Source organism: Agrobacterium sp. 22094 (assembly GCF_052046015.1).
Lineage (GTDB): Bacteria > Pseudomonadota > Alphaproteobacteria > Rhizobiales > Rhizobiaceae > Agrobacterium > Agrobacterium cavarae.
Genome location: NZ_JBQEPX010000003.1, coordinates 114,735 through 171,085 on the forward strand (window position 1 = coordinate 114,735; position 56,351 = coordinate 171,085).

Annotated in this window: 53 protein-coding genes, 2 tRNA genes and 1 riboswitch (2 of these 56 cut by a window edge); of the genes, 20 read left to right on the top strand and 35 right to left on the bottom strand. The window is 58.2% G+C overall.

Annotated features, from left to right (window positions below; genetic code table 11):
• On the top strand, positions 1–162 hold the end of the coding sequence (locus ACTJK5_RS15400; RefSeq protein WP_111847282.1) for an SDR family oxidoreductase. It extends 627 nt beyond the left edge of the window; only the last 162 of its 789 coding nucleotides appear in the window; its start codon lies beyond the left edge, outside the window; it ends in the stop codon at positions 160–162.
• A 207-nt stretch (positions 163–369) separates the two neighbouring features.
• Here the strand turns inward: ACTJK5_RS15400 and guaA are convergent, their stop codons facing one another.
• The 23 genes from guaA to dnaN form a co-directional block, all read right to left on the bottom strand.
• Positions 370–1,947, bottom strand: a complete 1,578-nt coding sequence (gene guaA, locus ACTJK5_RS15405) for a glutamine-hydrolyzing GMP synthase (RefSeq protein ID WP_062423655.1) — start codon at positions 1,945–1,947, stop codon at positions 370–372.
• A gap of 82 nt (positions 1,948–2,029) precedes the next feature.
• Positions 2,030–2,668, bottom strand: a complete 639-nt coding sequence (locus ACTJK5_RS15410; RefSeq protein ID WP_440598838.1) for a 5'-methylthioadenosine/S-adenosylhomocysteine nucleosidase — start codon at positions 2,666–2,668, stop codon at positions 2,030–2,032.
• Positions 2,658–3,116, bottom strand: coding sequence for a PaaI family thioesterase (locus ACTJK5_RS15415; protein ID WP_062423657.1), 459 nt, complete (start codon positions 3,114–3,116; stop codon positions 2,658–2,660). Before ACTJK5_RS15415 ends, ACTJK5_RS15410 begins: the two co-directional genes overlap by 11 nt.
• 111 nt (positions 3,117–3,227) lie before the next feature.
• Complete coding sequence (locus ACTJK5_RS15420) at positions 3,228–5,030, bottom strand: NAD(P)/FAD-dependent oxidoreductase (protein ID WP_111847512.1); 1,803 nt, start codon at positions 5,028–5,030, stop codon at positions 3,228–3,230.
• Positions 5,031–5,145: 115 nt separating this feature from the next.
• Entirely contained in the window at positions 5,146–6,219 is a 1,074-nt protein-coding gene (locus tag ACTJK5_RS15425; protein WP_111847284.1) for a 2,3-butanediol dehydrogenase, read from the bottom strand.
• A 154-nt stretch (positions 6,220–6,373) separates the two neighbouring features.
• The gene (locus tag ACTJK5_RS15430; protein WP_111847285.1) at positions 6,374–8,257 is read right to left on the bottom strand and encodes a sigma-54-dependent Fis family transcriptional regulator; all 1,884 of its coding nucleotides are present in this window, start codon (positions 8,255–8,257) and stop codon (positions 6,374–6,376) included.
• Between the two features lie 224 nt (positions 8,258–8,481).
• Positions 8,482–8,937, bottom strand: coding sequence for a TspO/MBR family protein (locus tag ACTJK5_RS15435; protein ID WP_440598839.1), 456 nt, complete (start codon positions 8,935–8,937; stop codon positions 8,482–8,484).
• A gap of 50 nt (positions 8,938–8,987) precedes the next feature.
• Complete coding sequence (locus ACTJK5_RS15440; RefSeq protein WP_440598840.1) at positions 8,988–10,079, bottom strand: DUF1513 domain-containing protein; 1,092 nt, start codon at positions 10,077–10,079, stop codon at positions 8,988–8,990.
• Position 10,080: 1 nt separating this feature from the next.
• Positions 10,081–11,202: an imelysin family protein gene (locus tag ACTJK5_RS15445; protein WP_440598841.1), complete on the bottom strand. Its 1,122-nt coding sequence runs from the start codon at positions 11,200–11,202 to the stop codon at positions 10,081–10,083.
• The gene (locus tag ACTJK5_RS15450) at positions 11,202–12,722 is read right to left on the bottom strand and encodes a di-heme oxidoreductase family protein (protein WP_440598842.1); all 1,521 of its coding nucleotides are present in this window, start codon (positions 12,720–12,722) and stop codon (positions 11,202–11,204) included. The genes ACTJK5_RS15445 and ACTJK5_RS15450 overlap by 1 nt, the downstream gene beginning before the upstream one ends.
• A 96-nt stretch (positions 12,723–12,818) precedes the next feature.
• Positions 12,819–14,096 carry an imelysin family protein gene (locus tag ACTJK5_RS15455; protein WP_440598843.1) on the bottom strand — a complete coding sequence of 426 codons (1,278 nt, stop codon included), beginning with the start codon at positions 14,094–14,096 and terminating at the stop codon, positions 12,819–12,821.
• A 156-nt stretch (positions 14,097–14,252) separates the two neighbouring features.
• The gene (locus ACTJK5_RS15460) at positions 14,253–15,542 is read right to left on the bottom strand and encodes an RsmB/NOP family class I SAM-dependent RNA methyltransferase (RefSeq protein WP_440598844.1); all 1,290 of its coding nucleotides are present in this window, start codon (positions 15,540–15,542) and stop codon (positions 14,253–14,255) included.
• 158 nt (positions 15,543–15,700) lie between these two features.
• Positions 15,701–16,069 (bottom strand): septal ring lytic transglycosylase RlpA family protein, encoded by a 369-nt coding sequence (locus ACTJK5_RS15465; RefSeq protein WP_113175855.1) that lies wholly within the window; start codon positions 16,067–16,069, stop codon positions 15,701–15,703.
• Between the two features lie 380 nt (positions 16,070–16,449).
• Positions 16,450–17,328, bottom strand: a complete 879-nt coding sequence (locus ACTJK5_RS15470; protein WP_440598845.1) for an SDR family oxidoreductase — start codon at positions 17,326–17,328, stop codon at positions 16,450–16,452.
• Positions 17,329–18,465: a tRNA epoxyqueuosine(34) reductase QueG gene (gene queG, locus ACTJK5_RS15475; RefSeq protein ID WP_440598846.1), complete on the bottom strand. Its 1,137-nt coding sequence runs from the start codon at positions 18,463–18,465 to the stop codon at positions 17,329–17,331.
• 82 nt (positions 18,466–18,547) lie between these two features.
• Positions 18,548–19,240: a glutathione S-transferase family protein gene (locus ACTJK5_RS15480; RefSeq protein WP_062423668.1), complete on the bottom strand. Its 693-nt coding sequence runs from the start codon at positions 19,238–19,240 to the stop codon at positions 18,548–18,550.
• Between the two features lie 53 nt (positions 19,241–19,293).
• Positions 19,294–19,887 (bottom strand): hypothetical protein, encoded by a 594-nt coding sequence (locus ACTJK5_RS15485; RefSeq protein WP_440598991.1) that lies wholly within the window; start codon positions 19,885–19,887, stop codon positions 19,294–19,296.
• 223 nt (positions 19,888–20,110) lie between these two features.
• Entirely contained in the window at positions 20,111–21,091 is a 981-nt protein-coding gene (locus ACTJK5_RS15490; RefSeq protein ID WP_440598847.1) for a complex I NDUFA9 subunit family protein, read from the bottom strand.
• Positions 21,092–21,210: 119 nt separating this feature from the next.
• Complete coding sequence (locus ACTJK5_RS15495) at positions 21,211–21,498, bottom strand: DUF1330 domain-containing protein (RefSeq protein WP_062423671.1); 288 nt, start codon at positions 21,496–21,498, stop codon at positions 21,211–21,213.
• An 11-nt stretch (positions 21,499–21,509) separates the two neighbouring features.
• On the bottom strand, positions 21,510–22,217 hold the full coding sequence (gene pyrF / locus ACTJK5_RS15500; RefSeq protein ID WP_113261556.1) for an orotidine-5'-phosphate decarboxylase: 708 nt from the start codon (positions 22,215–22,217) through the stop codon (positions 21,510–21,512).
• Between the two features lie 5 nt (positions 22,218–22,222).
• On the bottom strand, positions 22,223–22,804 hold the full coding sequence (locus tag ACTJK5_RS15505; RefSeq protein ID WP_113261407.1) for a histidine phosphatase family protein: 582 nt from the start codon (positions 22,802–22,804) through the stop codon (positions 22,223–22,225).
• A 14-nt stretch (positions 22,805–22,818) separates the two neighbouring features.
• Positions 22,819–23,412 carry a phospholipid N-methyltransferase PmtA gene (pmtA, locus tag ACTJK5_RS15510; RefSeq protein ID WP_113261408.1) on the bottom strand — a complete coding sequence of 198 codons (594 nt, stop codon included), beginning with the start codon at positions 23,410–23,412 and terminating at the stop codon, positions 22,819–22,821.
• A 171-nt stretch (positions 23,413–23,583) separates the two neighbouring features.
• Positions 23,584–24,702: a DNA polymerase III subunit beta gene (dnaN, locus tag ACTJK5_RS15515; RefSeq protein WP_062423674.1), complete on the bottom strand. Its 1,119-nt coding sequence runs from the start codon at positions 24,700–24,702 to the stop codon at positions 23,584–23,586.
• Between the two features lie 316 nt (positions 24,703–25,018).
• Here dnaN and rsmI point away from each other — a divergent pair, with 316 nt between their 5' ends.
• The 9 genes from rsmI to ACTJK5_RS15560 all read left to right on the top strand — a co-directional run bounded on the left by rsmI (position 25,019) and on the right by ACTJK5_RS15560 (position 32,603).
• A complete protein-coding gene (rsmI, locus tag ACTJK5_RS15520; protein WP_440598979.1) occupies positions 25,019–25,891 on the top strand; it encodes a 16S rRNA (cytidine(1402)-2'-O)-methyltransferase in 873 nt (290 codons plus the stop codon).
• Complete coding sequence (locus tag ACTJK5_RS15525; RefSeq protein WP_113226598.1) at positions 25,881–26,249, top strand: YraN family protein; 369 nt, start codon at positions 25,881–25,883, stop codon at positions 26,247–26,249. Before rsmI ends, ACTJK5_RS15525 begins: the two co-directional genes overlap by 11 nt.
• Positions 26,250–26,259: 10 nt before the next feature.
• Positions 26,260–26,814: a sugar O-acetyltransferase gene (locus ACTJK5_RS15530; RefSeq protein WP_113226599.1), complete on the top strand. Its 555-nt coding sequence runs from the start codon at positions 26,260–26,262 to the stop codon at positions 26,812–26,814.
• Between the two features lie 141 nt (positions 26,815–26,955).
• A complete protein-coding gene (locus ACTJK5_RS15535) occupies positions 26,956–28,254 on the top strand; it encodes an extracellular solute-binding protein (RefSeq protein ID WP_062443834.1) in 1,299 nt (432 codons plus the stop codon).
• A 199-nt stretch (positions 28,255–28,453) separates the two neighbouring features.
• A complete protein-coding gene (locus tag ACTJK5_RS15540) occupies positions 28,454–29,425 on the top strand; it encodes an ABC transporter permease subunit (RefSeq protein WP_440598848.1) in 972 nt (323 codons plus the stop codon).
• A gap of 11 nt (positions 29,426–29,436) precedes the next feature.
• Positions 29,437–30,279: a sn-glycerol-3-phosphate ABC transporter permease UgpE gene (gene ugpE, locus ACTJK5_RS15545; RefSeq protein WP_062443839.1), complete on the top strand. Its 843-nt coding sequence runs from the start codon at positions 29,437–29,439 to the stop codon at positions 30,277–30,279.
• Positions 30,280–30,291: 12 nt separating this feature from the next.
• A complete protein-coding gene (locus ACTJK5_RS15550) occupies positions 30,292–31,395 on the top strand; it encodes a sn-glycerol-3-phosphate import ATP-binding protein UgpC (RefSeq protein ID WP_062423681.1) in 1,104 nt (367 codons plus the stop codon).
• An 87-nt stretch (positions 31,396–31,482) separates the two neighbouring features.
• Complete coding sequence (locus ACTJK5_RS15555; RefSeq protein ID WP_438371407.1) at positions 31,483–32,064, top strand: helix-turn-helix domain-containing protein; 582 nt, start codon at positions 31,483–31,485, stop codon at positions 32,062–32,064.
• 11 nt (positions 32,065–32,075) lie between these two features.
• On the top strand, positions 32,076–32,603 hold the full coding sequence (locus tag ACTJK5_RS15560) for an N-acetyltransferase family protein (RefSeq protein WP_440598980.1): 528 nt from the start codon (positions 32,076–32,078) through the stop codon (positions 32,601–32,603).
• 34 nt (positions 32,604–32,637) lie between these two features.
• Here ACTJK5_RS15560 and ACTJK5_RS15565 read toward each other — a convergent pair whose 3' ends face one another.
• From ACTJK5_RS15565 to ACTJK5_RS15590, 6 genes are all read right to left on the bottom strand, one after another.
• On the bottom strand, positions 32,638–35,145 hold the full coding sequence (locus ACTJK5_RS15565) for a methyl-accepting chemotaxis protein (RefSeq protein ID WP_440598850.1): 2,508 nt from the start codon (positions 35,143–35,145) through the stop codon (positions 32,638–32,640).
• A 305-nt stretch (positions 35,146–35,450) separates the two neighbouring features.
• Positions 35,451–35,630, bottom strand: a complete 180-nt coding sequence (locus ACTJK5_RS15570; protein WP_113326129.1) for a hypothetical protein — start codon at positions 35,628–35,630, stop codon at positions 35,451–35,453.
• A 151-nt stretch (positions 35,631–35,781) separates the two neighbouring features.
• Positions 35,782–35,970 (bottom strand): Trm112 family protein, encoded by a 189-nt coding sequence (locus tag ACTJK5_RS15575; protein WP_027674673.1) that lies wholly within the window; start codon positions 35,968–35,970, stop codon positions 35,782–35,784.
• A gap of 9 nt (positions 35,971–35,979) precedes the next feature.
• Positions 35,980–36,651, bottom strand: a complete 672-nt coding sequence (locus ACTJK5_RS15580; RefSeq protein WP_162693867.1) for an LON peptidase substrate-binding domain-containing protein — start codon at positions 36,649–36,651, stop codon at positions 35,980–35,982.
• 75 nt (positions 36,652–36,726) lie between these two features.
• Entirely contained in the window at positions 36,727–37,695 is a 969-nt protein-coding gene (trxA, locus tag ACTJK5_RS15585) for a thioredoxin (RefSeq protein ID WP_440598851.1), read from the bottom strand.
• Positions 37,696–37,750: 55 nt separating this feature from the next.
• A complete protein-coding gene (locus ACTJK5_RS15590; protein WP_440598981.1) occupies positions 37,751–38,263 on the bottom strand; it encodes a prolyl-tRNA synthetase associated domain-containing protein in 513 nt (170 codons plus the stop codon).
• A 254-nt stretch (positions 38,264–38,517) separates the two neighbouring features.
• Between ACTJK5_RS15590 and ACTJK5_RS15595 the strand changes: the two genes are divergently transcribed.
• From ACTJK5_RS15595 to ACTJK5_RS15605, 3 genes are all read left to right on the top strand, one after another.
• Positions 38,518–38,592: transfer RNA gene (locus ACTJK5_RS15595), tRNA-Gly, on the top strand.
• A gap of 217 nt (positions 38,593–38,809) precedes the next feature.
• Positions 38,810–38,884, top strand: a tRNA-Gly gene (locus ACTJK5_RS15600).
• A 137-nt stretch (positions 38,885–39,021) separates the two neighbouring features.
• On the top strand, positions 39,022–40,080 hold the full coding sequence (locus tag ACTJK5_RS15605; protein WP_440598852.1) for a D-alanyl-D-alanine carboxypeptidase family protein: 1,059 nt from the start codon (positions 39,022–39,024) through the stop codon (positions 40,078–40,080).
• 32 nt (positions 40,081–40,112) lie between these two features.
• Here the strand turns inward: ACTJK5_RS15605 and ACTJK5_RS15610 are convergent, their stop codons facing one another.
• Both ACTJK5_RS15610 and ACTJK5_RS15615 read right to left on the bottom strand, forming a co-directional pair.
• Positions 40,113–40,352, bottom strand: coding sequence for an EAL domain-containing protein (locus ACTJK5_RS15610; protein WP_113226607.1), 240 nt, complete (start codon positions 40,350–40,352; stop codon positions 40,113–40,115).
• 142 nt (positions 40,353–40,494) lie between these two features.
• On the bottom strand, positions 40,495–41,382 hold the full coding sequence (locus ACTJK5_RS15615; RefSeq protein WP_113226608.1) for an AraC family transcriptional regulator: 888 nt from the start codon (positions 41,380–41,382) through the stop codon (positions 40,495–40,497).
• Positions 41,383–41,579: 197 nt separating this feature from the next.
• Here ACTJK5_RS15615 and ACTJK5_RS15620 point away from each other — a divergent pair, with 197 nt between their 5' ends.
• The 6 genes from ACTJK5_RS15620 (at position 41,580) to ACTJK5_RS15645 (ending at position 50,625) form a co-directional block, all read left to right on the top strand.
• Positions 41,580–43,034: an alpha-glucosidase/alpha-galactosidase gene (locus ACTJK5_RS15620; RefSeq protein WP_113226609.1), complete on the top strand. Its 1,455-nt coding sequence runs from the start codon at positions 41,580–41,582 to the stop codon at positions 43,032–43,034.
• Positions 43,035–43,147: 113 nt separating this feature from the next.
• A complete protein-coding gene (locus ACTJK5_RS15625) occupies positions 43,148–45,229 on the top strand; it encodes an ABC transporter substrate-binding protein (protein WP_113226610.1) in 2,082 nt (693 codons plus the stop codon).
• Positions 45,230–45,448: 219 nt separating this feature from the next.
• A complete protein-coding gene (locus tag ACTJK5_RS15630; protein ID WP_062423691.1) occupies positions 45,449–46,453 on the top strand; it encodes an ABC transporter permease in 1,005 nt (334 codons plus the stop codon).
• A gap of 2 nt (positions 46,454–46,455) precedes the next feature.
• Positions 46,456–47,577, top strand: a complete 1,122-nt coding sequence (locus ACTJK5_RS15635) for an ABC transporter permease (protein WP_111847312.1) — start codon at positions 46,456–46,458, stop codon at positions 47,575–47,577.
• 18 nt (positions 47,578–47,595) lie between these two features.
• The gene (locus ACTJK5_RS15640) at positions 47,596–49,251 is read left to right on the top strand and encodes an ABC transporter ATP-binding protein (RefSeq protein WP_111847313.1); all 1,656 of its coding nucleotides are present in this window, start codon (positions 47,596–47,598) and stop codon (positions 49,249–49,251) included.
• A 21-nt stretch (positions 49,252–49,272) separates the two neighbouring features.
• Complete coding sequence (locus ACTJK5_RS15645) at positions 49,273–50,625, top strand: alpha-glucosidase/alpha-galactosidase (RefSeq protein WP_111847314.1); 1,353 nt, start codon at positions 49,273–49,275, stop codon at positions 50,623–50,625.
• 246 nt (positions 50,626–50,871) lie between these two features.
• Here ACTJK5_RS15645 and nrdF read toward each other — a convergent pair whose 3' ends face one another.
• From nrdF to nrdH, 4 genes are read right to left on the bottom strand one after another with little or no spacing between them, the layout of a single operon-like run.
• Complete coding sequence (nrdF, locus tag ACTJK5_RS15650) at positions 50,872–51,861, bottom strand: class 1b ribonucleoside-diphosphate reductase subunit beta (RefSeq protein ID WP_111847315.1); 990 nt, start codon at positions 51,859–51,861, stop codon at positions 50,872–50,874.
• A 16-nt stretch (positions 51,862–51,877) separates the two neighbouring features.
• Complete coding sequence (nrdE, locus tag ACTJK5_RS15655; RefSeq protein WP_111847316.1) at positions 51,878–54,034, bottom strand: class 1b ribonucleoside-diphosphate reductase subunit alpha; 2,157 nt, start codon at positions 54,032–54,034, stop codon at positions 51,878–51,880.
• The gene (nrdI, locus tag ACTJK5_RS15660) at positions 54,022–54,420 is read right to left on the bottom strand and encodes a class Ib ribonucleoside-diphosphate reductase assembly flavoprotein NrdI (protein WP_111847317.1); all 399 of its coding nucleotides are present in this window, start codon (positions 54,418–54,420) and stop codon (positions 54,022–54,024) included. Before nrdI ends, nrdE begins: the two co-directional genes overlap by 13 nt.
• Before the next feature lie 8 nt (positions 54,421–54,428).
• Entirely contained in the window at positions 54,429–54,653 is a 225-nt protein-coding gene (gene nrdH / locus ACTJK5_RS15665) for a glutaredoxin-like protein NrdH (protein WP_062423697.1), read from the bottom strand.
• Between the two features lie 302 nt (positions 54,654–54,955).
• A riboswitch (cobalamin riboswitch) is annotated at positions 54,956–55,171 on the bottom strand.
• A gap of 181 nt (positions 55,172–55,352) precedes the next feature.
• Between nrdH and ACTJK5_RS15670 the strand changes: the two genes are divergently transcribed.
• Positions 55,353–56,351 carry the 5' portion of an ABC transporter substrate-binding protein gene (locus ACTJK5_RS15670; protein WP_113226612.1) on the top strand. The gene runs 21 nt beyond the window's last position, so only the first 999 of its 1,020 coding nucleotides appear in the window; its start codon is at positions 55,353–55,355; its stop codon lies beyond the right edge, outside the window.

The following is a 56,351-nucleotide window of genomic DNA, read 5'->3' on the forward strand; positions in this document are numbered from 1 at the left end:
GCGCGTCAGTCCGTGCTCGATGCGCTGGGCGGGATCTCGATCGGGCGCGGAGCCGAACCCGAAGAGGTTGCCGACCTTATTGCCTACCTTGCCTCCGACCGGGCCGCTGCGATCCACGGTGCCGAGTTTGTCATCGATGGCGGTACGATCAAGACAGTCTGAAGCGGCCCGCAAACCCTTCGCGGCGAGAGGGCTTTCACGAGGTGATTGACCGCAAGGTACTGACCAGCAGCGTGAGGACAGCCTATCGGTTCATTGTATCGCGTAAACGTTGCATCAATCGGCCTGTTTTAAAAAGCTGAAAGCCCGCAATAAGCGGGCTTTCAGTATTTTCTCGCAACTTGCTGCCAGTTTACAGCGGGAGCGCGATCATTCCCACTCGATCGTGCCGGGTGGCTTCGACGTCACATCATAGACCACGCGGTTGATGCCCTTGACCTCGTTGATGATGCGGGTGGCCGCACGACCGAGGAAGTTCATGTCGTAAGGGTAGAAATCCGCCGTCATGCCGTCGACTGAGGTGACCGCGCGCAATGCGCAGACGAAGTCATAGGTGCGGTAGTCACCCATAACACCCACGGTCTGAACCGGCAGCAGAACCGCAAAGGCCTGCCAGATGGTGTCATAGAGACCAGCCTTGCGAATTTCGTCGAGATAGATCGCATCCGCCTTGCGCAGAATATCGAGCTTCTCGCGCGTCACGACGCCGGGGCAACGGATCGCCAGACCTGGGCCCGGGAAGGGGTGACGTCCGATAAAGCTTTCCGGCAGGCCGAGTTCGCGGCCAAGAGCGCGGACTTCGTCCTTGAACAATTCACGAAGCGGTTCGACCAGCTTCATGTTCATGCGCTCGGGAAGCCCGCCGACATTGTGGTGGCTCTTGATCGTGACGGACGGGCCGCCAGAGAAGGACACACTTTCGATGACGTCAGGATAGAGCGTGCCCTGCGCCAGAAACGCCGGAGCACCCTTCCCGTCGGCTGCGATCTTGGCAGCTTCGGCTTCGAAGGTTTCGATGAACAGGCGACCGATGGTCTTGCGCTTGACTTCGGGATCGGAAACGCCAGCCAGTTCAGTGAGGAAAAGGTCGGAGGCATCCACATGGACGAGCGGGATGTTGTAATGATCGCGGAACATGCCGACGACCTGCTCGCTTTCAGCAAGACGCATCAGGCCATGATCGACGTAAACGCAGGTCAGCTGGTCGCCGATGGCCTCATGGATGAGGATCGCTGCAACCGAGGAATCGACGCCGCCGGAAAGCGCGCAAAGCACGCGGCCATCGCCGACCTGCTCGCGGATCTTGCGGATCATCTCGGCGCGATAGGCGGCCATCGTCCAGTCGGATTTCAGACCGACGATCTTGTGAACGAAGTTGGAAAGCAGCTTTGCGCCATCCGGCGTGTGAACCACTTCCGGGTGGAACATGGTGGTGTAATAACGGCGCTCTTCATTGACTGCGATGGCGAAGGGGGCGTTCTCGGACGTCGCCGCCACTTCGAAACCGGCCGGCAATTGTGTGACGCGGTCTCCGTGGCTCATCCAGACCGGGTAACGGCCGCCGAGCTCCCAGAAACCGTCGAAGAGCGGGCTTGCCTTCTTGATCTCGATATCGGCTCTGCCGAATTCCGCCGCATGGCCGCCTTCGACCGTGCCGCCCAGCTGGGTGCAGAGTGTCTGCTGGCCATAGCAGATGCCGAGGATCGGGATGCCTGCATCGAACACCGCCTGCGGTGCGCGCGGGCTTCCCTCTGCCGTGACAGATGCGGGGCCGCCGGAGAAGATGACGCCCTTCGGCTGCATCTTCTCGAATGCCTCGGCGGCGTTCTGGAACGGGTGAATTTCGCAATAGACCCCGGCTTCGCGGATACGGCGCGCAATCAGCTGCGTCACCTGGCTGCCGAAATCGATGATGAGGATGCTGTCGGGATGGGCTATCTGGGTCATGGCGAGCCTTTAAAGAATTGCCGGGCGTAAGGCAACCCGGCAGATGCCTTGAAAAGCCAGAAAATGGGCTTCAGTGCAAGCTTTAGAGCGGAATCTCTCCAGCCTTTATGGCGTCCTTCAGCCTGTCGACGGCCTCTGCCAGCCTCTCGTCGATGACGTGCAGATATTCGGTCCAATCACCGATATGGTGGACGTCCGCCTTGCCATCGGAGATGCCGCGCAAGCCGATCAGCGGAACGCCGAAACGCTGGCAGGCCCGCAGAACCGCGAAGGTCTCCATCTCCACCAAGTCGGCGTCGATCGCCTCGTAGGCACTTCCGGATACGACGTTTGCGCCGGTCGAAACCCGGGCAGTGGGGATCTGCGGGATGATGAATGGGAGCGGCACCTCTGCCGGGAGATAGAGAAAGGGCGTGCGCCCTCTTTCGAAGCCGAAGGCTGAAGCGTCCATATCGCGGTACGAGACGCTCGCCGCCTGATAGACGTCCGCCTGTTCCAGTGTGCGCGAACCGGCGGAACCGAGCGAAACGACGAGATGCGGCAGGCGCGCCTGGCCGTTAAGGTCGCTCAGTGTCGCGGTCAAGGAGACGGCGGCCTCTACCGGGCCAACGCCGGTCATCAGCGGCCGGAAGCGGGCCTTCAGATGCGGGCCATACTCGGCATCTGCCGCCATGACGAAGAGAAGGCGCTTGCCGTCGATATCGACCATTTCATAGCTCATTTTCGTTGAACCCTTCGCGGCCCTTGAGAACCATCATCGTACCGGTCATCGAGGCGATCAGTTTGGCTGGTCCGTCGGAGATCGCATAGGCGCGCCCGTCGGCAACGATGATGTTGCTGCCGGGCTTGGTGATTTCGCCGCGGAAGAGAAAACGCTCACCACGCCCCGGAGACATGAGATTGACCTTGAACTCGATCGTCAAAAGAGACGCTTCAGGCTCTACGATGGTGTAGGCGGCATAGGTGCAGGCGGTGTCGAGCGCTGCGGCGATGACGCCAGCATGCAAGATGCCGTGTTGCTGGGTGAGCTTGGGATGAAAGGGCAGTTCGATTTCGACCAGCCTGTGCTCGATACGCGAGAGCTCGGCTTTGATCGCCTGTACGACGCCCTGACGTGCAAAGCTCTTTTCAATGCGCTGGCGAAAATCGCCAGGATCGGTGAATGCCATTCCCCTGCCTTTCATTTTTACGCAAAAATGACATGGCGTCCGTTCACGCGCAAGACAAGGGTGGCTGATCCGTCGGTCGTTGCCAACCGACGGATCGAGGCCAGTTTCACATCATGCCAGATGATGGGGCTTTTGCAGACCATAGACCGGGGTTTCAAGCCCGACGTGGCGCGCCTTCAGCTGAAGCGACAGATATTGTGAGTAGTGGCGCGACTGATGCAGATTGCCGCCATGAAACCACAGCGCCTGTTGTTGGGTCGGCTTCCACATGTTGCGTTGCTCCCCTTCCCAAGGGCCGGGATCCTTCGTCGTGTTGGAGCCGAGACCCCAGCACTTGCCAACCTTGTCTGCTACCTCGCGGGAGATGAGATCTGCGGCCCAGCCATTCATCGAGCCGTAGCCGGTTGCGTAGACCACCAGATCCGCCGGCAGCTCGGTGCCGTCCTTCAACACCACGGCATTTTCAGTGAGATGCGAGACATCCACGCCGGATTTCAACTTGATCGAGCCGTCGATCACTAGATCGCAGGCGCCGACATCGATGTAGTAGCCGGAGCCGCGACGCAGATACTTCATGAACAGACCGGATTCGTCATCGCCGAAGTCCAGCATGAAGCCGGCTTTCTCCAGCGCCGCGTAGAAATCGGCATCCTTCTCGCGGATCCTGTCGTAAATCGGGATCTGGAACTCATGCATGATCCTGTAGGGGAGCGAGGCGAAGATGAGATCGGCCTTGCGCGTCGTCATCCCACTCGCGACCGCGCGTTCGGAATAGAGGTCGCCCAGACCGATTTCCATCAGCGAGTCCGATTTGACGATGTGGGTGGACGACCGCTGCAGCATGGTGACATCCGCGCCGGCCTCCCAAAGGGCGGCGCAAATATCATGGGCCGAGTTATTGGAGCCGATCACCACGACCTTTTTGTCCGCATAAGCATCCGGGCCAGGATGCTGCGACGAGTGTTGCTGTTCACCCTTGAAGATATCCTGCCCTTGAATTTTCGGTACGTTTGGCTTGCCCGACATGCCGGTCGCCAGCACCAGCTGTTTCGGCCGCAGCACGACGTCCTCACCGGCTCGGTTTACGACAACCGTCCATTCGCCTTTGGCCTCGTCATACTGCGCAGATTTGCAGGTGGTTGAGCCCCAGTAATTCAGCTCCATGACCTTGGTATACATCTCCAGCCAATCGCCCACCTTGTCCTTGGGGGTAAAGACCGGCCAGTTTTCCGGAAAGGGAATATAGGGCAGGTGATCGTACCAGACGGGATCGTGCAGGCAGAGCGACTTGTAACGCTTGCGCCAGCTGTCGCCCGGCCGCTCGTTCTTTTCGATGATGATCGTCGGAACGCCGAGTTGACGAAGGCGGGCACCAAGGGCAATGCCGCCCTGGCCGCCGCCAATAATGACGACATAGGGCTGCTCGGAGTAACCAAGTTCGCTGGCTTCGGCCTCGCGCTTTTCTTTCCAGGTCCGGCGGTTGCGGTCATGGCCGTGTTCGGCGCCCATCGGACGGCGCATGCCTTTCGGCTCTTCGTGACCTTTCAACTCGCTCATCGTGGTCAGCAAGGTCCAGATCAGTCCGTCCTTCAGGCGGATATGGCCGTATCCACGCGCTGTCGCAGTCTCGAACTCAAACCAGCCTTCGGTGACGCCACCGCCTTCCGAGGCCGGCTCTTTACCGTCTTGCACAAAGCCCGAAGGCTTGATTGCGGCAAGCTGGCTCTGCAGCATGTCGCGGATCTCTTCGCGGCCTTCCAGCGTCTTCAGGTTCCAGGTGAAGGTTACCAGATCGCGCCAGTGGCAATCGGCCTGAAACAGGTGGATGGCAGCATCTATGTCGCCTGCTTCAAGCGCTGTGCCGAACTTGGAAAGAACAGTGTCGATTTTGGTGGCGGGACTGACGTCAAGCATATTCATCTCCTCCATGGTTTGCTTGGGTCTTGTGGCAAGCGGCGGTCTCTCCACTTGCCAGACTATTGACCTGCCGCATTCCGGGCTCCTCTTCCCGGGCTGCGACAGGGATGGGCTATTTGGAAAGATCGATGAGGATCTTCAGATGCGTGCCGGCCGGGTCCAGCAAGGTATCGAAGCCCTCAGACACGGCGTTATCGAGCGTGATGCGCTTGGTGACGATCTTCGTGGCGGGTAACAGCCCGGAGGCAATCAAACGGATCACGCGGGGCCAGTAATGGGTCGGGTAGGCCCAGGAGCCCTTGATTTCCAGGTCCCGGAAAGTCACCTGGAACCAATCGAGCGGATTTTCGTGTGGGTGAAGGCCCGTCTGGACCACGACGCCCTGCTTACGTACCGCATCGGCACAGGCCTTGAGTGCATGTTCGTTGCCGACGCATTCGATCGCGACATCGCAGCCGACAAGCCCTTCGGTTGCCGCGCGCACGACATCGCCGACACGATCGCGCTTGGGGTTGATGGTGATCACGTCGGGAATGACGTTTCGAGCAAGTTCGAGGCGCGCATCGTTGAGATCGGATACGAAAAGCTGCGCGGCACCGGCGGCGCGAGCGGCGAGAAGCGTCAGCATGCCGATCGGGCCGGCACCTGTTACCAGGACGCTGTTACCAGCGGTTACACCACCGCGGTCGCAGGCATAGACGGCAACGGCCGTCGGTTCTACCAGCGCTGCTTCCTCATCGGTCATGTCGTCCGGAATTTTCTGGACGTTGTATTCATTGACCAGCGCTGCCTCGGCCATGCCGCCGCCGTCCCAGCTCAGTCCAACGAGCGCCAGTTGCGGGCTCAGATGGAAGAGACCGCGATCGGCAAAGTAATCGCCGGAGCGCGGCATGACCAGTGGCTGGATCGATACGCGGTCACCGACGCGCACCGAGGTCACGCCCTCTCCGATGGCCTCCACCACACCGCCGAATTCATGGCCGAGGATCTGCGGACCATGCGCGCCGGTGAACGGGTGCGGCTCGGTGGGCACGAAGATCGGACCGTAGCTGTATTCGTGGAGATCGGTGCCGCAGATGCCGACGAAGCGGTTACGGACGAGCACCTGTCCCGGTCCGGGATGTTTCGGATCTGGAACATCCTCGATCCGCAGATCCTTGGCCGCATGAAATCTAAGGGCGCGCATTTTTTTCCTCCATGGCGTCTGATGCCAGAGAAGGTGCAATGCCCATGCCAGACGCGTTCCCAGGCTGAGACGCCGGAGATTGCTGGGGTTTCGCGACAGGCCGGTTTTGCATTCCGCCACAGCTGTGGTGCTACAGCTGTGGCGCGTGCCTCACTCAGTGAGGCTTGCCGATGCCAAGCCTGCGCATCCGACGATGGAGCGTGGTGCGATCAATACCAAGCCTTCTGGCCGCCTCGGAGACATTGCCGTCGCATGCGGCAAGCAGCGCACGAAGATCAAGTTCCCGCTCATCGGTCACAGGCGTTGTCGAGGCGAAAACGAGATGCTCTGGGAGATCGTCCACCGTGATAAATCCGTCGTCGCAGAGCGCTGCCGCGAAGGCTATCGCATTGTCCAGTTCGCGAATATTGCCCGGCCAGCGATGATGCACGAGCGCGGACCGTGCGGCGTTGGAGAGAGAAAGTGGGCGGCCCGGCACGCTGTGCTTCTCCAGGGTCCTCTCAAGCAGCCACGTAAAGTCCTCCCGTTCTCTCAGCGGCGGCAACGTCATGACGGCGGTATTCAGCCGATAGTACAGGTCCTCGCGGAAATCTCCGGTAAGGACCATGTCCCTCAAAGGGCGGTGCGACGCGGAGATGACCCTGAAATCAACCTTCTGCGGTGTCGAGCCACCGACCGGCAGAACCTCTCCCTCGGCGAGAACACGCAGCAGCCTGTTCTGTGCGACAAGCGGCATGTCTCCAATCTCATCCAGGAAAAGCGTGCCGCCATCCGCTTCTTCCACGAGCCCTTTGCGTCCCTTCGGCGAAGCGCCGGTGAAGGCGCCTGGAAGATAGCCGAACAATTCGCTTTCGATCAGCTGTTCGGGAATGGCTGCGCAATTGATCGTGACGAAGCGGCCGGAGAGCCCGCTTAAATCATGAATGATGCGCGCCAGATGCTCCTTGCCGGTACCCGTCTCGCCCTGCAGCAGGATCGGGAGTTTCGAAGGTGCCAGTCTCTCCACCTTCCGCTGGAGGTTTTGGACCGCCGGTCCGCTATCACCAATTCGGGAAACCGTCGCCTGAGATTTCGAGCGCACGAGCGGCACGGTCGATCTCGTCTGCTGCGGCTCGATTGCATGCGCGTAAAGAATGGTCCCGCCTTTGACCACGATCCGCCTTTCCTGCGGAAGGCTGGAGCGGGTATGGGACGCGAGCTCATCAAGGTCGGCTTCGAAAAACGCCTCGACGCGCTGTCCGAGAAGTTCGTCCGGCTTTCGCCAGTCCAAACCTTGTGATGCGGCAAGGAAGCGGGCAGCGCCATGGGTCATGCCCGTGATCCGGCCGGCGCCATCGACCGAAAGGGCCGCCTCCGGATCAACATCCAGAAACTCCGGTGCGCTGGCAAAGCGCAGGACGAGATCATGTCGGCTGCTCGCCATCAGGTTTGCCAGTTCTATGCGTCGTACCGTCGAAGACACAAGGTGGCGGGCCATGTTCTGGCTCGTCTTGAGGATGGGAGAACTCAGAAGCGAGATATCCAACACGGCCGCGAGAGCGCCTTGCGTATCGTAGATGGGTGCGGCGGTGCAGGAGAGCGGCGTATGGGTGACATCGAAATGGTCGGTCTGGTGAATGGTCAGCGCTTCGCCCGTCGCAATACAGGCCCCTACAGCGCAGGTGCCGGCGCGGGGTTCGGACCACTCCGATCCGAGGTAAAGTCCTGCCTTGCGCAGATTGTTGTTGAAGGAGGGATCCCCCAGGAATTCCACCGTCACTCCCTGCCGATCGGAGAGAAGGAGCACATAATTCTGCTCCGCCACCTGGCGATAGAGCGCTTCCAGGGCTGAACGGGCAATGTGCACCAGATCTCCGGATCGCTGCCGATGTTCACGCAACCGCGTGTCAGAAACGATCACCGCTTCCCGGGCTTTTGCCGGGTCCAACTGGTAGGTATCGAGGCAGCGTCTCCAGGATTCCAGGACGACGGCATCGCGACCGGTGTTCCTGCCATCTGCGACATGCTCGATTTCTTTGATATGATCCGAAACATTCATAGACTGCCGGCTTTCGATCGCCGCCTCCCATGGCTCTCGGAGAGAGCTTAACCAGTTTCGGTTTGGGTTTCCACTCCGGTGCTCCCAATGGTTGCCGGAAGCGGAGCAGACTTGCGACTACAGCATCGTGCTTTGCAAAAATCGGCCTCGATGTTCGGAAAGTACAATGTGTCGATTCAAAAAGGTCCGGCATCCTTTGTGCGTCCAGCAGGACGCACGGCGCTTTAGTTCAAATAGAGAATGCTGGCATTCAGAAGCGTGGCAAAGCCGACCCAGGCCGCGTAGGGGATGAAGAGCAACATAGACAGCCGGTCGCGGCGGGAGGTCAGAATGATGAAGGCGATGATGCAGATCAGCATCGGAACGATGATGATCAGACCTGCGGCCGGGCTCTGCATGCCGAAGAACATCGGCGACCAGAGGAAGTTCAGCAGCATCTGGCTGCCCCACAGCTGCATCCGTCCGCCCATACGGCTTCGCAACCATGTGCGCGCGCCGGAGATGGCGATCATCACGTAAAGCGTCGTCCAGACGGGGCCGAAAATCCAGTTGGGAGGATTGAATGGCGGCTTGTTCAGCGACTGGTACCAGTCGCCGGGAACGTTGTTGATGCCGATCAACGCGCCACAGGTCACGACGACAGCGATAAAAACGAGATAGACGACGAGCGCGTTCTTCATGCCGCATGAATGGTGGCGACAGGCTTTGGTTCCCGCGCCATTTCAACAAATTAGCGAGAGATGCGCGCGATGTGCTGGTCCCATGAAACAGCACTCATCCGGCCCGCAAAATCTCCGTCATAGGAGGAGGCGATGACGCCGCTATTCGATGCGGCGACGCCTGCCGCTTCGCGCAATGTTGTCTGCGTCAGCACCGTGCCACGCTTCTCGTCAAGCGTGACGAAGGCGTTGCCGTTGGGAGACGTCAATCCGACGACACCCGCCTCGCGGTTGACCGCGATGGCCCCGACATAGTTGGCTAGCCGCCCGGTCGTCTCATCGGGCAGGTCGACGAAACGCAGATCGTCGCCCTTGGAGAAATAGCCTGCAAGTGGCGGCAGGTCGTTGCGCGGGCCTTCATACTGGCAGGCAAACCAAATCCGACCGTCATTGCCAAGATCGACATGACGGGTTGAAAGCTGCTTTAGCTGCTCCGGGAGTGTGTGTTTCTGGATCAGGTTGCCGGTCGCAGCCTCCAGAAGCACCAGCGAGGGCTCCATGCGATCGATATTGAGTTTGGTGCGGCCAAAATCCGGGTGGGTTTCGATACCGCCATTGGCAATCACGATCATCGCGCCATCGGTGCTCACCGTCATGTCGTGGGTGCCGATCCCGTGGGCGTCATATTCACCGAAGCGGCGGAAGCCGTCTTGCGCGTCATAAAGGCCGATGACGCCACGATTGCCGTCGAAGTCGTTCTCGCTGGCATAGAGGGTCTTACCATCCGGCGAAAACTGTCCATGACCGTAAAAGTGCCGCCCCTCGGGTGTGTTGATCACCACTGAAGCGCGACGATCGCGTGCATCGAAGGCGACGAAGAAGGTCCCGGGCCTTCGGGCGAAGGCGACCGTCATACCCGTCTCCGGGCTGAAAGCCATACCATGGGCGCGTGCCGGCAAGGCGACCCTGTCGATGATCTCTCCCGCCTCGCTGAGCGTCGCCACGCCATAAGCACCGTCTCGACTACGGAAGGCGGAAGCGAAGACGGCGTCGGTGCGCTCGAGCGCGAAGAGCGACCGCGGCGCAAGCGATGCCAGAAAGGGGACGCCGGCAGCCTTGATGAAGCTGCGTCTGTCGATAAGAAGCCGCCGGTCCTTGTCCACGTCAGTCTCCGTCCGAGAACGAAAAACCGGAGCTCAGACCGATGGCGCCGCCATACTGGTCGTTGATGCGGTAGATCAGGTCCTTGCCGTTCAACAGCAGGTAATCGACCTTGGCCCGCTCCTTGTCGTCAGCCAAGGCTTTTTCGACATCGGGATTTATGGTGCCGGAGACGCGGACCATGGATTTGGCGATGAAGTCGATGGAGCCGATGATCGAGCGTTGATCCGGTGGCAGGAGATCGCCCATACGGGCGGTGTGCAGTAGGTCCTGGACGGCAGAAATGTTGCCGCCGATACTCTTCCAGGTGAGGCCGGAGCGCCAGTAGATAGCGGTGCGCGGAAATTTCACATTGTCCGTCCCCTTGTAGAAGGTCTCGATGCGCTGATCGCGGATCGCCTCGGAAGCGTGGACGAGAACGCCGAGAAGGGCAACCAGTGCTTCCCGCTCATCGCGAAAGACAGGGTTGGCCAGGCCTGGCTCTTTCCAGTTCTTTGCGGTCCTGTCCGGTGCCGTCCAGATCGTCACCAGTTCGTTTCCGATATTGGCAAGATTGCCGGCGATCGCCGCGCCGTAGCGGCAGCGGAAATCATTTTTCTGCCCAGTCAAAGCCTCAGCGCCAGTACCGTAGAGCACGAACTCCAGAGCACCCAGACCTTGTGCTGCGACGCTCTTTGTCTTCAATCCGTCTGCCGTCGTCACGCTCTCATCCTTGTCGGCGAGATAGCGCTGCACCTGCTTCAATCCCAGACCCTTCTTGTCCGGATAATAGAGAATGCGCTCGAAACGGTTCTGTTCGATGACCGGACCGACGCGGACGATTTCGATATGCGACCAGGCGTCCACCGTATCGGCAAAACCTTGCTTGGCATCGTTCATCTTATTGGCGGATGGATCGGCACAGAGCGCTTGCATCGTGCTTTCCAGCGCGCGTGCCTTGTCGCGGAATGTCTCATAGCCAGGGCGGATAAACCCGTCGACAGCCTTTTCCATCGTCACACGCACCTTGACGGGGTCGAGCGGCGGAGGTGGCATCAACTCGACATCCTGGGCCTTCGCCGTACCCATGAAGAGAAGGATCGTCAGCGGCAGGCTTGCCAGAAGTTTACGCATCGAAATGTCCATCAAAGAGACTCCAGAAATGTCAGCAATGCCTGCCGGTCAGATTTTTGCAAGGCAGCAAAGGCGTCGCGCGCTTTTTGTGCCTCACCCCCGTGCCAGAGAATTGCTTCGGTCGGGCTGCGCGCCCGCCCGTCATGCAGGTAGAATTCGTTGCCGTTAACGGCGTGCGTCAAGCCAATACCCCAGAGCGGCTGCGTGCGCCATTCCTTGCCTGTCGCGTCACCAACCTGCTGCCCATCCGCCAGACCGTCGCCCATGTCATGCAGAAGAAAATCGGAATAGGGCCAGATCAGTTGGAAAGAGTGAAGGGGATCGTCGGCGTTTCGTCTTGTGACAAATTTTGGCGTGTGACAGGTGGCGCAGCCGCTGTCGTAGAACATTTGTTTGCCGCGCAGAACGTTGGGGGCATCCACATTGCGTCGGGCAGGAACGCTCAGGTTTTCGGTATAGACCGTCACGAGATCGAGGACAGGAGAGGGTGCTTCGGTGTCGCCCAACCGCTTTTGCACGCCGGTCGGCATGGCAAGACAGTCCGTCTGCCTTTCCGTGCAATCCCCATAGGCATTGGGTGCGTCAGGCGTCGATATGCCGAGATCATGCGAAAAGGCCATTGCGGCCTGATCCCGCACGGTTGCGTTCTGGGCTTTCCAGCCGAAACGACCGAGCGACAACGTGCCTGAACGATGGTCGCGTACGAAGGCGGGCTTGCCGGAAATCCCATCGCCGTTTTTATCCTCAGGATCGGCATTGGCGAGAATGTCTTCCTGAGCGATCGCTTCGATCAAGCCCAGGCCAAGCGTGGGCTGCGCAATCCGGGGTGAGATGGAGGTTGTGGCTTCGAAAGGTCCATCGACCAAGCCATCGACGCGATAGGTCGGCTTGCGCAGTGACACGATTTCGCCGTCGCCAAGCGTCACCGTCCGCTCCTCATAGGAAACGGTCAATTTGCCTTCCGCCTGCAAACCCGGCACGGCGAGGTTTTGCAGTTGGGCGCCGTAGGTCACGTCGGGAAAGTTGAGGACCCGATGATCCTGGAGAAGCTTGTCTTCCTCAGGCGTGCGTGGAGCGCGTGCAAGGCGGGCGATCATCGAGACGGCATCCTCGCCCTCACGCGGCGGGCGCCCGCGTCCGTCATTGATATGACAGGTCTGACAGGAGCGGGCGTTATAGAGCGGCCCCAAACCATCGGAGGCCTGCGTCGACGAAGGTGAGGACACCCACAGCTTCTGGAACAGCGCATGGCCGAGCTTGAAGTCCTGGTCCTGCTCCAGGGCGATGTTGGCGGACGGTTGGGAGAAGGACGTATTGCCCGGCGCAACCCTCGTTGTCGCCGCACCGGCGGACATGGCTTCGAAAGGCTCGGCCTTGGAGAAATCGGTCGTAGGCCTGGTGACGGCGCGAACGCGATCTAGATCGCTTTGGGAGATGTCACGGCGTGTCGCATCGGCAGCCAGTGACGGCAGGCCGCATATGAGAAGGGCGAGGGTGGGCGTGACAAGCCGAACGAGATCAGTGCGCTTCATGTCCTCGGCTCACGATGACCCGGCTTGGAGAAATGGAAACGAGGTGATGAGGCCGTCCGGGACGGCAGCCTCATCTATTTTTCGGATCAATCTATCTTACTTGAAGACGGCGTTTGGATTGTCGAGGCTCTGGGACCCCTCAAGCTCGATCTTGCCGAGGTCGAGAGCGGCAATCACGCGTTCGATCGTCTTGGTCTGGTCGAGAAGCCCGTCGATGGCGGCCTGCACCACGGCGTTACCCTCCTTGTTGCCTTCGCCAATCATCTGGTCGTAGGCCTCAACGGTCTGGGCGCGCTTTTCCATCGCGTGCATGGCATCGAGCGTTTTGTTGAGCTTGGATTTCATCTCGTCGTCCAGCTTCTTGTCGCTGGCGGCAACGAGTTCGGAGAGTGAAGGTCCGCTCATCTTGGTACCGTCAGCGCGCGTGTACTCGCCGGTATAAGCCGAAGCGATGCCAATCGCGTCGTTGAGATGCGAGTTGTAGGTGTTGTCGGAGAAGCAATCATGCTCTTCTTCCGGATCGTGCAGCAGCAGGCCAAGCTTCATGCGCTCGCCCGCAAGCTCGCCATAGGACAGCGAGCCCATACCGGTGAGGATCGCGGACAAGCCCTTCTTGGGATCGGCCTCGACATTCTTCGTCGCCTCGCCATCCGGCGCCCAGTTCGCGGCCATTTCCTTCAGGTCGGAGACCAGCAGGGTCGAAGCGGCTTTCAGATAATCGGCGCGGCGGTCGCAATTGCCGCCCGTGCAGTTCTTCGTGTCGTAGTCGGTGTAGGGACGGTTGCCCGCTCCTGGGCCGGTGCCGTTCAAATCCTGACCCCACAGCAGAAACTCGATCGCGTGATAGCCCGTAGTAACGTTGGCTTCCACTTCGCCGGCTTCTGCAAGGCTTCGGATCAGTTCGGGCGTGATCTTGGATGCATCGACCACTTCTCCGCCAACGGTCAGTTTCTTGTTGGCGATGATGTTGGCCGTGTAGAGTTCGTTCTCGTCGCTCTCAGTGCCGTAGGAACTATCGACATAGTCGATCAGGCCTTCATCGAGCGGCCATGCATTGACCTTGCCTTCCCACTCATCAACGATCGGGTTGCCGAAGCGATAGACTTCAGACTGCTGGTAGGGAACACGCGCCTTGATCCATGCTTCGCGGGCAGCTTTCAATGTCGCGTCACTCGGCGCTGCAATCAGCGCGTCGATCGCCTTGTCCAGCGCTTGTGCGGTGGTCAGTGAATCCTGATACTTCGCCTCAGCCAACTCGGCATAATGCTTGACCACGGCGGCGGGATCGGTCGCTGCTCTTGCGGGGGCCGCGGTGAAGGCTGACGATGCAGCGAAAAGCGCCATGCTGGCGCTTAGAACGGTTTTGCGAAACATGCTCTCTCCTGTCCAGCACTGCGGTAACGAGGCTGTGAAGGCGAGTTCTGAACCAATCGTAAACTGGTGTCAAATATTCTAGTTTAGAAGGCTTCCAACAAACGGACTGACACGGTCTTATCGCCTTGCAGCAGCGTTTATATGAGGAAATCCTTTCTAGCCCTTGCGGGTCATGGCGCAGAAGAAGAAGCCATCCGTATCCGTCGTCGCTGGCGTCAGAGTTACCGTTTCACCATCTGCAGAATGGGGCTTGGTTGCGGCCGGCCCGAAGGTCTTCGTCCACCGGTCAAGTGCCGACGTGATGGAGAATTCCGGGTTTTCAGCGCAGAAGCGATGAACCTGACGCTCGTTCTCTTCCGGCAGCACGGAGCAGGTCACATAGAGAAGCTCACCACCCGGACGCACAAAGGCCTTTGCCTGATCCAGAGCTTCGGCCTGTTGACCGACGCGCTCGTCTAGATTGCGTTGTGTGAGACGCCATTTTGTGTCCGGCCGCCTGCGCCATGTGCCCGTGCCTGTGCACGGTGCGTCCACGAGGACGCGGTCGAACTTGTCGCGGAACGCGTTCAGTCCGGCCGGCCTGTCATGCACCTGGACGTTTCGCGTGCCGGCACGTTTCAGCCGCTCGATGATCGGTGCCAAGCGTTTGCGATCGGCATCGAAGGCGTGAACCTGGCCCTTGTTGGTCATGGACGCGGCCATGGCCAGCGTCTTTCCACCGCCGCCGGCGCAATAATCGAGGATCTGCTCACTTTCAGTGGCGCCAGCGAGATCGGCAACGATCTGCGAGCCTTCGTCCTGCACCTCGAACCAACCCTTCTGGAAGGAAAGCTCGGCTGTGACGTTCGGCAGGCGCGACGGACCTTCGCCCGCCGGAATGCGTATACCTTGACGCGCGATGCGGGTTGCGACGGCGGCGGTCTCTTCCAGCGCCTTGAGCACCTTGTCGCGGTTTGCCTTCAGCGTGTTGGCACGAAGATCGAGCGTCGGGCGTTCATTCAGTGCTTTTGCCTGTCGGAGCCAGTCGTCTTCAAATGCCGCTTCAAGCGATGGCTGAACCCATTCTGGAATATCGCCCTGGATGTGCAGAGGCGCGTCGGCCAGCGAGCGGCTTTTCAGTGCGTTGATTGAATCTTCGGAAAGAGGCGGAGGGGCGAACTTATCGCCATCGAATTCTTGCGCCAGTTGCTCAGGCGTTTTGCCCCATTGGCGCAGCATGACGGCGTAGCCCAGCGCCGTGGCGCTATCGTCATCCATCAACCATGCGTGGGACAGTTTCATGCGAAGGGCATCGTAGACGATGTTGCCGATGGCGGCCCTGTCGCCGGAACCAGCGAAACGATGCGCCAGTCCCCAGTCCTTCAGTGCGTCGGCGACGGGGCGTCTGCGCGCCTCGATATCTGCCAACACTTCGATTGCTCCGGCCAAACGCCCGCCCAAACGCATTGTCTACCTCATCTCGTGATTGCCCGGTTGGTAGACGCGAATGGCGGCGAGGGCAAGGCTTAGGCTGGAATTCCCGAACAAGCGCTTCGGAAATCAAAGCATGGTTCACGTCAAGCGTCTAAACGGCCTCGCGAGAACGACATGCGGCAAAACAAGTCTTACTTGGCGGCAACGATCTCATAGCAGACTTTGGCGGTGCCGGAGCTAACCATGCCGAGGTTCTTGGCTGCAGCCTTGGACAGGTCGAGAACACGACCCTTGATGAACGGGCCACGGTCATTGATGCGAACGACAACGGCTTTACCATTGCGTGCATTGGTCACCTTGACCTTGGTGCCAAAGCGCAAGGAGCGATGCGCTGCGGTCAGATTGGAAGGATTCATCCTTTCGCCGGAAGCAGTCTTGGAAGTGAGAGCATACCAAGATGCGCCGCCGCAACCATTTGCAGCATTGGCTTGAAGAGGAGCGATAAAACAGCAGGCGGCAATAGTTGCTGCCGCGATAGTCATGCGTCGGATAGTCGTCAAACTGTGCTTCCCTGATACTCGGCCCCGCGCCGAATGAATTGCGGAGAGTTTAGGGACGCGGAAAAATGGCAAAAACTTGCCTTCTTCCAATCACGAACTGTTACAGTCTGTAACATTCGTGATCGCCGGCGTGAAAGCCAATTTTAGATAGCCGTCTATGGTTTCGGAAAAATTTCTTTAGAATCAAACCACAAGCGCAAAAGGATTGCGGCACCAGCCTACGAGTCACGACTTCACAAAAGTCGAGTGAAATAATTTTCTAAAAGCTGAAAAAATCCTCTAAATTTGTACATTAATAAAAGGTTAAAGACAAATTTAACGATGATAAACATTCTCAAAACGCCACTTGGATGGATTTTTCACCCTTTGAAGATGAACGTTCATTCATCTTTCCAGGTGCCGCTTTCCGACAATTGGCGCAGCGATCCGCGGTAATCGGGGTAGCGAAACGTAAAGCCCATGTGGCGGAGCTTGCCGTTCGAGACCCTTTTGTTCTCGCCATAGAAGGACCGGGCCATGGGGCTCAGTTCCGCCGTCTCGAAGGATTGTTCGGGAGGAGGGTCGATCCCCATCAGATCCGCGGCGAACGTCACGACATCTTGCGGCGGTGCCGGCTCGTCGTCCGTCACGTTGAAGATGCCGTTGGCGTTGCGCGACACAAGGAAAGCGCTCACTGCACCGATGTCCTCGACGCGGATGCGATTGAAGACCTGATCCTGCTTGATCAGGCGCCGGGCAGTCCCCTTTTCCAGGTTCATGAAGCCGTTGCGGCCCGGTCCATAAATGCCCGACAGACGCAGAATACAGAGCGGCACCGAGGCGTCGTTCGCCGCTTTGATCCACGCCTGCTCAGCCTCCACGCGCTCCAGCGAGCGTGCCGAAACGGGCTTGCAAGGCGTTGCCTCATCGACCCATGCGCCATCGTGATTGCCGTAAACGCCGACGGTGGAAAGATAGGCAGCCCATTTTAGCTGCGGCATGAGCGATTGCAGATTCCCGCCGCACAGGCGCAACAATGGATCGCCCGTCTTGCCGGGAGCAATCGATTGGACGAGATGGGTGACGGTTGAGAGTGCCGCGCACAAATCGTCATTGAGCATTTCGCCATCGAAGATGAACGGGGTGATGCCGAGCGATTGCAGCTTGTCGGCCTGGTCGGCGCTTCGCGTGGTACCGCACACCAGGTCCATGCTGTCCTGAAGACTTTTGGCGATTGCTTTGCCGGAATATCCGGCACCGAAAATCATCAGCTGCGACATCTATGCTCCTGCGATACGCCACTCGTCCTGCACATCCGAATCGTCTTCGGTCGTGTGCGCCGCAGCGTAAGCATGGAAGCTATGGCTGTCCATTAACTGTGAGAGTGCCCAGACGGCCATGCCGCGCACCTCTGGTGATGCATCGCTTGTCAGACGCTTGCACTTTTCGACCAAGCCTTGGTCCTTCGAATTGCCGGCCGCGATCAGAACGTTACGGATGAAGCGATTGCGACCAATCCGCTTGACTGGCGACCCGCTGAAGAAGGTTCGGAATGCAGCGTCATCGAGTCCAAGAAGAAAGTCGATGGGGGGTTCCTTGAGATCCTCTCGCGCCTGCAACTTCATTTCCGATGCGCTGGCGGCGAACTTGTTCCAGGGACACGCAGCCAGGCAATCGTCGCAGCCATAGATGCGGTTGCCAATCATCGGTCTGAATTCGTGTGGTATCGGCCCTTTATGCTCGATCGTCAGATAGGAAATGCAGCGCCGCGCATCGAGCTTGTAGGGCGCGGGAAAGGCGTTGGTCGGGCATGCGTCCAGGCAGGCGCGACAGGAGCCGCAATGATCCCTATCAGCCTCATCGAGACAGAGTTCGGCCGTGGTGAACATGCTGCCGAGAAAGAGCCATGAGCCGAAAGAGCGGCTGACGAGATTGGTGTGCTTGCCCTGCCAGCCAAGACCGGCAGCGGCAGCCAGTGGCTTTTCCATGACTGGCGCGGTATCGACAAAGACTTTCACGTCTTCGCCAGCACGCGCCGCAAAGCGTGTTGCGATCTCCTTCAGTCGTCCTTTGATGACGTCATGATAATCGCGGTTGCGGGCGTAAACGGAGATTGCGGCCTTGTCCGGCTGTTCAAGGATTGTGCGCGGGTCTTCATCCGGTCCGTAATTCAGGCCGAACATCACGATCGAGCGGACATCGCCCCACAGGGTCTTGGGGGAGGCCCGCCGCTCCTGCGTTTCCGCCATCCAGCCCATGGTGCCGTGGAAGCCGCTGTCGAGAAATTCACGCAATCGCTCCGGCGCCTGCGGAATAGCGTCCGGCGAGGTGATCCGACAGAGGTCGAAGCCAAGCGCCGTTGCTTCCGCTTTGACGAAATCCGTCAGCTTGCGTGCGCGCAGCTCCTGCTTCTGCAAGACCGTGTCGATTGCTTCTCTCCTGGGACGCCTGCCGGCACTGCGCCGACTGAGACGCTATATATAATGCGTGGTGACAGGATTAGAAATCGAGATCGGCATAATGGGAAGAGGGTGCCAGACGTGGCACGCGTTCGGCCAGCAGCGGACGGAAGGACGGGCGTGACTTCACCCGCTGGTACCATTCCTTGGCAATCGGCGCTTCCAGCCAGTTGATCTCCCCGAGATAGTCAAGAATGGAGACCGATGCTGCGGCCGCGAGATCGGCATAGCTCAAGCGATCACCGGCGATCCAGGTGCGCGAACCCGCAAGCCATTCGAGATACTTCATATGCTGGCGAATGTTCGACCGGGCGGTCCGCAGAAGTTTCGAGTCCGGCGGTCCGCCACCTTGGGCAGCCGTCATCTGCAATTTGTAGACACGCTCGCGCACCAAGGGCTTGGTGACGTCGTTTTCCATTTTCTGAAGAAACCACTCGGTCAGACGACGGATTTCAGCGCGTTGAAACGGTTCTTCCGCCAGAAGACGACGATCGCGCTTCAGCACGCCATGCGCCTCATCCAGAAACTCTGCCAGCACATAAGGCCCACAGAGCGAGCGCATGTTGTCGTCGAGATAGACGGGCAAGGTACCGGCCGGATTGAGCGCTAGAAATTCCCGCCTCTTTTCCCAGGGCTGCTCCTCGACAAGATCGATCTGGAAGCCATATTCGGCAAGGATCAGCCGGACGAACCGTGATGCTGTCGACATGGAGGAATGATAAAGAGTTGGCATTTGCGCTCAGAGTTTGTGTTTCTTGCGGTTGCTTATCTGTGGTGGAAAAAAGCTCAAAGTGCGGCTTCGGCACGAAATAATAGACGAAGTTTTTTTAACGTAACTTTAATGCTGCGTTGCACCACAGCATGGGCGCGAAAATCGAGACGATTTTCAGAAAACGCAATGGGTGGGCTCGAATAAGATGGAGCGTCCCTTGTGCATTCAAGGATGCACGGGACTCTTTCTCTTTCGCGACTGCCTTGAGCGGCTGCAATAAAAAAGCGCCCTGGATTTTCTCTCCGGGCGCTTAGCCTTTTCACGCAACGGCCGTCAGGGCCATCGACCTCACTGCGCAGAGATGGAGCTCGTTGCGCATGGGTCAACCCCATAGGCAGGAGAGCAACCGGTCTTGCCCGCGGCAACCGTGCCCGGAGCCATGAACGAACCTGCCAGAACAACCAACGCCGCACACGCAAAAAAGAGTGCGATAGACCTGCCCATTTCTCATTGCCTTTCAAAATTAAAATACGAGCGGTCGCGCCGCTGCTTGGTTGTTCGATGGAGGATGTGTCGTGATTGTGGCGTTTACCAATAACTGACGTTGCTGAACACCGGGTTAATGTGAAGACTTTTCCACCGTTGCCCTTGCGCCACGCTTGCGGCATTCCCCACGCGTTTCCGCGACATTCCCACCCCTTGAACGTAGCGACGAATTCGTCGCCGAACGCTCGTTGGGGTCATAACGGGTGGAGTAATCTTTGGTTGCAGCGCGTTTTGAAAAAAACCGGAGGCATCGTAGCGCAGTCGCAATCGACTCATCAAAGCACGAGGCGCGTCAACTCAGAGAGTTGAAGCGCCGTTCGTGCTGAGAAGAGGAAGAGTTGTGCTTTAAGCAGCTTTTCCCGCATTGCTGAACTGGCCGTGCGGGCGGTAGCTGACCAGATAGGACGACAGCACCGAGGTGATGCGAACGGGTGTGATCCCCATCCCTTCCAACGTCAGACCCGCCTTTTCCGCTTCAGCCGATACCACATTGTCATTCTTCAAAAGGGCAATCTGGTCGGAGGTGAAGGGAGGCTTGATCAGCGGAATGAGGGACGCCACCGAACCCATCAACGAGGCAATGCCGAACGGCAGGTTGACCATCGGGCGTTCGCGGTAGGTTGCTTCCAATACAGCCTCAAGACATTGACGGAAGGTCAAAACGTCCTGGCCGCCAAGCTCATAGGTGGCGCCCGCCTTCAGCTGACCGTCGACGCTGCGGGCAACGGCTTCCGCAACATCTTCAACATAGACGGGCTGGAACTTCGTCTTTCCACCACCGATCAATGGCAGGAAGGGGAGCGTGCGGGCCATGCCGGCAAACTTGTTGAAGAAGTCATCCTCAGGGCCGAAAACGATGGACGGGCGCAGAACGATGGCGTCTGGCAGAATGGAGCGGATCGCGGCTTCTGCGCGGCCCTTGGTGCGGGCATATCCAATCGAAGAATTCGCATCGGCGCCGATTGCCGAAATATGGGTCAGCGTCGCGCCTGCCGCTTTTGCCGCTTCAGCGACGGCGCGCGCACCAAACTCCTGCACGGCGTCAAAGGTGTTGCGGCCATTTTCGAACAGCAGCCCGACGCAATTGACGACGTGATCGGCATCTTCGACAGCACGGACGATCGAGTCCTTGTAACGCAAGTTTGCCTGGGCAAAGGAGATTTGGCCGACATTGCCGAGCGGCTGCAGGAAGCCTGCAAGATCCGGGCGGCGCACCGCAACGCGGATACGATAGCCGCGCTTTGCCAGCGTGCGAACCACATGCCGCCCGACAAAGCCCGAGCCGCCAAAAACGGTGACGAGAGGAGGAAGGTTGGCCAAGGGCATGGGACGGCTCCTGCGAAGCGTTAATGGATATATTCTGGTGTCTTAGCCGAAAGCTAGGCGCACGGGAAGAGAGAACAGTATGAAGCAGAACGGCGACTGAGAGAGCCTTCCGGCGCTATTCAAATTCCCTCGACGACGACCATTTCCGCATCGGCCACTTCCTGGCGAATTTTAGCTGCAGCCTGATACTCTTCGGAGTTATAGCAATCGACAGCGTGCTGCATCGAAGGGAACTCGATGATGACGTTGCGGGCGCGTGCCTGGCCTTCCAGTTCTGTGAAGGCACCGCCGCGAGCGATAAACTTTGCACCATAGCGTTCGAAAGCCGGCTTGGCTGTCGCGACATAATCCTTGTAGCGCTCGGCATCGCGAACATCCACGCGGGCGATCCAGTAGGCTTTGGTCATGGCTGTCGTCCTTATCGATTGGCTGGGAAGCTGGCCCGCAGCATTTCGTCCAGAATGGCGCGTGCCGCAGCCTTCGGGTCTGCCGCCTTGACGATGGGACGGCCAACGACCAGATGGCTCGAACCGCGCTGAATGGCGTCAAAAGGTGTGACGACGCGCTTCTGGTCTCCGGCGTCTGCACCGGTCGGGCGAATGCCGGGGGTGACCACCGCCATGTCGGGTCCGAGGATGTCGCGGACGGCTGAGGATTCTTCAGCCGAGCAGACAATGCCGCCCATGCCTGCTTGTCTCGCCTGTTCGGCGCGCTTGAGAACCAGCGACCGCGCGTCACCCTGGTAGCCTGCCTCCACCAGATCGGCATCGTCCATCGAGGTCAAAACCGTGACGCCGAGAAGCGTAAGATCCGATCCCTTGGCGGCAGCAACAGCAGCACGCATGGCCTTTGGATAAGCGTGCAGGGTCAGCATCGACATGCCCATCTTGGCGATGTTTTCCACGCCGGAGGCAACGGTGTTGTCGATATCCAAGAGCTTCATGTCGAGGAAGATTTTCTTGCCGCTCTGGGCAAGCTCGCGGGCGAACTCCAGCCCACCGGCGAAGACCAACTGATAACCGATCTTGTAGAAGATGACATCGTCGCCAATGGCGGTGACGATCGCCTCGGCCTCCTTGACGGTTGGAACATCCAAGCCAACGATCAGGCGCTCGTTCGTGGTCATCATCTTCACCCCTGCCAATTTTCGATGGGCGTCCAGTCGCATGTCACTTTCCGGTCCGCAAGATCGAATCTGAAAAGATTGCCACCGCCGGGCGGCTGGTCGGTGCTGCGTCGGATGACATCGTGGCTGAGGTGACTTTTGAGAAGGGTGCCGACCGCGCCATGACCGATGAAGGCAATGGGCTGGCTGGAATCGTGGGTGGCGAGGATGGTTTCGACCGATTTTACAATGCGAGCCTGTGCGTCGGCTGCGGTTTCCCAGCCTTTGTAGCTTGCATGCGGGTGGGCGAAGAACCAGTCAGCGGCCTTTTCGAAGAGGTCAGGCGGAAGAAAGCCGGTCGCGCTTCGGTCGTTCTCGTGCATGTCCTCAACAGTTTCGACGTCGAGACCGCTGGCTCGAGCAAGATATTGCGCCGTTTCGATCGCTTTGGTCTCGGTGCTGCTGACGATACGGCGAAAGTTGCGAGCCCAGGGCTGCGAAAACGCCCTTCGGGCTCTTTCTGCCCCTATATCCGATAGTCCCCATTCCGGAACGGGAACCTTCGGATCGATGCGAACCTGCGGATGAGTTATGTAGAGAGCGTACATGCCCAAAGATTAGACTAGGTGCGGGTATAGGTCCACAGCTGCGCAGGCGGAATGTTGCGCACCACGAAGTCGAAATGGCGGATGTGATAGAGGTGAGGCTGCGCCACGATCGGCGAGACCGGGCCATAGGAAATCTGAACGACGGGACGGCCGTGCGGGACGCGATTCAGCAGCTCATCCAGCAGCTTGATTCTCGCAGCCATCGGAAAATTCAGCATGGGAACGGCGGAAATGACACAGTCGAACATCTGGTCCTTCTGCTCGCCCAGCGTCTTATCCAGATCGAAGGCGTCGCCATTGATGAAGTTCACGCCAGGATAGTTGCGCAAAAGCTGCTGATAGAAATCCGTCGAATATTCGATTGCTGTCACCTGATCGGGCCGAAGACCGCGGCCGAGGATGGCTTTGGTGATAACGCCGGTTCCGGGTCCAAGTTCAAGAACGGGAAGGCCTGAATGAGGGTTGATGACGCTTGCCATCCGCCGCGCGGTAATGCCGGAGGTGGGAACGATCGCGCCGACTTTTTTCGGCTGATTGACCATCCCCTTGAAGAAGCGAATTTCTTCTTCGAATTTTCGGCCGAAGCGTTCTTTCAGGCTCAGTCCCATTTTTCGTCCCCTTATTTGTCGTCAAACACCATTTGTTGAAACTGTGGCGACATCTTGTCTCGTATGGCGCAAATCAAAAGCAAAATGTCGCAAGTGGAAAAACTTATCGCAATGCTGGAGCCAAAAAAAGCCGGAGGAAAATTCCGCCGGCTTTTTTCCAAGATTGTTGTTTTACACGCGCATCGGCATCAGCACGTAGAGCGCATCGTCCCCCGCCGTATCGCGCACCAGCGTGGGCGAGCCTGCATCGGCCAGAAGGAAGATCGCATCTTCGCCAGACAATTGCGCCGTGATATCGAGGAGATATTTGGCGTTGAAGCCGATCTCCATCGGATCGTTCTCATAGCCAACAGCCACTTCTTCCGTCGCACTTCCAGAATCCGGGTTGTTGACGGTCAGCGTCAATTGTCCGTCGGTCAAGGCAAGCTTGACGGCACGCCCGCGTTCCGAGGAAATGGTGGAGACGCGGTCCACGGCCTTGGCGAAGCTGCTGCAATCGACGCGCATTTCCTTGTCGTTGCCGGTCGGGATGACGCGCTGATAGTCCGGGAAGGTGCCGTCGATGAGCTTCGAGGTCATGACGATGTCGCCGATGGTCAGACGGATCTTGGCGTCGGACACTTCGACAGCGACTTCCAGCTCGGGATTGTCGACGAGCTTCTGCAATTCGCCAACCGTCTTGCGCGGAATGATGATGCCCGGCATGCCCTCGGAACCGGATGGCGCGTCGACATCGGCGCGTGCCAGGCGGTGGCCGTCTGTCGCAACTGCACGCAGCTTCAAATCGCCGCCGCTTTCGATCGTATGGAAGAAGATGCCGTTGAGGTAATAGCGGGTTTCTTCGGTGGAGATGGCGAACTGCGTGCGATCGATCAGCATCTTGAGATCGGTGGCCTTCAGCTTGAAGCTGTGGCTGAAGGTGCCAGCGGTCAGGTCAGGGAAATCCGTTTCCGGCAGGCACTGCAGCGAGAACTTGGAGCGCCCGGACGCCACCGTCATCGACGAACCGTCGGGATTGGTCGCGAGTAGCACTTCCGACCCGTCGGGCAGCTTGCGGACGATTTCATAAAGCAGATGGGCCGGCACGGTCGTCGCACCCGCCTGTTCCACCATGGCCGGTGTCGCTTCTGTCACTTCCAGATCGAGGTCGGTCGCCTTCATGTCCAGATTGGCGCCGGATGCGCGCAGCAGAATATTCGACAGGATCGGAATAGTGTTGCGCCGTTCGACCACGCGATGCACGTGGTTCAGCGACTTCAAAAGGTTGGACCGCTCAAGAGTAATACGCATGGACGCTACCGCTTTCAACCGTTGCGATCCGGCGGTGCCGGATCGGCAAGATAGTCTTTCCCGGCCTGATGCCGGATAATGGGACAGGCAAAATGGCAGAGTTATCGTGTGAAATGCAAGAGGCCAGCATACGCTAGCCGTTGCTATTCCCCGCTAACGTGCGTGATCCACAGATAAGAGTGACATCTTGCGCTTGTTCAGCCGCGTCCGATTGCCCATAAGTGCTTCCTTGGAATGGCAAAATAGATTGGACTGACCCGTGACAGACGAAACCAACGACGACCAGACGGAGACGTCTTCGGGCAAGAGCTTTCGCATCGCGGGCGTTTCGGTTCCGGCACGGCCGCTCGAGAATGCCCTTTATCTCGTGGCGACGCCCATCGGCAATCTGGGCGACATCACATTGCGCGCGCTCGAAACGCTAAGCTCCGCCGATGTTCTGGCCTGCGAGGATACGCGCGTCACCCGCATCCTTCTGGAGCGCTACGGCATTCGCAATCGCCCTTACGCTTATCACGAACATAATGCCCAGGAGGTAGGGCCGAGATTGGTTGCTGCTCTAGAGGCGGGCAAGTCGGTGGCACTCGTTTCCGATGCAGGCACGCCGCTCGTGTCCGATCCCGGTTATCGGCTTGGCCAGCTGGCGCTGGACGCGGGCTATCGCGTCGTGCCCATTCCAGGCGCCTCCGCACCGCTTGCCGCACTCGTCGGATCTGGCATGCCGAGCGACGCCTTCCTGTTTGCGGGGTTCCTGCCGGTGAAAGATCGTGGCAAGCGCGATCGCTTTGCCGAGCTTTCGAAAATTCCGGCAACGCTCATCTTTTTCGAATCCCCGCACCGCATCGGTGCATCCGTGCGTGTCGCCGCAGAGGTGCTTGGGCGCGATCGCCGCGCCGTTGTGTGCCGTGAGCTGACCAAGACTTTCGAGGAGTTCCGTCGCGGGACCTTGGGCGAGCTTGCGGACTATTATGACGAAGACCGCACGGTGAAGGGTGAGATCGTGCTTCTCGTCGAGCCGCCATCCTATGATGACATCCCCGATATTGAGGATGTCGAAAAGCTGTTGAAGGATTTGGTCTCCACCATGCCGGCGGCCAAGGCGGCTGCCGAGGCGGCAAAGCTCACCGGCTTGCCACGCAAGGAACTCTATCAGCGACTGCTCGACATGAAGGACAGCCATGGCGGTTGATGTGCGGCATGTGAAAAGACGCCGTGCGGAAAAACGCGGCCACGCTGCCGAATATTGGGCGGCGTTTTATCTCATGCTGAAGGGCTATCGCATCCTGGCGCTGCGCTATCGCACGCCGCTTGGCGAGATCGATCTCATTGCCCGGCGCAAGGACGTCGTCGCCTTTATTGAGGTGAAGGCCCGTCGATCGGAAAATGGCGCGGTTGATGCTGTCAGCTGGCAATCGCAACGGCGCATTCGCGCGTCTGCCGATCTCTGGCTGGCACGACGTAAAGATGCGCATCTGTTGTCTTTGCGTTTCGACATCGTCGCTGTCTTGCCGCGGCGTCTGCCAGTCCATTTCATCGATGCTTTTTGAGGACGATTCCATGTCGAGCGAACGTGAAAAAATGGCTGCTGGCGAATGGTATTGCTGTCTCGATGACGAGTTGGACGCGCTTCGGGTCAAAGCGCGTTTTGCCGTTCATCAGCACAATATACTGCCGCCGGACGAGCGTGGATCGATTGGCCCGCTGCTTGGCAAGCTTCTAAAATCGGCCGCCGGAAGCGCTTTCATCGAAGCGCCGTTCCATTGCAGCTACGGCCTCAATATCAGCCTGGGGGAAAGGGTCTATCTTAATGCAGGCTGCACCATCCTCGACTCCGGCAGCGTCGAGATTGGTGCGGGCTCCATGCTCGGCCCTGCCGTTCACATCTATTGTGCCGATCACCATCGCGACATCACGTTGCGCGGGCAGGGGATCGAAAGGGCACGGTCGGTAGTGATCGGCAAGGATGTCTGGATCGGCGGCGGCGCCATCATTCTGCCGGGCGTGACAATAGGCGATGGAGCCATCGTCGGTGCCGGTTCGGTGGTGACGAAGAGCGCCGCGCCAGGCGACATCGTCGTCGGCAACCCGGCGCGCTCGACCCGAGATAAATAATCTACCTGCGATTGCCCGGCGCGATCGGCCTGCAATTTCGAAGCTTCTCACGTAACAAATCTGACATGAAATTGTTAAATTCCCGTCACGGAACGTCCCTATTCGCATCCTCACCCAACAAGGGCGGTAGAGGATCGAAAGATGATCAAGAAAATTTCCATGGCCGTGATGGCCCTCAGCGTTTCCGCAACATCTTCCATGGCGGCAACCAACATCACCTTCTGGCATGGCATGGGCGGCCGCAATGGCGAAGTCATCAACGAGGTCGCGCAGAAGTTCAACGCTGCGCAGAGCGCATGCGCGTTGACGCCCGTTTCCAAGGGCTCCTACGAGGAAGCGCTGGCAAGCGGCATCGCCGCCTTCCGCTCCGGCGAGCAGCCGAACATTCTCCAGGTCTTCGATGCCGGTGCCGCCACCATCATCAACGCCAAGGGTGCCGTCATCCCGGCGGAAGATATCATCACCAAGGCTGGCTACACGTTCGATCGCGAAGCCTTTATTCCTGGCGTTCGCTACTTCTACGCTGCAGCTGATGGCAAGTTCGTCGGCATGCCGTTCAACTCCTCCGCGCCGATCATGTATATCAACACGGACGCCCTGAAGAAGGCCGGTGTCGAAGCGCCGAAGACCTGGGAAGAGTTTGAAGCCATTGCCCCGAAGCTGAAGGAAGCCGGTTTCATACCCCTCGTTCAGTCGCAGCTGACCTGGCAGTTCACCGAGAACTTCTTCTCGCGTAACAACGTCCAGTTCGCCACCAACAACAACGGTTATGACAGCGTTGTAGATACCAAGCTCAAGGTCACCGACCCGAACCTCATCATGATGTTCGAAAAGCTGAAGTCCTGGAAGGATCAGGGCTACTTCGCTTACTACGGTGCCGGCTGGAACGACAACCAGAAGCCATTCGAAGAAAACAAGGTCGCTCTCTGGATCGGTTCTTCGGGTTCCTTCGGCGGTCTGCAGAAGACAGCGCAAATGCCGTTCTCGGCAACCTTCCTGCCATACTGGGGCGCAATCAAGGGCGCTGGCACCAACTCCTTCATCGGCGGTGCGGCCCTGTTTGCCATGTCCGGCAAGCCTGAGCCTGAAAACAAGTGCGTGGCGGACTTCTTCCAGTTCTTGACCTCGCCTGAGATCCAGAAGTTCTACCATGAAGCGACCGGCTACGTGGCCATCACCAAGGCAGCCTACGAGCTGGCGAAGAAGGAAGGCTACTACGAGAAGCAGCCTGTTGCCGAAGTCGGCATCAAGCAGCTGTCACTGCCTGGCGGCGAATGGTCCAAGGGTTACCGCCTCGGCTTCTACCCGCAGATCCGCGCCATCATGGAACGTGAATATGGTCGCATCTTCTCCGGCGAAGTCTCCGTAAAGGACGCCTTCAACATCATCGAGAAGGAAGGCAACGACCTTCTGGCCCGTTTCGCCAAGACCGCTGGCTGATCATACCGTCACCCTATCGAAGGACCTCTCCTCTTAATCGAGGGGAGGTCCGTTCCAATTGCAAGGCGCTTCCAAGGCTCTGTCATCCTCGCCTCCAAGGCAGGGCGTGACGCACAGTACACAAGCAGCGCTCTCTCAAAATTCAGGGACCGACGTCTTCACAAGATGTCTGGTCCATAACCAAGGAAGGTTTGCGGACGTGACCTACGTTCCCTCCCAACCGAGCGCCACACAGGTTCTTCCCGGTCTTGCCGCGAAAGCGAAGAAGCCTGTCGTGGCGACAGAAACGGCCAAGCGCGTCCAGTTTTCCCCTTCGCTGCTGCCCTATCTCTTTCTCGCGCCCCAGCTTCTGGTCATTTTCGTCTTCTTCTACTGGCCGTCGGTCCAGGCAGTCCAGTCCTCCTTCTATATCGAGGATCCCTTCGGCTTCGGCTCGACCTTCGTCGGCTTTTCGAATTACTCAGATGCGCTTTTCAGCGTCGAATATCTGAGCATCGCCAAGTTTACAGGCATATTCACCATCCTCGTCACGGTGTTTTCTCTGGCCATAGGGCTGCTGCTGGCCGTGAAGGCCGACGCGGTCATCCGCGGTTCTTCGGCCTACAAGACGCTGCTGATCTCCGTCTATGCGATCGCGCCGCCGGTTGCGGGCCTGATCGGCATGATGTTCTTCGACCAGCATATCGGCCCTTTCGTCAAGATCGCCTCCTTCTTCGGCTGGCACATGCAGGTGGGCGTCAGTTACTTCGACACGGCTTTCGCCATGGTCTTCGTCTCCGTCTGGAAGCAGATCCCGTATAATTTCATCTTCTTCCTGTCGGGCCTGCAGAGTGTGCCGGTCTCGGTGCGCGAGGCGGCCTATCTTGATTGCCGTTCCGGCGTTCGCCGGTTCTGGACCGTCATCATGCCGCTTCTGGCGCCGACCGCCTTCTTCCTGCTGATCATCAACGTCACCTATGCCCTGTTCGATACCTTCGGCATCATCGATGTGATGGTGAAGGACAAGGCGGCCAACAATCCGATCACGCTGGTCTACAAGGTGTTCCTCGATGGTTTCCGTGGAAACGATATCGGCGGCTCCTCGGCGCAATCCGTCATTCTGATGGTCGTGGTCTTCGTGCTGACCGTCATGCAGTTCCGCTTTCTAGAAAAACGCATCCATTACGGTTGAGGTGTTGACCCATGTACAAGACAAAGCCTCTCGACCATCTGGTGCTGATCATCGGCTCGCTGTTTCTGGTCCTGCCGGTCATCGTTGCCTTCATGACCTCGACGCATACCGCAGCCGAAATCCACATGAATGGACTGGCTCTGACGCCAGGCAATAATTTCGTCGCGACCTATGAGAAGGTGCTGACACAAAAGGGTGGCTTCACCGGCCAGGTGACCGGCTTCAGCATGGTGATGAACTCGCTGATCCTCGGCATCGGCTTTGCCGTCGGCAAGATCGTGCTGTCGATGATGGCGGCTTACGCCATCGTCTATTTCCGCTTCCGCTTCGCTACGCTCGCCTTCTGGATCATTTTCACCACGCTGCTGTTGCCGCTCGAAGTGCGCATCATGCCGTCCTACGAGGTGATGAGCAAACTCGGGCTTTTGAACTCCTATACCGGCCTCATCGTCCCGCTTCTGGCCTCTGCCACCGGCACCTTCTATTTCCGCCAGTTCTTCAAATCCGTGCCGGACGAGTTGCTGGAGGCGGCGCGCATCGATGGTGCGGGGCCGATCAAGTTTTTTATCGACGTGCTGATCCCACTATCGCGCACCATGGTGGCAGCGATCTTCATCATCATGTTCGTCTATGGCTGGAACCAGTATCTCTGGCCCATGCTGATGACCAATGATGAGAGCTTCTTCACGCTGATGCGCGGCATCAAGTCGATCCTACAGGTCTGGGTCGGTTCGCAACTTCCCGATTATAACGAGGCTTTCGCGCTTGCGGTTCTCGCCATGCTGCCCCCGGTGATGATCGTCATCATCTTCCAGAGCTGGTTCATCAAGGGCCTCACCGAAAGCGATAAGTAAAGGATACCGACAATGGCCGAGATCGAAATCAGTCAGGTCTGCAAGGATTACTCCAACGGCATGCGCGCCGTTCATGATGTGGATATCTCCATCAAGGATGGAGAGTTCATCGTGCTCGTCGGCCCTTCCGGCTGTGGCAAGTCCACGCTTCTGCGCATGGTTGCTGGCCTGGAGGAAATCTCCGAGGGCACCGTCAGCATCGGCAATCGCATCGTCAATGACGTGGAGCCTGCCGAGCGCGACATCGCTATGGTGTTTCAGAATTACGCGCTTTACCCACATATGTCGGTACGCGAAAATCTCGAATATGGTCTGAAGAACCGCAAGACGCCAAAGGCGGAGATCGATGCGCGTGTGGCGGAAGCCGCACGCATGCTGCAGCTCGAGCCCTATCTGGACCGCAAACCACGGGCGCTTTCCGGTGGTCAGCGTCAGCGCGTTGCCATGGGCCGTGCCATTGTGCGCAAGCCCGCGGCCTTCCTCTTCGACGAGCCGCTGTCCAACCTCGATGCCAAGCTGCGCGTCTCGATGCGCGGCGAGATCAAGCGGCTGCAACGCCGCCTTGGCACCACCTCCATCTATGTCACACATGACCAGTTGGAAGCCATGACGCTGGCGGATCGTCTCGTGGTTCTGAATGCGGGACGCATCGAACAGATCGGCGCGCCGCTCGATGTCTACCACACGCCTGCCTCCACCTTTGTCGCAAGCTTCATCGGCTCGCCAGCCATGAACCTCCTGTCTGGCGAACTGCATGGTGATCGTCTGGCGATCGGTCCTGCTGTCTTGTCATTGAATGGTGTTGCGCCGACCTCCGGCCCGGTGACGGTCGGCATACGGGCGGAAGATTTGCGCATTGCAAATGGTGATGAGCCAGCCTTGCCGTTCCGTCTCGATTATGTCGAAGAGCTCGGCTCGCAGCGGCTGGTGCATGGCGTCGTTGGCGATCAGCCGCTGACGGTGTCGCTTTCCGCCGAACTGGAGCTTCCGGAAATCTTCGCGCTCACCATCAATCCCGGCAGGCTGCATTTCTTCGACAAGGACACCGGTAAGCGGATCGATGTCAGGCTCAATGAGCAGAGTGCGCAGCTGCAAGTCGAACGGGCAAGCGTCTGATTAACGGTAAGGAAGCCGGAGTGCGCGATGCGCCCCGGCTTCATTTTTGTCCATTGACTCCATTATAAGATCGAATATTCTCTTATCATGGAAAATCAAAGTGACCCGCTTGAACCGGTAATCGCCGCAAGGCTCAAGCTTCTGCGAGAACAGAGTGGACTAACGCTCGATGGACTTGCGACGGCGTCCGGCGTGAGCCGCGCCATGATATCCCGCATCGAAAGAGGCGAGGCGAGCCCTACGGCATCATTGCTTGCGCGCATCTGCGCCGCACTCGGCCTTTCGCTGTCACAGTTTTTCGCCGAGGGCGAGGCGCCGCCATCACCTTTGGTAAAAAGAAGCGATCAGCCGACGTGGAAAGATCCGGAAACCGGTTATGTCCGCCGCGCCATTTCGCCACCCCGTACGGGCTCGGATGTCGACATCGTCGAAGTTTCGTTGCCGGCATCCGCGCGCGTCAGCTTCCCGCCCCACCCGGCCAGCAAGGGCATGACCCAATATGTCTGGCTGTTCGAGGGCGTGCTCCACATGACGCTTGGCGAGGAAACGTACCGGCTAGAGCCGGGTGACTGCCTCTTCATGCCCGTTGGCGAGGGCCACATTTTTCACAATCCGTCCGATAGTCCCGCTCGCTATGCCGTCGTGTTGGACCAGAGAAAGCGCATATGATGGAAGAGAATATTATCAACATCCGGCTTTTAGACCGCCAGGAGACACTGAATGCCCTGCCGGATCTTTGCGACGTCCTGTCGGACTGCGTCAATGGCGGAGCTTCTGTCGGCTTCATGCTGCCCTTCGGACCAGACGACGCGCGCAACTTCTGGCAGGATGTTGCAGAAGCGGTGGGCCGTGGCACCACACTCCATGCGGTGGCGGAGCGCGATGGTAAAGTGGTTGGCACGGTTCAGGTGGGTCTTGCCACCAAGCCCAACCAGCCTCACCGGGGCGACGTGATGAAGCTGCTGATCCATCGAACAGCCCGTGGTCTTGGTCTGTCACGCCGGCTGATGACGCATGTGGAAGCGGAGGCGGCAAGCCTTGGTCGGACGCTTCTCGTGCTGGATACGGCAACAGGCAGCGAGGCCGAAGCCATCTATCCGCGCTTCGGGTGGCAACGCGCCGGCGTCATCCCGGATTTCGCGCTCTTCCCCGATGGGCGTTACTGCGACACGACCTTCTTCTACAAACGCATAGGTCCGGCCGAATGACCGGACCTGTTGTAGAAGGCATGCTCTCTTAAAATCAGGCTGCGTAACGGGTTGCAGCACTGTCCTTCGTCAGGCGGAATTGCTGCAGCAATTGCAGCAACTGGTCTGTCTCGGTGTTGAGTTGCTGCGTTGCTGCACTCGTCTCCTCCACCATGGCGGCGTTCTGCTGGGTGAGCACATCGACTTCTCCGACGGAGCCGTTGATCTGTTGCAGTACGACCGCCTGATCCTGGGTAGCCTGGGTGATCTGGTGCACCTGATCACTGACCTTGGAAATCTGAACGCCGATTTCCGCCAAGGAGTCGCCGGTCTGGTTGACGAGGTTTGAGCCTGCCGAGACCTCTTGCGTCGAGACGGCAACCAGCTGGCGGATTTCCTTGGCGGCAGAGGCAGAACGCTGCGCCAGTTCCCGCACTTCATGCGCAACGACTGCAAAGCCCTTGCCGGCTTCGCCCGCGCGGGCCGCTTCCACGCCGGCATTGAGCGCCAGAAGATTGGTCTGGAATGAGATGGAGTCGATCACCTCGATGATATTGCCGATCGTCTGCGAAGCCGCCTCGATCCTCTCCATCGCCGCTATTGCGTTTCTGACGATAGCAAGGGACTCGTCTGTGTGGCGGCGCGTATTGTCGACAATACTGTTGGCCTGGCGCGCGCGCTCCACCGCATTGCGCATGTTGGAGTTGACCTCATCCACGGCTGCTGCGGTTTCTTCCAGCGAGGCTGCCTGGCGCTCGGTGCGCCGGGATAGATCAAGCGTCGAGGCCGACATCTGTTGCACGTTGACGCGGATCGTTCCGACATTGTCCTGAATGCCGCCGATCGTCTGGCGCAGCCGCTGCATGGACTGGTTGAAGTTGAGACGCAGCTCCTCCAGGTGTCCCGTAAAGGGCGTATCGATCATGGTGGAAATATCCCCAGCAGACAGCCGTTCCAGGCCATCGCCCAGTGCGGACACCGCAAACTGGATCTGACGGTCGAGTTCCCGGCGCTCCGCTTCGTTCATCTGCCGCTCCGCTTCGGCGGCAGAGCGCTGCTCTTCCGTCTGCGCTTCGAGGCGCAGGCGTTGAGCGGCATTTTCCTTGAAGACTTCCAATGCGCGTGCCATGTCGCCGATCTCGTCATGACGGGTGTTGCCGTTGAGCGGTACGTTGACGTCGCCGGTGGCAAGACGCTTCATGGCGCTGACGATCGTCAGGATCGGACCCTTGAAGGTCATGACCAGACCGATGCCGGCGAAAATCGCGATCAGGATGCCGGTGAGCATGGCAGAGATAGAGATGCCGTCAGCCTTGCTGCGTTCGCTATCAGCCGCCAGACGCTGGGATTCGGCAAAGCCTGTCAGCTGCTCCCAAATATGGCCGATTTCTTCCGTTGCCTTGGCGAAGGCAGCCTTGCGCTGGTTGAACATGGTCAGAAGGTCGGTGGCATTCTTGTCGAGCTTTGTGGACAGCGCATCGATCAGGGTCGCGCTTTTGATGGCGCTTTCGGACATCGTCTTGTCGGACATCACCGCACCCGCAGAGACGCTCAGACGGAAGGCCATATCGCGAAACCGTTCCAACCCGTCTTTCGTCGGGGCTGCGGCAAAGCCGGCCATTTCAAGCTGCATGTTCTTTGCGTCGTCGCCGATCTGGCGCGCCATCGTCAGGAAGTTGACGGCGGGCTCGATCTTGCCATCCAACTGTCCGAACATCTCGGTGGCCTGGCGCGACTTTACCGTTGCAAATCCTTGAAGGCGGATGGTTGCCGGGCGCATCATGTTGATCGCCTGATCGATCGTTCCGACCGTCATGTCGTTGACGACGCCGACATCGACCTGCTGGCGGATTTGCTTCACATTTTCGGAAATCTGATCAATGACCAGCTTCTGGTCGGCACTAGCGATGGCAGAGAGCGACTTTGCCGTAGCCTCAAGCCCGCCAATCGAATCGCGAATGACCGCAATCTTTTCTTCCGGAACTGTACGCTTGTTGAATTCGGTGACGACGGTTGCGATCAGTGTCGCGCCGCGAACCAGCCTGTCGGCCTCGCGCAACATCTCCTTGGCCTTCGTCTCATCGGTTTCGAGCGTGCTGCGGATGTTGGTGGCGTTTGCCAAAAGGCCATTAAGCTCTTTTGTCACGCCCGCCATATCGCCATTCATTTGCGATCTGAGCGCCTGTTCTTTTTGGTAAAAGGACCACAGCTCATCCACCTGAACGCCGATCAGCGAGGTACTTTTAATCGCGTCCTGAATGGCCGGATCGCTTCCGTCACCCGTCATCTTGAGAAAGGTGATCTGCTCATCGATTTGATGATGAAGCGTATTTCGCGTCTCTTCGGTGGTGTTGTGAAGAAACGAGGTCATGCTTTCATAGACCTGCTTGAAGCCGGTCAAGGATTGCAGGGTCGTGTTGGAAATATCCATGCGACCTTGAAGCAGCTTTGAGGTGTAAAGACCCGAGAGACCAACCGCAAGAATACTAAGGATGAATGGTGCAATGAAGACAATAACCTTTGTCTGGATCTTAAACCGTGCCAGAACTCTATCAATAAACATGCTGTCCCAGAGCCTCTATTATTATTATGCCGTTGATTATTATCGGTTTTCCGGCAGAGGAGACTTTTGCAATCAAGCTTTGAAAAAGCGTTAAAAAAAGACCGTATTTTTTGCTGGTGCCATGAGCGGTCAGTGGCTGCCCATTAAATGGACGACCAGAGCAATGTGCGCGATATTGGAAATTCGTACCCGGTCTTCGAGCCGATGCGATAGCCCGCTTGTTGACCCAGCACAGTTATGGCCGCAACGTTCATAAAATTTGTGATCGCTGCGGCCAGAACCCATACTAATACTTTACCTGGAGGTTAGCCCGCTCCCGGGTTGACCTCGCTGTCGTCCTCGTCTGGGAGGGAGCCGGCACCTGGCGTCTTGCTGTTGTCGGTCAGATGCTTTTTCGCGTGCGGACCGGCAGCGGGAATATCTTCATTGCGCTCGGTCTTCACGTTTTTTTCTTCGATCGCCTCGCGGGCGTTTTTGTCTTGCATCGTTCGAACTCCTCATCGCAATGTGACGATTGTCGTCAAAGATCGAACGCGTGGGGGGAATACCGGTTCCCAGGCGTGAAGCAAGCGGGTGCTGTGTGCCGCGGAGTCTTTTGGAAGCGTGCTGTCTATCTACGGGGGCGACTTGAGGTCGTCAGTCTTCGATCTTGCGCGCTTCCGAAATCAGCATGATCGGCACGCCGTCACGAATCGGGTAGGCCAGCTTGGCGCGTTCGGAAATCAATTCGTGATGTTCTCGATCATAGGTGAGCCTGCCCTTGGTCAAAGGGCAGACCAGAAGATCCAGAAGCTTCGGATCGACCTTGCTCAGCTTTTCATCCATGGGTGTGGCTCATTGCAGGATGACACCACCCTCTGCCCCGCCCTGAGCCAGCACGATCTCCATGATGGCGATCAGTGCGTCCGCGCGGGATTTCAGATCAGGAGCCTCCAAGAGAGCCTGCTTTTCCGCCGGTCCAAAGGGGGACATCATCGACAATGAATTGACCAATACACGATTTCCCGCGCGCTCGACGCTGTCCCAATCCGCTTCCAACTGGTTCGATTCAAGGAAATTGCGGAAGATGCGCAAGAGATTGGCGCGATCGATATCTTCCTCCCCATCTTCACCGGAGAGATCGGCAATGAACGGAGCTTGCTTGAACACGCGGTAAGGCGTCTTTTCTTCGATCTCCTCCAGCAGCCTGAAGCGGCAGACGCCTGTCAACGACACGACGTAGCGGCCGTCGCCGGTCTCGGAAAATGAGGTGATGCGACCGATGCAGCCGATGGGGCTCAGTGCGCCACCCTCGGTTCCGGCTTCAAGAGCCTGCAGGGCGGGCTGGACCATGCCGATTAGTCGGTGGCTCGCAATGGCCGCGTCGAACATCGCCAGATATCGTGGCTCGAAGATGTTCAGCGGCAGGTGCCCTTCCGGCAGCAGCAAGGCGCCCGGCAAGGGAAAAACGGGAATAGTCTCGGGTAGATCGCTTTCTTTCAGATATCTCGCATTTCCGACATGCATCGGAGGGATTCCTTATGTCTCATCGTTCCCGCTCCAATCTAGATGAGGAGCGGGTCGGCAAAGCGCAAGACGGTTTTAGGAAAAGAGTATGGAGGAGAGCTTTCTGCGACCGGAAATGCTGGCCGGATCCTTGAAACCCCAGGTCTCGAAAAACTCCACCAGCTGCTTGCGCGCGCCGTCGTCTTCAAAGGTCCGATCCTTGCGCATGATGGTCAGTAACTCTTCGACGGCCTCTTCCCGTTTGCCCTGCGCATTCAGGATTTTGGCGAGCTTCAGCCTTGATGCGTGATCGTCCGGGTTCAATTGTAGGGCTTGCTGCAAGGCCAACGGATCGCCGAGCTTGCGGGCTTCTTCGAACTGCGCCAGCTTTTTCGACGCCGCCTGCACGGCTGCGTCCTTGGAAAGTTCTTCCGACAGGGCCGACAGAAGCTCGCTGGCGCGCTCATATTGCCCGACCGCGATCATGCACTCGGCAATGCCGGCGACAGCGGCGGCATTTTCAGGATCAGCCTGCATCACGGCGCCGAAGAGCTGGGCGGCATTCTGGAAATCGCCGGCCTCCAGCAGCTGTTTTGCCTCGGCGAGCGCCGCCCCGATTTCGGCCTCCTGATCATCGCCTGCCGGTCCTGCGAGCTTCTCGATGAATTGCAGGATCTGGCTTTCCGGAACGGCACCCATGAAACCATCGACCGGTCTGCCGTCGACGAATGCGACGATCGCGGGGATGGACTGAATGCCGAGCTGTCCGGGGATGGCTGGATGTTCGTCAATGTTCAGTTTGACCAGCTTGACGCGTCCGCCCGCTTCATTGACCACCTTTTCCAGAACGGGCGTCAGCTGTTTGCACGGGCCGCACCACGGCGCCCAGAAATCCACCAGCACCGGCTGCCGGCGCGATTCATCCATGACGTCCTTGGAGAAATTCGCGGTCGTCGTATCCTTGATATAGGAGCCTTGAGCGCCGGATTGTCCGCCGCCGAAGCTTGCCGAACCCGTCATCTGACCTCCGAGCGAGGCTCCGTAAGGGTTATCCATTCCGCTCATATCTCGTCTCCAATATCATCTCGTGCCGGTGCGCTCATACCGCACAGATCGTGGTTTATTCCGTGACTTTCAAGATCAGCGGCGTGTGCCCCGTCGCCTCCAGGAAGCGCACGAGATCGTCACGGCCGATCGTCGTCGTCGCGTCGTTGGTCAGCGGGTGGCCATTGATCAGGTCGGATTTCATCAACTCGCTATCAAGCACGAAGGTCACTTGATTGTCGGTATCGTTGATCGCGCCGAAGACGGTGACCGAACCGGGAACGACGCCCAGATATTCCAGCATCTTTTCCGGTTTGCCGAAGGACACCTTGCTGGCGGCATCGATGGTCTTGTGAACCGTCTTCAGGTCCACCGTCGCGTTTTCTTCGACGGTCAGAACGAAATACTGGTCCTTCTTGTCCTTGACGAAAAGGTTCTTCGTGTGGCCGCCCGGGATCAGATCGCGCAGGGATTCCGATTCAGCGACTGTGAAGACCGGCTGATGCTGCGTGGTCGTGTGTTTTACGCCAAGGCCATCGAGAAAGCTGAAAAGATCCTGCGCCGTCTTGGGGGAATGCTCTGCAACCATCACTGCGTGCCTCTGCCGGATTTCGTCTGTCTTTGACAAAGTGAATAGGCCCGACACACCGCTTTTGCAATCCATTCTGCCGTGAAGCCCGCAAAAGATCAGCCTTTTCCGATGCTTGCGATGAGGCACAAATTTTTCTCCGGGTTTTCGTCATTTCCCTGTTGCATTTGAAAATCGGTTGAGCGATATAGCGCCCGTCGCCGCAAGACGGCGCCCACGGTTCAGCGATCTACCCCGAACCGTTGGATTTTTGAGCGGGTGTAGCTCAGGGGTAGAGCACAACCTTGCCAAGGTTGGGGTCGAGGGTTCAAATCCCTTCGCCCGCTCCAAATCTCTCTTTTCAATGTTCATTCTCCTTCTTCGCCATAGACCACGGCGCAGTCCGCGTTTGTGGCGCAAACGGCTGGCCGCTGGCGTGCGAAAGATATATCGCACCCTCCCTGCATTTATCTCTTGCATTTGAAAGTCGGTTGAGCGATATAGCGCCCGTTGCCGCATGACGGCGACCCGCGGTTCAGCGATCTACCCCGAACCGTCGGACTTTGAGCGGGTGTAGCTCAGGGGTAGAGCACAACCTTGCCAAGGTTGGGGTCGAGGGTTCAAATCCCTTCGCCCGCTCCAAATTCTCAAAATCAAAAACTTTCGATATGTCTTTATTGCATATCAGCTCACATGCTCGGCCATCTTTGCTCAGGTGGCATCCGGATCGTTTAGCTGATATGGGAACCGCTTTTGCAAGACAGTGGATATGCAGTAAGATGAAAAGACTGATCGGCTCCGTTTTGTTGGGATCCTTGTTTGCCGCGCCGATTGCTGCAAACGCAACTCCGGTGCTCGTGCTGGATGCCGATACCCATCAGGTGCTCGTTCAGGAAGATGCCGGCGTTCCCTGGTATCCTGCGTCGACAACCAAGTTGATGACGGCGTTTCTGACGTTCGAGGCCTTGCGTGATGGCGAGATTTCGCTCTCCACGCCTGTCACCATGACGAAGAAATCCGTCAGCGAGGCGTTTCTGGAGTCCGGTCTGTCTCAAGGTCAGGCGATGACGCTGGAAGATGCTCTTTATGCCATGATCGTCGCCTCAGCCAATGATGTTGCGATGGCCGTCGCGGAACGGGTGGGCCATGGCGAGGCACCTTTCGTTGAGAAGATGAACGAAGCAGCCCGGCGCCTTGGCATGACGGGGACGCATTTTTCCAATCCGAACGGATTGTTCGACAAGAACAACTACACCACCGCACGCGATCTCGCGATCCTGGGGCTCGCCATCGAACAGCAGTTCCCGCAGTTCCAGAACTTCTTCCAGGTCTCTGCCGTATCGATCAACGGCAAGGAAATCCCATCCAACAATTTGCTCCTCACCCGCTACCGCGGCACCACAGGTATGAAGACCGGGTTCCTCTGCGCATCCGGGCGCAACTTCGTCGGCGTCGCCACGCGCGACAACCGCCGCCTCATGGTGGTGGTGATGGGGGCGACCACCGAGCGCGAGCGCAACGAACGCTCTGCAAAATATCTGGACGAGGGCTTTGAAGGGCGGCTGCCTCCGAGCTTCGGAACCGTGGAGTCGATCGCCAACAGGCCCGAGGTCAAGCCGGAAGATATGAGAGTGCGGCTTTGCACCAATCAAAGCGTTCAATATGAAGCGTCGCGCGAGGCCATGTATCCGATGGGGCTTCCCGGCCAGCCAAGCTATCTCAATGATGAAATACCTGGCATCGTTCACCGCATCACGACCTGGCAGAATGAAGCCGCTGCCGCCGATGTTCCGTTGCCATCACCGCGACCGGTCGAGAATAATGCACCGCGGAACTGAGACCTCTTGAGTTACACCATGCTTTGGCTTCGTTAGCCGACGGCCACAACATCCGTCCGGACCTGCTGGTCCAGGAAGGGCTGAACATCGATGGCTTTCAGCGGGCGGGAACAGATGTAGCCCTGGATCAGGTTGCAGCCCATTTCGGTCAGCATATTGAGCTGATCGTCGGTCTCCACGCCTTCGACGACGCAATCGAGTGACAGATCGCGCGACAGAAAGCTGACCGACCGGACGATCGTCTGACTGGCCTCGCTGTCGATGAGACTGATAAGATAAAAGTTTAAAACCCCGTCTTACGACGGAAGTTAATACTTCATAACTTTGTCATTTCAAAAATATGTTTAAAAGCGGCCATGTGGAGGCTGCGCCCAGGGCGCCGCATGGCAGTATCTCTCTTTTCGACGGCATGCTTTATTTCTGGGGCGCGCTTGGATACATGCCGCTGGTGCGAAATTCGCTTGGGTTGGCGCCGTAAAGCCTGCGAAACACCTTTGAGAAATAGTTCGGGTCGTCAAAGCCGCAGAGGACGGAGACTTCCTTGATCGGAATATTCGCCGCCGTGGTCAAAAGCTTGGCTGCGCGTCGAAGGCGCCGCTGCAGTACAAACTCTGCTGGAGGAACGCCTTCATTCGCTGTGAAAATCCGTGAGAAATGGGCTCGGCTGAGCCCAGCCACGGCAGCCAGATCGTTGACTGACAAGCGCTCGTTAAGGTGTCCGTCGATATAGCTCAGCACCTGTTGCATGGTACGGTATTCGCCGCCGAAGGATGCGTGAGAGCCAAAGACATCATCATAAAGGGTCATTGCGGCTTCATAGGCGACCGCTGAGGCGGCCCCAGGTGTTTCCGCGCCGTTGACGAGACGGGAGCAGCATTCCGCCAGTTGATCGATCGTCTGCGTCTTCAACTTGAGGATCGGGCCGGTGACGGCGAGGATGTTGCGGTGAATACGCAGCGCCTCCTCGCCATTCATGGAGATCCAGAAAAACTCCCACTCCTGGCCTTCTTCCAACCAGTAACGGTGATTGTGGGGAATAAGAAGCAGCAACGTCTCGCCGGGCTTCACCAGGTAGCGACGATTGTCGTAGCGCAGATTGCCCGAACCACTGATGCAATATTGCAGGACTGTGAACGGCGTCTGTCCACGCTTTCGCCCATCCCAGTCGTAATTTCCGCCGCGGCGGATCTCGTACCCGCTGCTGGTCGGCATCGTATGAAGCGTCTGGCGACCGCGCGGCAGGGATACGGTGCGCATGCAAGGGCCTTGGTCGATCAAATCTTGCAGCACAAAATTACCCATTAAAGCATAATCCTTCTCTGGCATTGACCATCTTTATACGCATAATCGCCCGCAGAGGAGACAGCCAGCAGGATTTTTTAAAAACGATATAGTCAATAATTCTGATTTTCCAATAAGATGGAAGGTCATCTGAGTTTTTGTGACGCGAGAATCCTTTGGCCCGTTTCACCCTTTCCATTTGAAAAAGAGGTGGCGTTATGAGTTTCAAAATCGCTATAATCGGGGCGGGGAGCGTCGGCTTCACAAAAAAGCTCTTTACCGATCTTCTGTGCGTACCGGAGTTTCACGATATCGAGGTGGCGCTGACGGATATCAGCCAGCACAATCTCGATATGATCAAGGCCATTCTCGACAAGATCGTTGAAGCCAACCGCCTCAAGGTCAAGGTCACCGCGCACACGGATCGTAAACGTGCGCTGGAAGGCGCCAAATACATCATCAGCTGCGTGCGCGTCGGTGGTCTGGAAGCCTATGCCGAGGATATTCGCATTCCGCTCAAATACGGTATCGACCAGTGTGTTGGCGATACGATCTGCGCAGGCGGCATTCTCTATGGCCAGCGCAATATTCCCGTCATTCTCGATTTCTGCCGCGATATTCGCGAAGTGGCTGCCCCGAATGCGAAGTTCCTGAATTACGCAAACCCTATGGCAATGAACACATGGGCGGCCATCGAATATGGCAAGGTCGACACTGTCGGTCTTTGCCACGGTGTCCAGCATGGCGCCGAACAGATTGCCGAAGTTCTGGGCGCAAAATCGCTTTCCGAACTCGACTACATCTGCTCCGGTATCAATCACCAGACATGGTTTGTCGACCTGCGCCTTAATGGTCGCAAGATCGGCAAGGAGGAGCTGACTTCTGCCTTTGAAGCCCATCCGGTTTTCTCGCAGCAGGAAAAGCTTCGCATCGACGTCTTGAAGCGGTTCGGCGTCTATTCCACCGAAAGCAACGGTCATCTGTCGGAATATCTGCCATGGTATCGTAAGCGGCCGGAAGAAATCTCCCGCTGGATCGACATGTCGGACTGGATCCACGGCGAAACCGGCGGTTATCTCCGGTACTCGACGGAAACGCGCAACTGGTTCGAAACCGAGTTCCCGCAGTTCCTGGCCGCTGCCGACAAGCCGATCGATCCGGCCAAACGCTCCAATGAACATGCCAGCCATATTCTGGAGGCGCTGGAAACCGGACGCGTCTATCGTGGCCACTTCAACGTCAAGAACAATGGTGTCATCAGCAATCTACCTTCGGATGCGATCATCGAGTCGCCCGGCTTCGTCGATCGCTTCGGTATCAACATGGTCTCGGGGATCACTTTGCCGGAAGCCTGTGCGGCGACCTGCATGGCGTCCATCAATGTTCAGCGCATGTCGGTGCATGCGGCGGTGACCGGCGATATCGACCTCTTGAAGCTTGCCGTGCTGCATGATCCGCTGGTGGGTGCGGTCTCCACGCCGGAAGAGGTTTGGCAGATGGTCGACGAAATGGTCGTGGCGCAGGCCCAGTGGCTGCCACAATATGCCGATGCCGTTCCAGCGGCGCGCGAGCGCTTGAAGAACGCAACGGTCAAGACCCGCGATTGGGAAGGGTCAGCGCGTCGCGCCGTTCGCTCCGTCGAGGAGCTGCGCGCCATCAAGCAGGCAAGCTGATCGCCGCAGAGAGATCAGACGGCCCTGAGGAGGGCCGTCGATAAGACCGGGCGGGAGGCCCGGTTCAAAGAGCCACGGCGGGTATTGCCCGTTGTTCAAAAAGGGGAGTGAGGATGACAAACCGATATCTTGTGAAAACGGCCGCCCTTCTTGTCGGCGTGTCCGCGTTGGCCTATGGCGCCATGGCGTCGGAACTGACCGTCGTGCCGCAGCCGCCGGACTTTCCGGCGCAGACCAAGGTCCAATATGTGGATGGCTCGGCCATCCTCGAATATAAGGCGCTGCCGGAATATCATGAGCCTTCCTGGGTGACGAAGCAGTTCGTCGACCAAAAGAAGTTGCCTCCCGTCAAGGATCGCCTGCCGAAAGAGCCGATGGTCTACAAAACCGGCAACATGGCGGATGGTGTGGGCGTTTATGGCGATACGCTACGTCATGTCATCGGTGGTCGTCCGGAAGGCTGGAACTATTGGGCCGGTCAGAACCAGGGATGGGGCGGCATCGATATCGGTCTCTTCGAGTGCCTGACGCGCACCGGCCCGCTCTTCCAGGTCAAGGCGGACGACCTTCAGCCACTGCCGAACCTCGCAAAAAACTGGGAATGGTCCAAGGACGGCCACAAGCTGACCATGAAGCTCATCGAGGGTGCGAAGTGGTCCGACGGCCAGGATTTCACCTCCGATGACGTCATGTTCTACTGGGACGATAACGTCCTCGATCCGAACGTCTCGCCGCTGAACGGTGCCACCCAGGAGACCTTCGGCGCCGGCACGACGCTGAAAGCCATCGACAAGTACACGATCGAGTGGACGTTCAAGGACGCGTTTCCGAAGCAGTTCATCTACAACATGGCTTATGGCACCTTCTGCCCAGGCCCCGCCCATATGCTGAAGCCACAGCATCCTAAGTATTCGAAGAACACCTACGAGCAGTACAAGAACGCGTTCCCGCCGAGCTACATGAACTTTCCGGTAATGGGCGCGTGGGTCCCGGTCGAGTATCGCCCGGACGACATCATCGTCATGCGCCGCAATCCCTATTACTGGAAGGTTGACGAAAAGGGCAACCAGCTCCCTTACCTGGACGAGACGCACTACAAGCTCTCGACCTGGGCCGACCGTGACGTCCAGGCAGTTGCAGGCTCCGGTGACATTTCCAACCTGGAGCAGCCGGAAAACTTCGTGGAGTCGCTCAAGCGCTCCGCCCAGAAGGACGCTCCCGCGAGACTTGCCTTCGGACCGCGCCTGATCGGCTACAATATCGAGATGAACTTCTCCGCCAACGGTTGGGGCGATCCGGATGCCCGCCAGCAGGCCATTCGCGAGCTGAACCGGAATGAGCACTTCCGTCGAGCCATCACCATGGCGACCAACCGCAAGGAATTGGGCGATTCTCTTGTCAAGGGACCGTTCGTCGCAACCTATGCCGGTGGTATCCTTTCCGGCTCGAACTTCTACGATCGTCAGTCGACCCTCTACTATCCCTTCGATCTTGAAGGCGCCAAGAAGGAGCTTGCTGCAGCCGGTCTGAAGGACACCGATGGCAATGGCATCGTCAACTTCCCGGCAGGGACTGCCGGCGGCAAGGATGTCGAAATCTCGATGCTCGTCAGCAATGACTACACGACAGACAAGAGTCTTGGCGAAGGCGTCATCGCTCAGATGCAGAAGCTCGGCATTCGTGTGGTGCTGAACGCCCAGGCCAGCAAGGATCGCGATGCGGCAAACTTTGGTGGCAAGTTCGACTGGTCGCTACACCGCACCCAGGCAGAACTCGCTTCCGTCGTGCAGAACACGCCGCAGCTCGCTCCCACCGGTCCACGCACCAGCTGGTTCCACCGCGCCAACAACAAGAATGAGCTCGACCTGATGCCATTCGAGAAGGAGCTGGCTAATACGATCAACAAGTTCGTCATCTCGAGCGACCCGAAGGAGCAGGCCGAACTGATCAAGCAGTATCAGAAGATCTACACGACCAACGTCAACACGGTCGGTCTCGTGGAATATCCCGGTGCTCTGATCATCAACAAGCGCTTCAAGAACGTGCCGAACGGTGCGCCGATCTACATGTTCAACTGGGCCGAAGACTCGATCATCCGCGAACGCCTCTATGTTCCGGCAGCCGATCAGGGTGATTACCAGCTCTTCAAAGACACGTTGCCAGGCAAGCCTGGCGGTGACGGTCCGCAGAAGTAAGCGTTTCCTCCCGGCTCTGCGCCCCGCAGCATCAGGCGGGGCGTGGAACCTACAGCATCGGCCCGAAAATCGATTCCGATTTTCGGAAAGCCCGACGCGTAGATTCAAAAAGTTAGAGCGTCCTTTGTGCGTCCTCCAGGACGCACGGCGCTCTAAGTGGTGGCGGTTTGGCGGCTTTAAGGCCGCGGACCACCACCGTCCCCTCGAGGAGAAGTTCTTATGTTGAGGTTTCTGGTTACTCGCCTTCTGTCCGCAATACCGTTGCTTCTGATCCTGAGCATCGTGACATTTGCGATCATCCAGGCGCCGCCCGGCAACTATGCAGATTATATCCGGTCGCAGCTTATGAATCTCGGAGGCGCGTCCTTCGAGCAGGCCGATGCTCAGGCCAAGGCCTACGCCGTTGCCCACGGGCTCGATAAGCCGCTCGTCATCCAGTATTTCAACTGGATCTGGAACATGGTGTCGAAGGGCGATTTCGGCTACAGCATGTACTACAACCGCCCGGTCGGCGAGATTGTTGCCGAACGCCTGCCGCGCACGCTGATCCTCGCGCTCGTCTGCCACATCCTGGCATCCATCCTCGGCATCAGTTTCGGTATTCTTGCCGCGACACGCCAATATAGCTGGGTGGATACGATCCTCTCCGGCATCGCCTTTCTCGGCATGACCATTCCGCGCTTTCTGATGGCGCTGATCATGGTCTATCTCCTGGTCTTCCACTTCAACATCAGCGAAATCGGCAACTTCTTCTCGCCCCGCTATGGCGGCGCTCCCTGGTCCTGGGACAAGTTCGTCGATCTGGTGAAGCATGTCTGGCCCGTGGTCGCCATCGCCACCTTTGGCGGGCTTGCCTACAATATGCGCGTCATGCGCGGCAATCTGCTCGATACGCTGAATGCGCAATATATCGAGACGGCACGGGCCAAGGGCCTGCGTGAAAGTGCCGTCGTCATGCGCCATGCCGTGCCCAATGCGCTCCATCCGCTCATCATGTATCAGGGCGTGGTTCTGCCCTACATGCTGACCGGCGAAATCGAGGTGGCGATCATTTTCGCGCTGCCGACCGTCGGACCAGCCATCGTTGGTTCCATGCATGTGGGCGATGTCTATGTGACAGCCACCTTCATGCTGGTGCTGGCCGCCACACTGATCGTCGGCAACATCATCGCCGACATGCTGCTGGCAGCGCTTGATCCACGTATTAAACTGGGAGGAGCGTGACCATGTTGGTTCCAGCCGAAACCACAATCGAGCCGACCGTAACGACTGCAACAGCGGGCAACGAAAGCTATCAGGCTCTGGTTTGGCGCCGCTTCCGGCGATCCTTCACCGGCATGCTTGGCCTCGTGCTCGTCTGCGTTCTTCTCATCATGGCAGTCTTCGCGGGCTTCCTAGCCCCCGTCGATCCGATGCTGTCGGAAGACTCCTTCATGCCGCCGGAATCGATTTCGATCCATGACCAGGAAGGCAATCTGGTCATGCCCCGCGTCTATCCGATCGTCGATTCCGAAAAGCTCGATCCCATCACGTTCCAGCCCATCAGCGGACCGGACTATGAGAGCCCCCGGGTCCTCGGCTTCTTCGTGACCGGCTTCGAATACAAGCTCTTCGGCATCATTCCGTCCACAGTCCACTTCTTCGGCTCGACGGATGGCAAGCCAATTCACTTCCTCGGCACGGATAAGCTCGGCCGCGACATTCTCTCCCGCGCCATCTATGGCTCTCGCATCTCGCTGATGATTGCGTTGACCGTCGTCACCATCGTCACCGCTATCGGCACGACCGTCGGCATGGTCTCCGGCTATCTTGGCGGTGCCTTCGACACATGGACGCAGCGATTTGTCGAACTCGTGCTCGCCTTCCCGCAACTGCCGCTTTATCTGGCGCTGACATCGCTGATCCCGGTTACTGCACCCACCAATGTCTTTCTCGGCTTCGTCATCGTCGTCATGTCGGCGCTCGGCTGGGCGCAGATGTCGCGCGAAGTGCGTGGCAAGACGCTCGCACTTGCCCGCATCGAATATGTGAAGGCGGCGATCGCAATCGGGGCAACCGACCGGCGCATCATCTTCCAGCACATTTTCCCGAATGTGATGAGCCATGTGATCGTGGCGGTGACGCTGAACATTCCGACGATCGTGCTTCTGGAGTCCTTCCTTGGCTTCCTTGGCTTTGCGGTGAAGCCGCCGCTCATCTCCTGGGGTTTGATGCTTCAGGATACGGCCAATTATTCGGTTATCGGTTCCTACCCCTGGATCCTCGCACCTGTCGGCTTCGTGCTGGTCACTGTCTTCGCCTTCAATGCGCTGGGCGATGGTCTTCGCGATGCGATCGATCCCTATTGAGCCGAGAAAGAGATCACGATGACACAAAACCTCATCCCCGAACTTCGTCTCGACGCAGCGCTTCATACCGACGAACCGCTTCTCGACGTGCGCCACGCCGGCGTCAACTTCAAGACCGAGCATGGCCAAGTCTCCGCCGTTCAGGATATTTCGTTCCAGCTATACCGCGGCGAGACGATTGCCATCGTCGGTGAATCCGGTTCGGGAAAATCGGTCACGGCACGTCTGGTCATGGGGCTCTTGTCCAAGCGCGCCACGGTCAGTCCCGATACGCGGGTGAAGTTTCGCGGCGAAAACATTCTGAAATATTCGCGCGACAAACGCCGCCTGCTACGCGGCAGCCGGATATCGATGATCTTCCAGGAGCCGATGAGCTCGCTCAATCCGCTCTACTCCATCGGCACGCAGATTGCCGAAGCCATCCGCGCGCATCGCCGGGTCAGCAAGTCGGAGGCGCGCAAGCAGGCTATCGCGCTTCTGGCCGAAGTGCGCATCCCGGATCCGGAACTGAGGATCGATCAATATCCCCACCAGCTATCCGGCGGACAGCGCCAGCGCGTGATGATTGCCATGGCGCTTGCCAACAATCCGGACCTGCTGATCGCCGATGAGCCGACGACCGCGCTCGACGTCACCGTGCAGGCGCAGATCCTCAATCTGCTGCGCGATTTGCAGCAAAAGCACGGCATGGCCGTCGTCCTCATCACGCATGATCTGACGGTGGTGCGGCGCTTCTCCGACTATGTCTATGTCATGCAGAAGGGTCTGCTGCAGGAGCACAATACCACAGCCGCGCTCTTCGAGGCGCCGCAACACCCTTACACGCGCCATCTTCTCGGCTCAGAGCCCCGCGGCCGAGCCAAGCCACTGTCGGACGACCAACCCATCCTGCTCGAAGGCAAGAATGTCCGGGTATCGTTTGGTTTGCGCAGCGGCGGCTTTTTCCGCCCGGTATTTCACGATCTCGTTGCGGTGGATGGCCTGTCGCTTGACCTCAGGCGGCATGAAACACTCGGGCTCGTCGGCGAATCCGGCTCCGGCAAGACGACCTTTGGGCAGGCACTGACACGACTGATCAGCAATGAGGGCGGGGAAATCTTCTTCGACAAGCAGCCGATCCACAACAAGGATCGCGATGGCATGCGCCCCTTACGTTCACGCATGCAGGTGGTGTTTCAGGATCCGTTTTCATCGCTCAATCCCCGCATGACGGTCGGCCAGATCATCGGTGAGGGGCTGGTCGTCAATAATATCGGCGCCAACAGCGCCGAGCGGCTGGATCGCGTGCGAGCGGCTCTCAGAGATGCGGGACTTCCCGACAATGTCACCAATCGCTTTCCGCATGAGTTCTCTGGCGGGCAACGCCAGCGTATCGCCATCGCACGCGCGATCGCGCTGGAGCCCGAGTTCCTGCTGCTGGACGAGCCGACATCGGCGCTCGACCTCTCTGTGCAGGCACAGATCATCGATCTCTTGCGCAAGCTGCAGGATGAGAAGGGCTTGAGCTACCTCTTCATCTCGCACGACCTGAAGGTTGTGCGGGCACTTTGCCACCGCGTCATCGTCATGCAGCGCGGGCAGATCGTGGAGCAGGGGTCCGTCGAGGAAGTCCTATCCAATCCCAAGACCGAATACACGCAGCGGCTGGTCCGGGCTGCGTTCGAAATCGCATAATTTCCGAGAGTGGAGAAAGAAATGACAAGAAATCCCAAGATCGCTTTCATCGGGGCAGGGTCCACGGTGTTCATGAAAAATATCATCGGCGACGTGTTGCAGCGCCCCGCTTTGTCCGGCGCCCGCATTGCGCTGATGGACATCAACCAGCAGCGGCTGGACGAGAGCGCCATCGTCGTCAACAAGCTGATCTCGACGCTCGGCGTCAGCGCCAAGGCGGAAACCTTCACCGATCAAAGAAAGGCGCTGACGGATGCCGATTTTGTCGTCGTCGCCTTCCAGATCGGCGGCTATGAGCCTTGTACCGTCACCGACTTCGAGGTGCCGCGCAAATATGGTCTGCGCCAGACGATTGCCGATACGCTTGGTGTGGGCGGCATCATGCGTGGTCTGCGCACCGTGCCGCACCTCTGGAAGATTTGCGAGGACATGCTGGCGGTCTGCCCGAACGCCATCATGCTGCAATATGTGAACCCCATGGCCATCAACACTTGGGCGATCGCGGAGAAATATCCGACAATCCGCCAGGTGGGTCTCTGCCACTCTGTTCAGGGAACGGCGATGGAACTGGCGCTCGATCTTGATATTCCCTACGAGGAAATTCGCTACCGCTCCGCTGGCATCAACCACATGGCGTTCTTCCTTGAATTCGAACACCGCCAGCCGGATGGCAGCTACAAGAACCTTTACCCGGATCTGGTGCGCGGCTACCGCGAAGGCCGTGCCCCGAAGCCCGGCTGGAACCCACGCTGCCCCAACAAGGTCCGCTACGAGATGCTGACGCGCCTCGGTTACTTCGTCACCGAAAGCTCCGAGCACTTCGCGGAATACACGCCCTATTTCATCAAGGAAGGCCGTGAGGACCTGATCGAGAAATTCGGCATTCCGCTCGATGAATATCCGAAGCGCTGTATCGAGCAGATCGAACGCTGGAAGGGTGAGGCGGCCGCCTATCGCTCGGCCGACAAGATCGAGGTCAAGCAATCGAAAGAATATGCCTCGTCCATCATCAACTCGGTGTGGACCGGCGAGCCTTCGGTAATCTACGGAAACCAGCGCAACAATGGCTGCATCACCTCATTGCCTTATAACTGCGCCGCAGAAGTGCCCTGCCTCGTCGACCATAACGGCGTGCAGCCAACCTTTATCGGCGAATTGCCACCGCAACTGACAGCGCTGATGCGCACCAACATCAACGTCCAGGAACTGACGGTCCGGGCGATGATGAGCGAAAACCGCGAGCACATCTATCACGCGGCGATGATGGATCCGCATACGGCGGCGGAACTCGACCTCGATCAGATCTGGTCGATGGTGGATGACCTTCTCGTCGCCCACCGCGACTGGCTGCCGGAGTGGACACAGGCACGCTGATCCAACAAGGCTTGGCGGCGCTTTTCTCACACTTGCCGCCAGTATGATCGCCGCAATCGTTCGCGGTTGGGACACGCCACTACTCTACGTCTCAGGCACTTTCTCAAGCACATTGGAGATGCCTGAGGCTGCGGGACTGACTGTACCCTACAGCATCGGCCAGAAAATCAGGCTCGATTTTCTGGCCGATGCGTCGATTCAAATAGGTAAGGCGTCCTTCGTGCGCTCCAAAGGACGCGCGGCGCTTCAGAAATCCCAGTCCTCATCCTCTGTGGCGACTGCTTTGCCGATGACATAGGAAGAGCCGGAGCCGGAGAAGAAGTCGTGGTTCTCGTCGGCATTGGGTGACAGCGCCGAAAGGATGGCCGGATTGACCTTGCAGGCCTCCGGCGGAAACAGTGCCTCGTAGCCGAGATTCATCAGCGCCTTGTTGGCATTGTAGTGCAGGAACTTCTTGACGTCCTCGGTCAGGCCGACGCCGTCGTAAAGCGCTTCGGTGTATCGCGCTTCATTGTCATAAAGCTCAAGCAGCAGATCAAAGGCGAAATCCTTGATCTCCTGGCGCGCCGCCTCTGGCAACCGTTCGAGCGCGCGCTGGAACTTATAGCCGATATAGTACCCGTGCACCGCCTCGTCGCGAATGATGAGGCGGATCATGTCTGCCGTATTGGTGAGCTTGGCCCGGCTCGACCAGTACATCGGCAGATAAAAGCCCGAATAGAACAGGAAGCTTTCAAGGAAGACAGACGCTACCTTTTTCTTCAATGGATCGTCAGAGGCATATTGCTCCAGGATCAGGGACGATTTGCGCTGGAGGAACTCGTTTTCTTCCGACCATCGATAAGCATCGTCCACATCGGGCGTAGAGCACAGCGTCGAGAAGATCGACGAATAGGAGCGGGCATGCACGGCCTCCATGAAGGAGATGTTGGAAAGCACCGCCTCTTCATGCGGTGTCGCCACATCTTCCATCAGGCGGACTGACCCGACGCCGTTCTGGATCGTGTCGAGCAGTGTCAGTCCGGTGAAGACGCGGATCGTCAATTGCTGCTCTTCGGCCTTCAGCGTTGCCCAGGACGGGATGTCGTTGGAGAGCGGCACCTTTTCCGGCAGCCAGAAATTGCCCGTCAGTCTGTTCCACACCTCGAGGTCCTTATCGTCCTCAAGGCGGTTCCAGTTGATCGCGCGGATCGCGGTGGCAGCCTTTGGCGCCGTGGTCTTCAGTTGGATGTTCATGGTTGTTACCGAATGATCAGAGGGCGCAGGAGACGCAACCTTGCACTTCCGTGCCGGTCAGCGCCATTTGGCGAAGGCGGATGTAGTAGATCGTCTTGATGCCCTTCTTCCAGGCATAGATCTGGGCGCGGTTGATATCGCGTGTCGTGGCGGTGTCGCGGAAGAACAGGGTCAGCGACAATCCCTGATCCACGTGCTGCGTGGCGGCCGCATAGGTATCGATGATCTTCTCAGGCCCGATCTCGTAGGCGTCCTGGTAGTATTCGAGATTGTCGTTGGTCATGAAGGCAGCCGGATAATAGACGCGGCCGATCTTGCCTTCCTTGCGGATTTCGATCTTCGAGACGATCGGGTGGATGGAGGAGGTCGAGTGGTTGATATAGGAAATCGAGCCGGTCGGCGGCACCGCCTGGAGATTCTGATTGTACAGCCCACCCTCCATCACAGCCTGCTTGAGTACCAGCCAGTCTTCCTGTGTCGGGATGTGAATGCCGGCCCTTTCGAACAGATCGGCAACGCGCGGCGTTGACGGCTTCCATTCCTGTTGCGTGTATTTGTCGAAGTAGTCGCCGCTCGCATATTTGGACTGTTCGAAGCCCTTGAAGCGCTGACCACGCTCTACTGCCAGGCGATTGGAAGCCTTCAGTGCGTGATAGGTCACCGTGTAGAAATAGATATTGGTGAAATCCACGCCTTCTTCGGAGCCATAGAAAATCCGCTCGCGTGCCAGATAGCCATGCAGGTTCATCTGGCCGAGGCCGATCGCGTGGCTCTCTGCGTTGCCCTTGGCGATGGATGGCACGGAGGCGATATGGCTCATGTCCGAGACGGCCGTCAAAGCGCGGATTGCGGTCTCGACCGTCCTGCCGAAATCGTCCGAATCCATCGCCGCTGCGATGTTGAGCGAGCCAAGGTTACAGGAAATATCCTTCCCCGTCGTTTCATAGGACAGGTCGGCCTCATAGGTGCTGGCTTCACTGACCTGAAGAATTTCCGAGCAGAGATTGCTCATGGTGATGCGCCCAGCAATCGGGTTCTCGCGGTTCACCGTGTCCTCGAACATGATGTAGGGATAGCCGCTTTCGAACTGGATTTCGGCCAGCACCTGAAAGAACTCGCGCGCCTTTATCTTCTTTTTGCGGATCCGGCTGTCGGCGACCATCTCCCGGTATTTTTCCGTCACCGAAATTTCGCTGAAGGCAACGCCATAGATGCGTTCCACATCATAGGGTGAGAACAGGTACATATCCTCATTGTTCTTGGCGAGTTCGAAGGTGATATCCGGAACGACGACGCCGAGCGACAGCGTCTTGATGCGGATTTTCTCGTCGGCATTTTCGCGCTTGGTGTCGAGGAAACGCATGATGTCGGGGTGATGGGCATTGAGATAGACGGCGCCTGCACCCTGGCGCGCGCCAAGCTGGTTGGCGTAGGAGAAGGAATCCTCCAGGAGCTTCATCACCGGAATGACACCGGAGGACTGGTTTTCGATCTGTTTGATCGGCGCACCGGCTTCACGAAGATTGGTCAGTGAAAGGGCCACCCCGCCGCCGCGCTTCGAGAGCTGCAATGCCGAGTTGATGCCGCGGGCGATCGACTCCATATTGTCTTCCATGCGCAGCAGGAAGCATGACACGAGCTCTCCGCGCTGCTTCTTGCCCGCATTGAGAAAAGTCGGAGTTGCCGGCTGGAAGCGGCCGGAGATCATCTCATCCACCAGGCCGCGCGCCAGTGTCTCGTCGCCGCGCGCCAGCGTCAGCGCCACCATACAGACGCGGTCCTCGTACCGCTCCAGATACCGTTTTCCGTCGAAGGTTTTCAGCGTATAGGACGTGTAGTATTTGAAAGCCCCGAGGAATGTCGGGAAGCGGAATTTCTTCGCATAGGCATGGTCGAAGAGATCGCGGACGAAGTTGAAGGCGTACTGGTCCAGCACTACCTGCTCGTAATAGCCTTCACTCAAAAGATAATCGAGCTTTTCGCGCAGATTGTGAAAGAACACCGTGTTCTGGTTCACGTGCTGAAGAAAGTACTGGCGCGCTGCCAGCCTGTCCCTGTCCAGCTGAATCCGGCCATCCTCATCGTAAAGGTTCAGCATCGCATTCAGTGCATGGTAATCCAGCACTGCTGCGTCCGACTGCTTCAGGGGCCTCTCGAGTGTCAACGTGTCCAAAATCGTTCCAATCCCTGTCTGACATTGACGACGTCCTCACCCGTCCCCATCAGCTCGAAGCGATAGAGATAGGGCACGCCGCATTTGGCGGAGATGATGTCGCCGGCGATCCCGAAGGTCGCGCCGAAATTGCTATTGCCCGCAGCAATCACGCCGCGAAGGTTTGCTCGATTATTCGCATCGTTGAGGAAGCGAATGACCTGTTTGGGAACCGCGCCCTTGCCGTTCTCGCCGCTATAGGTCGGGACGATGAGGACGAACGGGCTTGGAACATGCAGAGTCACAGCAGCGCTGATCGGGATGCGGCGGGCGGGGGTGTCGAGCTTGGCCACGAAGCGATGCGTGTTTTCCGAGCGCGTCGAGAAGTAGACGATCTCCCCCGCCATAGTCTGCGTCACGATGCAAGCGTGCTGATCATGTCGGGCCGAAAGCCCCCCCAATGCGTCTCGCCGGCAATGACGACCGGCACCTGGCGATAGCCAAGACCGAGCACCCGCTCATAGGCCTGCTCGTCAGTCGAGACATCGACGATCGTGTAGTCGAGACCCTGACGATCGAGTGCGCGCGTCGTCGCAGTGCATTGAACGCAAGCGGGCTTGCTGTAGACGGTGATGCTCATTTTGATCCTCGTTGGAAAAAGGCATGGGAAATCGCTCTCGCGCCGCGGGGCGCGTGACGGTTTAAAAACAGGGTTGAACGCAAAGCCGAGGCCTGCCGGACAGTGCTGTGGCATGGCTTAGTAGCAAAAGCGCCGAACGCTTCTGTGCACCATGCCTCAGACGCCGGTTACTCCAACGGATAAAAGACTGAACTCGTAATCATAGGACTTCACCCCGAAGTGGCTCTACGCGGAGGCATGGGGGAAGCGAGACGCACAGGGTCATCCCGTACGCATTCGCGACCTTCCGGGCACCCCGCCGGTGGACGTATTTACTCAAGGCAGGTCTCCTGGCTCGCGGGTCGTCACATTCATCTCGCCTTCCCGAAACCTTATGTTTCAGTGGCTGCTGAGAGAATGCTCGCCGCTTACAGTTGCGGGGGCAGCTGCGGCATTGCTCCACCATTGCTGGCTTCGCGCACCGTATTCCCATCTTCGCTTCCGACAGAATCGGAAGAACCTTGAATACCAGATATAGTATGCATTTCGTTCAGTGCGTCAATAGGCTGTTGCAACGACGCGAACTGGGCTGATCTTGATATCAACAGGAAAAATCCCGACACCATAATATGAAGCAAACGGTCTTGTTTTGTGCAAGGAGAGGTGATTATAGGCGCAGGCATTGTGCGGCGGGAGCCGCGTTCAACAGGATCTTGGGTGATGATGAAGCGTCTTTTTGCGGCTGTGGGATTTTGTGCATTTGCGGGGTTTGCGGCAACCCCGGCGACGGCCGCGACGACCTATCCTCTGACGATCGAAAACTGCGGCGCCACGGTCACCTTCAACAAGGCGCCTGAGCGTGCCGTGGCACTCGGTCAGAACAGCGCCGAGATCATGCTGCTGCTTGGTCTTCAGGACAAGATGGTCGGCACTGCCTTCTGGCCGAACAAGGTTCTGCCGCAGGTCGCCGAGGCTAACGCCAAGGTCAAGGTTCTGACCGTCGAGTTTCCGACCTTCGAATCCATCCTGGCACAGAACCCGGACTTTGTGACCGCCGCCTTGCCGACACTCGTCGGCCCCACCAGCAAGGTGGCGAAGCGCGAAGATTTCGACAAGCTTGGCATCTCCACCTATCTTTCGCCCAGCATGTGCGCGCTGGACGACATGTCCAAAGACAAGTCCGGTTATGGCAATCGCTCCAAACTCTGGAACATGGAGACGCTGTATAAGGAGATCGATGATCTCTCGCAGATCTTTGACGTGGCCGACAAGGGGCAGGCCGTCATCGCCGACCTGAAGAAGCGCGAAGCTGCATTGCGTGCTGATGCGGCGAAGGATGGCAAGAAGCTTTCCTATGTCTTCTGGTTCTCCAGCCCGTCGCCGTCGGCTGACGCCTATCTCGGCGGCAAGAACAGCCCATCGGGCTATATCGCCGATCTGTTGGGCGGCACCAATGCCATTACCACCGAAACCGAATCTCCGGCCATTGGTTGGGAAACGATCATTGCCGCCGATCCCGACGTGATCGTCGTGACGCAGGTCGACCGCAATCGCTGGGAACTCGACAAGGCAGATGCAAAGATCAAGTTCCTGAATAGCGATCCTGCCACCAGCCAGATGAATGCCGTCAAGAACAAGGCGCTCGTCATCATGCCGGCGCAGGCGATGAACCCAAGCGTTCAGACGATCTACGGCGCCGAGCAGATTGCTCGGCAGTTG

Excerpts from the sequence above, each read along its gene's own strand:
- guaA (WP_062423655.1), bottom strand. The coding sequence starts at position 1,947 with ATGACCCAGATAGCCCATCCCGACAGCATCCTCATCATCGATTTCGGC.
- ACTJK5_RS15410 (WP_440598838.1), bottom strand. The coding sequence starts at position 2,668 with ATGAGCTATGAAATGGTCGATATCGACGGCAAGCGCCTTCTCTTCGTC.
- ACTJK5_RS15415 (WP_062423657.1), bottom strand. The coding sequence starts at position 3,116 with ATGGCATTCACCGATCCTGGCGATTTTCGCCAGCGCATTGAAAAGAGC.
- ACTJK5_RS15420 (WP_111847512.1), bottom strand. The coding sequence starts at position 5,030 with ATGCTTGACGTCAGTCCCGCCACCAAAATCGACACTGTTCTTTCCAAG.
- ACTJK5_RS15425 (WP_111847284.1), bottom strand. The coding sequence starts at position 6,219 with ATGCGCGCCCTTAGATTTCATGCGGCCAAGGATCTGCGGATCGAGGAT.
- ACTJK5_RS15430 (WP_111847285.1), bottom strand. The coding sequence starts at position 8,257 with ATGAATGTTTCGGATCATATCAAAGAAATCGAGCATGTCGCAGATGGC.
- ACTJK5_RS15435 (WP_440598839.1), bottom strand. The coding sequence starts at position 8,937 with ATGAAGAACGCGCTCGTCGTCTATCTCGTTTTTATCGCTGTCGTCGTG.
- ACTJK5_RS15445 (WP_440598841.1), bottom strand. The coding sequence starts at position 11,202 with ATGGACATTTCGATGCGTAAACTTCTGGCAAGCCTGCCGCTGACGATC.
- ACTJK5_RS15450 (WP_440598842.1), bottom strand. The coding sequence starts at position 12,722 with ATGAAGCGCACTGATCTCGTTCGGCTTGTCACGCCCACCCTCGCCCTT.
- ACTJK5_RS15455 (WP_440598843.1), bottom strand. The coding sequence starts at position 14,096 with ATGTTTCGCAAAACCGTTCTAAGCGCCAGCATGGCGCTTTTCGCTGCA.
- ACTJK5_RS15460 (WP_440598844.1), bottom strand. The coding sequence starts at position 15,542 with ATGCGTTTGGGCGGGCGTTTGGCCGGAGCAATCGAAGTGTTGGCAGAT.
- ACTJK5_RS15470 (WP_440598845.1), bottom strand. The coding sequence starts at position 17,328 with ATGTCGCAGCTGATGATTTTCGGTGCCGGATATTCCGGCAAAGCAATC.
- ACTJK5_RS15480 (WP_062423668.1), bottom strand. The coding sequence starts at position 19,240 with ATGCCAACTCTTTATCATTCCTCCATGTCGACAGCATCACGGTTCGTC.
- ACTJK5_RS15485 (WP_440598991.1), bottom strand. The coding sequence starts at position 19,887 with ATGCCGCAAGCGTGGCGCAAGGGCAACGGTGGAAAAGTCTTCACATTA.
- ACTJK5_RS15490 (WP_440598847.1), bottom strand. The coding sequence starts at position 21,091 with ATGCCCTTGGCCAACCTTCCTCCTCTCGTCACCGTTTTTGGCGGCTCG.
- ACTJK5_RS15495 (WP_062423671.1), bottom strand. The coding sequence starts at position 21,498 with ATGACCAAAGCCTACTGGATCGCCCGCGTGGATGTTCGCGATGCCGAG.
- pyrF (WP_113261556.1), bottom strand. The coding sequence starts at position 22,217 with ATGACCACGAACGAGCGCCTGATCGTTGGCTTGGATGTTCCAACCGTC.
- ACTJK5_RS15505 (WP_113261407.1), bottom strand. The coding sequence starts at position 22,804 with ATGTACGCTCTCTACATAACTCATCCGCAGGTTCGCATCGATCCGAAG.
- pmtA (WP_113261408.1), bottom strand. The coding sequence starts at position 23,412 with ATGGGACTGAGCCTGAAAGAACGCTTCGGCCGAAAATTCGAAGAAGAA.
- dnaN (WP_062423674.1), bottom strand. The coding sequence starts at position 24,702 with ATGCGTATTACTCTTGAGCGGTCCAACCTTTTGAAGTCGCTGAACCAC.
- ACTJK5_RS15525 (WP_113226598.1), top strand. The coding sequence starts at position 25,881 with ATGGCGGTTGATGTGCGGCATGTGAAAAGACGCCGTGCGGAAAAACGC.
- ACTJK5_RS15530 (WP_113226599.1), top strand. The coding sequence starts at position 26,260 with ATGTCGAGCGAACGTGAAAAAATGGCTGCTGGCGAATGGTATTGCTGT.
- ACTJK5_RS15535 (WP_062443834.1), top strand. The coding sequence starts at position 26,956 with ATGATCAAGAAAATTTCCATGGCCGTGATGGCCCTCAGCGTTTCCGCA.
- ugpE (WP_062443839.1), top strand. The coding sequence starts at position 29,437 with ATGTACAAGACAAAGCCTCTCGACCATCTGGTGCTGATCATCGGCTCG.
- ACTJK5_RS15550 (WP_062423681.1), top strand. The coding sequence starts at position 30,292 with ATGGCCGAGATCGAAATCAGTCAGGTCTGCAAGGATTACTCCAACGGC.
- ACTJK5_RS15555 (WP_438371407.1), top strand. The coding sequence starts at position 31,483 with ATGGAAAATCAAAGTGACCCGCTTGAACCGGTAATCGCCGCAAGGCTC.
- ACTJK5_RS15565 (WP_440598850.1), bottom strand. The coding sequence starts at position 35,145 with ATGTTTATTGATAGAGTTCTGGCACGGTTTAAGATCCAGACAAAGGTT.
- ACTJK5_RS15570 (WP_113326129.1), bottom strand. The coding sequence starts at position 35,630 with ATGCAAGACAAAAACGCCCGCGAGGCGATCGAAGAAAAAAACGTGAAG.
- ACTJK5_RS15575 (WP_027674673.1), bottom strand. The coding sequence starts at position 35,970 with ATGGATGAAAAGCTGAGCAAGGTCGATCCGAAGCTTCTGGATCTTCTG.
- ACTJK5_RS15580 (WP_162693867.1), bottom strand. The coding sequence starts at position 36,651 with ATGCATGTCGGAAATGCGAGATATCTGAAAGAAAGCGATCTACCCGAG.
- trxA (WP_440598851.1), bottom strand. The coding sequence starts at position 37,695 with ATGAGCGGAATGGATAACCCTTACGGAGCCTCGCTCGGAGGTCAGATG.
- ACTJK5_RS15590 (WP_440598981.1), bottom strand. The coding sequence starts at position 38,263 with ATGGTTGCAGAGCATTCCCCCAAGACGGCGCAGGATCTTTTCAGCTTT.
- ACTJK5_RS15605 (WP_440598852.1), top strand. The coding sequence starts at position 39,022 with ATGAAAAGACTGATCGGCTCCGTTTTGTTGGGATCCTTGTTTGCCGCG.
- ACTJK5_RS15615 (WP_113226608.1), bottom strand. The coding sequence starts at position 41,382 with ATGGGTAATTTTGTGCTGCAAGATTTGATCGACCAAGGCCCTTGCATG.
- ACTJK5_RS15620 (WP_113226609.1), top strand. The coding sequence starts at position 41,580 with ATGAGTTTCAAAATCGCTATAATCGGGGCGGGGAGCGTCGGCTTCACA.
- ACTJK5_RS15625 (WP_113226610.1), top strand. The coding sequence starts at position 43,148 with ATGACAAACCGATATCTTGTGAAAACGGCCGCCCTTCTTGTCGGCGTG.
- ACTJK5_RS15630 (WP_062423691.1), top strand. The coding sequence starts at position 45,449 with ATGTTGAGGTTTCTGGTTACTCGCCTTCTGTCCGCAATACCGTTGCTT.
- ACTJK5_RS15635 (WP_111847312.1), top strand. The coding sequence starts at position 46,456 with ATGTTGGTTCCAGCCGAAACCACAATCGAGCCGACCGTAACGACTGCA.
- ACTJK5_RS15640 (WP_111847313.1), top strand. The coding sequence starts at position 47,596 with ATGACACAAAACCTCATCCCCGAACTTCGTCTCGACGCAGCGCTTCAT.
- ACTJK5_RS15645 (WP_111847314.1), top strand. The coding sequence starts at position 49,273 with ATGACAAGAAATCCCAAGATCGCTTTCATCGGGGCAGGGTCCACGGTG.
- nrdF (WP_111847315.1), bottom strand. The coding sequence starts at position 51,861 with ATGAACATCCAACTGAAGACCACGGCGCCAAAGGCTGCCACCGCGATC.
- nrdI (WP_111847317.1), bottom strand. The coding sequence starts at position 54,420 with ATGGCGGGGGAGATCGTCTACTTCTCGACGCGCTCGGAAAACACGCAT.
- nrdH (WP_062423697.1), bottom strand. The coding sequence starts at position 54,653 with ATGAGCATCACCGTCTACAGCAAGCCCGCTTGCGTTCAATGCACTGCG.